The organism is Streptomyces sp. NPDC057002 (assembly GCF_042673825.1).
Lineage (GTDB): Bacteria > Actinomycetota > Actinomycetes > Streptomycetales > Streptomycetaceae > Streptomyces.
The window spans coordinates 334,281-390,394 of sequence record NZ_JBHURZ010000006.1 but is presented as its reverse complement, the minus strand read 5'-3'; the positions used below and the strand labels follow the sequence as shown (position 1 = coordinate 390,394).

Annotated in this window: 56 protein-coding genes and 1 pseudogene (2 of these 57 cut by a window edge); 30 read left to right on the top strand and 27 right to left on the bottom strand. The window is 71.3% G+C overall.

Translation table 11 applies throughout. The annotated features are described in order from the left end of the window. Positions 1-243: the beginning of a hypothetical protein gene (locus tag ACFT32_RS30020; RefSeq protein ID WP_382495521.1), read on the bottom strand. It extends 348 nt beyond the left edge of the window; only the first 243 of its 591 coding nucleotides appear in the window; it begins with the start codon at positions 241-243; its stop codon lies beyond the left edge, outside the window. 147 nt (positions 244-390) lie between these two features. Here ACFT32_RS30020 and ACFT32_RS30015 point away from each other — a divergent pair, with 147 nt between their 5' ends. After that, positions 391-1,089, top strand: a complete 699-nt coding sequence (locus tag ACFT32_RS30015; protein WP_382495517.1) for a Crp/Fnr family transcriptional regulator — start codon at positions 391-393, stop codon at positions 1,087-1,089. Between the two features lie 62 nt (positions 1,090-1,151). On the opposite strand, the gene ACFT32_RS30010 is transcribed toward ACFT32_RS30015, so the two are convergent. Further along, positions 1,152-1,676, bottom strand: a complete 525-nt coding sequence (locus ACFT32_RS30010) for a Pycsar system effector family protein (RefSeq protein WP_382495515.1) — start codon at positions 1,674-1,676, stop codon at positions 1,152-1,154. 342 nt (positions 1,677-2,018) lie between these two features. On the opposite strand from ACFT32_RS30010, the gene ACFT32_RS30005 reads away from it, so the two are divergent. From ACFT32_RS30005 to ACFT32_RS29960, 10 genes are all read left to right on the top strand, one after another. Further along, the gene (locus ACFT32_RS30005) at positions 2,019-2,786 is read left to right on the top strand and encodes a hypothetical protein (RefSeq protein ID WP_382495513.1); all 768 of its coding nucleotides are present in this window, start codon (positions 2,019-2,021) and stop codon (positions 2,784-2,786) included. 18 nt (positions 2,787-2,804) lie between these two features. Further along, complete coding sequence (locus ACFT32_RS30000) at positions 2,805-4,925, top strand: hypothetical protein (protein ID WP_382495511.1); 2,121 nt, start codon at positions 2,805-2,807, stop codon at positions 4,923-4,925. Positions 4,926-4,930: 5 nt separating this feature from the next. Continuing rightward, entirely contained in the window at positions 4,931-6,427 is a 1,497-nt protein-coding gene (locus tag ACFT32_RS29995) for a hypothetical protein (protein ID WP_382495509.1), read from the top strand. Then, a complete protein-coding gene (locus tag ACFT32_RS29990) occupies positions 6,417-7,763 on the top strand; it encodes a DUF4407 domain-containing protein (protein WP_382495507.1) in 1,347 nt (448 codons plus the stop codon). The genes ACFT32_RS29995 and ACFT32_RS29990 overlap by 11 nt, the downstream gene beginning before the upstream one ends. Positions 7,764-8,044: 281 nt before the next feature. Continuing rightward, on the top strand, positions 8,045-8,719 hold the full coding sequence (locus ACFT32_RS29985) for a glycoside hydrolase family 11 protein (protein ID WP_382495505.1): 675 nt from the start codon (positions 8,045-8,047) through the stop codon (positions 8,717-8,719). A gap of 2 nt (positions 8,720-8,721) precedes the next feature. Continuing rightward, complete coding sequence (locus ACFT32_RS29980) at positions 8,722-9,390, top strand: polysaccharide deacetylase family protein (protein ID WP_382495503.1); 669 nt, start codon at positions 8,722-8,724, stop codon at positions 9,388-9,390. A gap of 135 nt (positions 9,391-9,525) precedes the next feature. Next, the gene (locus ACFT32_RS29975; protein ID WP_382495501.1) at positions 9,526-9,996 is read left to right on the top strand and encodes a hypothetical protein; all 471 of its coding nucleotides are present in this window, start codon (positions 9,526-9,528) and stop codon (positions 9,994-9,996) included. Positions 9,997-10,122: 126 nt separating this feature from the next. Then, positions 10,123-10,914: an SAM-dependent methyltransferase gene (locus ACFT32_RS29970; protein WP_382495499.1), complete on the top strand. Its 792-nt coding sequence runs from the start codon at positions 10,123-10,125 to the stop codon at positions 10,912-10,914. 131 nt (positions 10,915-11,045) lie between these two features. Continuing rightward, positions 11,046-11,729 carry a nucleotidyl transferase AbiEii/AbiGii toxin family protein gene (locus ACFT32_RS29965; protein WP_382495497.1) on the top strand — a complete coding sequence of 228 codons (684 nt, stop codon included), beginning with the start codon at positions 11,046-11,048 and terminating at the stop codon, positions 11,727-11,729. Between the two features lie 55 nt (positions 11,730-11,784). After that, entirely contained in the window at positions 11,785-12,258 is a 474-nt protein-coding gene (locus ACFT32_RS29960; protein ID WP_382495495.1) for a MarR family winged helix-turn-helix transcriptional regulator, read from the top strand. A 16-nt stretch (positions 12,259-12,274) separates the two neighbouring features. On the opposite strand, the gene ACFT32_RS29955 is transcribed toward ACFT32_RS29960, so the two are convergent. Next, positions 12,275-13,465, bottom strand: coding sequence for an MFS transporter (locus ACFT32_RS29955; protein WP_382495493.1), 1,191 nt, complete (start codon positions 13,463-13,465; stop codon positions 12,275-12,277). A gap of 71 nt (positions 13,466-13,536) precedes the next feature. Here ACFT32_RS29955 and ACFT32_RS29950 point away from each other — a divergent pair, with 71 nt between their 5' ends. From ACFT32_RS29950 to ACFT32_RS29940, 3 genes are all read left to right on the top strand, one after another. Continuing rightward, the gene (locus ACFT32_RS29950; RefSeq protein WP_382495491.1) at positions 13,537-14,529 is read left to right on the top strand and encodes an ArsR family transcriptional regulator; all 993 of its coding nucleotides are present in this window, start codon (positions 13,537-13,539) and stop codon (positions 14,527-14,529) included. A gap of 9 nt (positions 14,530-14,538) precedes the next feature. After that, positions 14,539-15,042 carry a glutathione peroxidase gene (locus tag ACFT32_RS29945; protein ID WP_382495489.1) on the top strand — a complete coding sequence of 168 codons (504 nt, stop codon included), beginning with the start codon at positions 14,539-14,541 and terminating at the stop codon, positions 15,040-15,042. A 69-nt stretch (positions 15,043-15,111) separates the two neighbouring features. Next, positions 15,112-15,984: a MerR family transcriptional regulator gene (locus ACFT32_RS29940; RefSeq protein ID WP_382495487.1), complete on the top strand. Its 873-nt coding sequence runs from the start codon at positions 15,112-15,114 to the stop codon at positions 15,982-15,984. 102 nt (positions 15,985-16,086) lie between these two features. Here ACFT32_RS29940 and ACFT32_RS29935 read toward each other — a convergent pair whose 3' ends face one another. The 3 genes from ACFT32_RS29935 to ACFT32_RS29925 form a co-directional block, all read right to left on the bottom strand. After that, positions 16,087-16,278, bottom strand: coding sequence for a DUF397 domain-containing protein (locus ACFT32_RS29935; RefSeq protein ID WP_382495485.1), 192 nt, complete (start codon positions 16,276-16,278; stop codon positions 16,087-16,089). A gap of 179 nt (positions 16,279-16,457) precedes the next feature. Continuing rightward, positions 16,458-17,333, bottom strand: a complete 876-nt coding sequence (locus tag ACFT32_RS29930) for a helix-turn-helix domain-containing protein (protein ID WP_382495483.1) — start codon at positions 17,331-17,333, stop codon at positions 16,458-16,460. Positions 17,334-17,583: 250 nt separating this feature from the next. Then, positions 17,584-18,339 (bottom strand): GPP34 family phosphoprotein, encoded by a 756-nt coding sequence (locus ACFT32_RS29925; RefSeq protein ID WP_382495481.1) that lies wholly within the window; start codon positions 18,337-18,339, stop codon positions 17,584-17,586. A gap of 236 nt (positions 18,340-18,575) precedes the next feature. On the opposite strand from ACFT32_RS29925, the gene ACFT32_RS29920 reads away from it, so the two are divergent. Continuing rightward, positions 18,576-21,431, top strand: coding sequence for a D-alanyl-D-alanine carboxypeptidase (locus ACFT32_RS29920; RefSeq protein WP_382495479.1), 2,856 nt, complete (start codon positions 18,576-18,578; stop codon positions 21,429-21,431). A 196-nt stretch (positions 21,432-21,627) separates the two neighbouring features. Next, on the top strand, positions 21,628-23,493 hold the full coding sequence (locus ACFT32_RS29915; protein ID WP_382495477.1) for an MFS transporter: 1,866 nt from the start codon (positions 21,628-21,630) through the stop codon (positions 23,491-23,493). A 12-nt stretch (positions 23,494-23,505) separates the two neighbouring features. Here ACFT32_RS29915 and ACFT32_RS29910 read toward each other — a convergent pair whose 3' ends face one another. After that, entirely contained in the window at positions 23,506-24,345 is an 840-nt protein-coding gene (locus ACFT32_RS29910; protein ID WP_382495475.1) for a hypothetical protein, read from the bottom strand. Between the two features lie 90 nt (positions 24,346-24,435). Between ACFT32_RS29910 and ACFT32_RS29905 the strand changes: the two genes are divergently transcribed. Both ACFT32_RS29905 and ACFT32_RS29900 read left to right on the top strand, forming a co-directional pair. Next, positions 24,436-25,224 (top strand): SDR family oxidoreductase, encoded by a 789-nt coding sequence (locus ACFT32_RS29905; protein ID WP_382495473.1) that lies wholly within the window; start codon positions 24,436-24,438, stop codon positions 25,222-25,224. Positions 25,225-25,350: 126 nt separating this feature from the next. Continuing rightward, positions 25,351-26,922, top strand: a complete 1,572-nt coding sequence (locus tag ACFT32_RS29900) for a sodium:solute symporter family protein (protein WP_382495471.1) — start codon at positions 25,351-25,353, stop codon at positions 26,920-26,922. Positions 26,923-26,970: 48 nt separating this feature from the next. On the opposite strand, the gene ACFT32_RS29895 is transcribed toward ACFT32_RS29900, so the two are convergent. Continuing rightward, the gene (locus ACFT32_RS29895) at positions 26,971-28,086 is read right to left on the bottom strand and encodes an ADP-ribosylglycohydrolase family protein (protein ID WP_382495469.1); all 1,116 of its coding nucleotides are present in this window, start codon (positions 28,084-28,086) and stop codon (positions 26,971-26,973) included. A 156-nt stretch (positions 28,087-28,242) separates the two neighbouring features. Here ACFT32_RS29895 and ACFT32_RS29890 point away from each other — a divergent pair, with 156 nt between their 5' ends. After that, positions 28,243-28,758, top strand: coding sequence for a GNAT family N-acetyltransferase (locus tag ACFT32_RS29890; protein ID WP_382495467.1), 516 nt, complete (start codon positions 28,243-28,245; stop codon positions 28,756-28,758). On the opposite strand, the gene ACFT32_RS29885 is transcribed toward ACFT32_RS29890, so the two are convergent. From ACFT32_RS29885 to ACFT32_RS29870, 4 genes are all read right to left on the bottom strand, one after another. Further along, positions 28,727-29,068 carry a hypothetical protein gene (locus ACFT32_RS29885; RefSeq protein WP_382495465.1) on the bottom strand — a complete coding sequence of 114 codons (342 nt, stop codon included), beginning with the start codon at positions 29,066-29,068 and terminating at the stop codon, positions 28,727-28,729. The two genes, ACFT32_RS29890 and ACFT32_RS29885, sit on opposite strands and share 32 nt — an antisense overlap. A gap of 38 nt (positions 29,069-29,106) precedes the next feature. Continuing rightward, entirely contained in the window at positions 29,107-29,880 is a 774-nt protein-coding gene (locus tag ACFT32_RS29880; protein WP_382495464.1) for a helix-turn-helix domain-containing protein, read from the bottom strand. Positions 29,881-30,203: 323 nt separating this feature from the next. Continuing rightward, a complete protein-coding gene (locus tag ACFT32_RS29875) occupies positions 30,204-30,503 on the bottom strand; it encodes a hypothetical protein (RefSeq protein WP_382495462.1) in 300 nt (99 codons plus the stop codon). Between the two features lie 15 nt (positions 30,504-30,518). Continuing rightward, a complete protein-coding gene (locus ACFT32_RS29870; protein WP_382495460.1) occupies positions 30,519-30,968 on the bottom strand; it encodes an ATP-binding protein in 450 nt (149 codons plus the stop codon). 114 nt (positions 30,969-31,082) lie between these two features. Between ACFT32_RS29870 and ACFT32_RS29865 the strand changes: the two genes are divergently transcribed. Then, on the top strand, positions 31,083-31,895 hold the full coding sequence (locus ACFT32_RS29865) for a helix-turn-helix transcriptional regulator (RefSeq protein ID WP_382495458.1): 813 nt from the start codon (positions 31,083-31,085) through the stop codon (positions 31,893-31,895). After that, the gene (locus ACFT32_RS29860) at positions 31,892-32,074 is read left to right on the top strand and encodes a DUF397 domain-containing protein (RefSeq protein ID WP_382495456.1); all 183 of its coding nucleotides are present in this window, start codon (positions 31,892-31,894) and stop codon (positions 32,072-32,074) included. Before ACFT32_RS29865 ends, ACFT32_RS29860 begins: the two co-directional genes overlap by 4 nt. 3 nt (positions 32,075-32,077) lie before the next feature. Here the strand turns inward: ACFT32_RS29860 and ACFT32_RS29855 are convergent, their stop codons facing one another. The 3 genes from ACFT32_RS29855 to ACFT32_RS29845 all read right to left on the bottom strand — a co-directional run bounded on the left by ACFT32_RS29855 (position 32,078) and on the right by ACFT32_RS29845 (position 36,114). Further along, positions 32,078-33,199: a serine hydrolase domain-containing protein gene (locus ACFT32_RS29855; RefSeq protein ID WP_382495454.1), complete on the bottom strand. Its 1,122-nt coding sequence runs from the start codon at positions 33,197-33,199 to the stop codon at positions 32,078-32,080. Positions 33,200-33,210: 11 nt separating this feature from the next. Then, complete coding sequence (locus ACFT32_RS29850) at positions 33,211-33,396, bottom strand: hypothetical protein (protein WP_382495452.1); 186 nt, start codon at positions 33,394-33,396, stop codon at positions 33,211-33,213. Positions 33,397-33,591: 195 nt separating this feature from the next. Then, the gene (locus ACFT32_RS29845; RefSeq protein WP_382495450.1) at positions 33,592-36,114 is read right to left on the bottom strand and encodes a tetratricopeptide repeat protein; all 2,523 of its coding nucleotides are present in this window, start codon (positions 36,112-36,114) and stop codon (positions 33,592-33,594) included. A gap of 83 nt (positions 36,115-36,197) precedes the next feature. Between ACFT32_RS29845 and ACFT32_RS29840 the strand changes: the two genes are divergently transcribed. Further along, a complete protein-coding gene (locus tag ACFT32_RS29840; protein ID WP_382495448.1) occupies positions 36,198-36,710 on the top strand; it encodes a DUF2165 domain-containing protein in 513 nt (170 codons plus the stop codon). A gap of 9 nt (positions 36,711-36,719) precedes the next feature. Here ACFT32_RS29840 and ACFT32_RS29835 read toward each other — a convergent pair whose 3' ends face one another. Together ACFT32_RS29835 and ACFT32_RS29830 are read right to left on the bottom strand one after the other, a co-directional pair. After that, positions 36,720-37,244 carry a GNAT family N-acetyltransferase gene (locus ACFT32_RS29835; protein ID WP_382495446.1) on the bottom strand — a complete coding sequence of 175 codons (525 nt, stop codon included), beginning with the start codon at positions 37,242-37,244 and terminating at the stop codon, positions 36,720-36,722. Between the two features lie 20 nt (positions 37,245-37,264). Next, positions 37,265-37,885: a TetR/AcrR family transcriptional regulator gene (locus ACFT32_RS29830; RefSeq protein ID WP_382495444.1), complete on the bottom strand. Its 621-nt coding sequence runs from the start codon at positions 37,883-37,885 to the stop codon at positions 37,265-37,267. Between the two features lie 115 nt (positions 37,886-38,000). Between ACFT32_RS29830 and ACFT32_RS29825 the strand changes: the two genes are divergently transcribed. Then, positions 38,001-38,912, top strand: coding sequence for an alpha/beta fold hydrolase (locus ACFT32_RS29825; RefSeq protein ID WP_382495442.1), 912 nt, complete (start codon positions 38,001-38,003; stop codon positions 38,910-38,912). A gap of 106 nt (positions 38,913-39,018) precedes the next feature. Here ACFT32_RS29825 and ACFT32_RS29820 read toward each other — a convergent pair whose 3' ends face one another. After that, positions 39,019-39,585, bottom strand: coding sequence for a hypothetical protein (locus ACFT32_RS29820; RefSeq protein WP_382495441.1), 567 nt, complete (start codon positions 39,583-39,585; stop codon positions 39,019-39,021). A gap of 91 nt (positions 39,586-39,676) precedes the next feature. Beyond that, positions 39,677-40,660: a glycosyltransferase family 2 protein gene (locus ACFT32_RS29815; RefSeq protein ID WP_382495439.1), complete on the bottom strand. Its 984-nt coding sequence runs from the start codon at positions 40,658-40,660 to the stop codon at positions 39,677-39,679. Between the two features lie 96 nt (positions 40,661-40,756). Here ACFT32_RS29815 and ACFT32_RS29810 point away from each other — a divergent pair, with 96 nt between their 5' ends. Together ACFT32_RS29810 and ACFT32_RS29805 are read left to right on the top strand one after the other, a co-directional pair. Next, a complete protein-coding gene (locus ACFT32_RS29810) occupies positions 40,757-41,227 on the top strand; it encodes a GtrA family protein (protein WP_382495437.1) in 471 nt (156 codons plus the stop codon). A gap of 18 nt (positions 41,228-41,245) precedes the next feature. Further along, entirely contained in the window at positions 41,246-42,658 is a 1,413-nt protein-coding gene (locus tag ACFT32_RS29805; protein WP_382495435.1) for a hypothetical protein, read from the top strand. 619 nt (positions 42,659-43,277) lie between these two features. On the opposite strand, the gene ACFT32_RS29800 is transcribed toward ACFT32_RS29805, so the two are convergent. From ACFT32_RS29800 to ACFT32_RS29775, 6 genes are all read right to left on the bottom strand, one after another. After that, complete coding sequence (locus tag ACFT32_RS29800; protein WP_382495433.1) at positions 43,278-45,863, bottom strand: bifunctional FO biosynthesis protein CofGH; 2,586 nt, start codon at positions 45,861-45,863, stop codon at positions 43,278-43,280. A gap of 43 nt (positions 45,864-45,906) precedes the next feature. Beyond that, positions 45,907-46,047, bottom strand: coding sequence for a hypothetical protein (locus ACFT32_RS29795; RefSeq protein ID WP_382495431.1), 141 nt, complete (start codon positions 46,045-46,047; stop codon positions 45,907-45,909). A 188-nt stretch (positions 46,048-46,235) separates the two neighbouring features. Continuing rightward, positions 46,236-46,694, bottom strand: coding sequence for a ricin-type beta-trefoil lectin domain protein (locus tag ACFT32_RS29790; RefSeq protein ID WP_382495429.1), 459 nt, complete (start codon positions 46,692-46,694; stop codon positions 46,236-46,238). 126 nt (positions 46,695-46,820) lie between these two features. Further along, positions 46,821-47,666, bottom strand: a complete 846-nt coding sequence (locus ACFT32_RS29785; protein ID WP_382495427.1) for an LLM class F420-dependent oxidoreductase — start codon at positions 47,664-47,666, stop codon at positions 46,821-46,823. Positions 47,667-47,732: 66 nt separating this feature from the next. Further along, positions 47,733-48,248, bottom strand: a complete 516-nt coding sequence (locus tag ACFT32_RS29780) for a DedA family protein (RefSeq protein WP_382495425.1) — start codon at positions 48,246-48,248, stop codon at positions 47,733-47,735. Then, positions 48,245-48,943: a class I SAM-dependent methyltransferase gene (locus tag ACFT32_RS29775; RefSeq protein ID WP_382495423.1), complete on the bottom strand. Its 699-nt coding sequence runs from the start codon at positions 48,941-48,943 to the stop codon at positions 48,245-48,247. The genes ACFT32_RS29780 and ACFT32_RS29775 overlap by 4 nt, the downstream gene beginning before the upstream one ends. Positions 48,944-49,075: 132 nt before the next feature. Between ACFT32_RS29775 and ACFT32_RS29770 the strand changes: the two are divergent. The 3 genes and pseudogenes from ACFT32_RS29770 to ACFT32_RS29760 form a co-directional block, all read left to right on the top strand. Further along, positions 49,076-50,191, top strand: a pseudogene (locus tag ACFT32_RS29770) (sensor histidine kinase); the annotation flags it as partial. Positions 50,192-50,556: 365 nt separating this feature from the next. Beyond that, on the top strand, positions 50,557-51,207 hold the full coding sequence (locus tag ACFT32_RS29765; RefSeq protein ID WP_382495422.1) for a response regulator: 651 nt from the start codon (positions 50,557-50,559) through the stop codon (positions 51,205-51,207). Positions 51,208-51,355: 148 nt separating this feature from the next. Next, entirely contained in the window at positions 51,356-52,873 is a 1,518-nt protein-coding gene (locus ACFT32_RS29760; RefSeq protein WP_382495420.1) for a CehA/McbA family metallohydrolase, read from the top strand. Here ACFT32_RS29760 and ACFT32_RS29755 read toward each other — a convergent pair. Next, on the bottom strand, positions 52,870-54,489 hold the full coding sequence (locus tag ACFT32_RS29755; RefSeq protein ID WP_382495418.1) for a hypothetical protein: 1,620 nt from the start codon (positions 54,487-54,489) through the stop codon (positions 52,870-52,872). The genes ACFT32_RS29760 and ACFT32_RS29755 overlap by 4 nt on opposite strands. A gap of 130 nt (positions 54,490-54,619) precedes the next feature. Between ACFT32_RS29755 and ACFT32_RS29750 the strand changes: the two genes are divergently transcribed. Next, positions 54,620-54,841: a hypothetical protein gene (locus tag ACFT32_RS29750; protein WP_382495416.1), complete on the top strand. Its 222-nt coding sequence runs from the start codon at positions 54,620-54,622 to the stop codon at positions 54,839-54,841. A 47-nt stretch (positions 54,842-54,888) separates the two neighbouring features. Continuing rightward, on the top strand, positions 54,889-55,284 hold the full coding sequence (locus ACFT32_RS29745; RefSeq protein ID WP_382495414.1) for a nitroreductase/quinone reductase family protein: 396 nt from the start codon (positions 54,889-54,891) through the stop codon (positions 55,282-55,284). Between the two features lie 9 nt (positions 55,285-55,293). Here the strand turns inward: ACFT32_RS29745 and ACFT32_RS29740 are convergent, their stop codons facing one another. Then, a protein-coding gene (locus ACFT32_RS29740) for a helix-turn-helix domain-containing protein (RefSeq protein WP_382495412.1) crosses the window boundary here: on the bottom strand, positions 55,294-56,114 show its final stretch. It continues 1,942 nt past the right edge of the window; only the last 821 of its 2,763 coding nucleotides appear in the window; the start codon falls outside the window, past its right edge; it ends in the stop codon at positions 55,294-55,296.

Sequence of the window (56,114 nt, the reverse complement as noted above, 5' to 3'; positions counted from 1 at the left end):
CGAGGGCGCGGCGTCCTTGCGGTATGCCAGGTAGAGCGCCACCGCCGTGACCAGCACGGCCGCCACCTCGATGCCCAGCGGGGCGATATCCGTCGCCGAACCGGTCCCGGAAGCCGCCGCGACGGCCCACACCAGGGCGAACACGGAGAGCACGACGGTGCCGCGGCGCCGCAGGGCACGGGTGAGCGCGAGACACTCGGCGTCCGTGGCGGACGAGGCCGGGGACGTGGGCGTGGACGTCATTCGCGGAGAATACGTCGGCCGTCGCTTCTTCTCGACGGCTTCGGCTCAACTCGATCCGCATCGGGAATACCCTCGAGTACGCCACCTACCGGCAACGACAGCGGGCAGGATTCAGGTCGAGTGACCGACCGGCCGGGGGAGCCTGCCATGCCGTACAGCTCCGCGGAGTGGCCCGCGCGCAGTCTGCTGGGGGCCGTACCGCCGGAAGCGCGCGGTGAGTTGCTCGAGCTGGGCGTGCCGGCGCGGTTCGAGGCCGGGAAGGTGCTGCTGAGCGAGGGCGCCCGGGACCGGCATGTGCTGGTGCTGCTGTCCGGCTTCGCCAAGGTGACGGCACGGGTGGAGAACGGCGAGGAGTCGCTGCTCGCGGTCCGGGTCGGCGGGGACAGTGTCGGTGAGATGGCCGCGTTCGACGGTGCCCCGCGCTCGGCCACCGTGACCGCGTGCGGACCGCTCACGGCCCGACTGGTGCAACCCGCCCCGCTGCACGCCCTGTTGTTACGCCGTCCGGAGGTGCATCTGGCGCTGACCGGGATCATCGCCCAACGGCTGCGCTGGGCCAACCGCAGGCGTCTCGACTTCAAGGGTTACCCGGCGAAGGTACGGCTGGCCCGGCTCCTGGTGGAACTCGCCACCTCCTACGGTCGTCCTGGCGAGGGCGGCATGGTGCTCGGCTGTCGGCTCACCCAGCCCGAGCTGGCCGCGCTCACCGGGGCCGCCGAGACCACCGTCCACAAGGGGCTGCGCGAGCTGCGCCGGGACGGGCTGCTGGAGACGGGGTACGGGTCCACCGTCATCCGCGACCTGGAACGGCTCAGGGAGATCGGGGATCTCACTCCCGAAGACTGACCGGACTCCGCGCCGAAGACCGACCGGACCCACTCCCAAGTCGTACCACCGGGCCGCGCACGTCAGTTCAGCACCGGCCGCAGCACGACCAGCAGCCCCGCGCACACCCCCATCACCGCCGTACACCCCACCGCCGCCGTCACGCACCGGTACTTGCGCACCGCCACCCGGGACAGGAACCGGATCGTCTGGGACAACTCCTCGCGCTCCCGCTCCGGGTCGCCCTCGGCCGAGTCGCCGGCGGGCAGGATGTCGGGGCCCGAGGCGAGGTGGACGAAGCTGTAGCGGTTGGCGCCGGCGGGGCGCAGCACCCGGGGGCGCAGGGTGGCGGCCAGGAAGCCCGCGCCGCCGAACATCGCGCAGAGGAACAGGGCGAGCAGGGTGGCGGCGAGTATGCCCGCCGGGCCGCCCGCGGCTGCGGAGCGCAGGGCCTGCGGGGACCAGTAGCCGGCCGTGCCGACGAGGGCGGCCTGGGCCGCTGCGAGGATCCCGGCCTTGGTGTCGGCGTGCTGGTGGGTGGTCTGCAGGGCGGTGAACATGAACTGCGCGGGACGGCTGTCGGGGCGGGCACCGGTGGACGACGGCATGCTGCTCCTTCTGGGGCCGGTGGGCTGTTCCTTGCCTCCAGTACGCCCCGGAACCGGCCAGGCAACCTGGGATTTCTGCGGGATTCCCAAGGGATTACGGACGTCGATCGGCCACCGTCCGCGCCAACATTCCGAACCCGTCCGTAACGTGCGGCCACCGCTGTATGTTTCCGCACCTTTCCGCATCCCGTATTTCGACGGGGTTCGCGGCGGACGGCGCGTGTAGGACTGGCCTACCGGCGTCCGCGCGAGGGGAGCGGACGCCGGTGTCTGCCGGAGTGCGCCCCCGTCCGGATCCGATCCCGGGGTGCGGCTCCACTTCAGTGAGCGGGGAGTTCAGGCATGGGAACGTTCGGTCGCAGACTGCTGCTGGCGGTCGACGCGAAGGGATACGGCGGCGTCGACGTGGTGACGCAGCGCGAGTGGCAGGAGGCGATCCGGCGGCTGCTCGAGGAGGCGGCCTGCGAGGCCGGGCTCGACTGGGAGCAGTGGGTGACGCAGGTCGGCGGGGACTCGGTCTTCGCGGTCCTGCCGAAGGGAGCGTCGGAGCCGGATCTCGTGGATCCGTTCATGCGCCATCTGGAGGCCGGTCTGCGCACCTTCAACCGCAACCGGCGCGACGAGGCCCGGCTGCGGCTGCGGGCAGCCGTGCACTTCGGGACCGCCTCGCCCGCGGCCAACGGCTTCGAGGGCCGCGCCCCGGTCGAGATCGGCCGGATGCTGGACAGCCGCGTGCTGAAGGCGGCGCTCGCCGCGGCACCGGCCGCTCAGCTGGCGCTCGCGGTCTCCGCGACGGTCTTCAACGACGTGATCGGCGAGGCGTACACGACGATCCAGCCGCAGGAGTTCCGCGAGGTGCCCATCGCGGAGAAGGAGTACGCGGGGCGGGCGTGGATCCGGGTCCCGGGGTACGACGTGACGGCCCTGGACCTCGGGGAGACCGAACAACCCGGCGCGGGGGGCAGCGCAGGGGGCGCAGTGAACACGGGGGGCGCGACAGCGGTCGGCGCGCGCCCCTTGAGCGCCCCAACTGCTCCTGGCGACACGGTAGTTCAGGTCATCACCGGAACCGTCCATGCCCAGGGTGCCGTCTTCGGGATCTCCAAGTGACCTGAGTGACGGCCGAGGATGAACGAGGAACACGAGGAACACAGCGAGCAGCGCGCCCAGGACACACCGGAGGCGCACCACGCGGACGAACCGCAGCCGCAGAACCACACCGAACCCCAGAACCAGACCCGGCAGGACGCGCCCGAGGAGACGGCCCCAGCGGCCCCTGCCCCCTCTTCGGAGCAGGTCCATCACAACAACGTCAACCAGTACTTCTACGGAGAACTCGACGCCTCCGGCGCCCAGTTCGGCATCGGCACCGCCGTCTCCGACAACGCCCGGCGCCGCGCCGTGGGCCGTCTCGACGCGGGCGAGGCGGACGCTATCCTCGCGCCCTACGTCAAGCCCGCCTGCTTCGAGGAGGCCGTGCTCGCCCTCGAACAGGACGGGGTCGTGGTCCTGGTCGCGCCTCCGGGGACGGGCAAGCGGTCCGGGGCCGTGGCGCTCGTCGACGCCCTCGCGGAGGGGTCGGAGTACGTCGTGCTCTCCCCCGGCCGCAGCCTGGACGACCTGGCGAGCGGGAAGGTCGCCTTCGAGAAGGGCGTCGGCTACGTCCTGCTCGACCGGATGAGCGAGGACAGCTCCCAGACGGCGGACTTCGACTGGCGGCGGGTGCGCGACACCGTCCGCGAGCACGACGCCCACCTGGTCGTCACCACCGTGCGCCCGGTCGAGAGCGGTGTCGTCGAGTCCGTACGGCACGTGCCCTGGCAGCTCCCGGACCTCACCGCCGTACTGCGCGTGCGGCTCGTGCGGGCCGGGTGTGCGCGGGACGCCGTGGCGCGGGCCGTGTCGCTGATGCCCGGCGGGTGCCGGATCGCGGAGGTCGCGGTGGCCGCCGAGCGGATCGCGGGCGGCGCGGCGCCGGACGAGGTCTGGCAGGACTACGGAAGCAGCGCGGCACAGCCCGTGCGCGAGTGGTTCGACCAGGACCGTACGCCGCAGGAGTGGGCCGAGGTCACCACGCTGGCCTTCGTCAACGGCGCCGGCTACCGCGACTTCGAGACCTGCCAGGAGCGGCTGGAGGGCTGGGTCGCCCCGGCGTTCCCGGAGCCCGTGACCGAGGAGGAGCAGGCTGAGGCGGCCCGGCGTGCCGTCGACCGCCGGCTGTCGCTGTCCCGCAACGACCTGGTCGCCGCGGAGCAGCGGAAGAACGGCGCGCTCACCCGCACCGCGCTGGTCTTCCCCCACCCCCAGTACCGGCAGTGGGCGCTGGAGGAGCTGTGGACCAAGCGCTCCACGCCGTACTGGAACGGCGTACGGGACTGGCTCACCGAACTCGTCGCCGCCCAGCCGGGGCTCGGGCTCCAGCTGTCCGTCGCGCAGGGGCTCGCGCTGCTCACGCGGCCCGCCTTCGACGAGGTCGCCGACAACTATCTGCACCCCTGGGCGGGCGGCGCGGCCGGTCCCGCCGGGCAGTCGACGGCCGTGCTGGTGCTGCAGTGCATGTGCCTGGACGAGAGCCTCGCCGCCACCGCGCTGGGCGTGGCCCGCGGCTGGGCCCGCTCCTACGACCCGGTGCTGCGCTCGACCGCGGCGGCGGCGTTCAGCGGGGCGCTCGGAGTGCGCTTCCCCACGGACGCGGTGACCAACCTGCTCCGGATGGTCCGCAGCGGCGTCCGGTCCGTGGACGCGGCGATCGCGCTGGCCGGTCTGGTCGCGGTGCTCGCGGAGTGCGGGCAGGACACGGGCGCGGTTTTCCGGCCGCTCGCGTACCGGCTGCGGGCCCAGCGCGAGACGCTGACCGGGCACCCCAAGGAGAACATCCTCGGTGCCACGCTGACGGTCCTGCGGGCCCGTGACGCGCGGACCGGGCGGCTGGTGTGCGCGTCGCTGATGGAGCGGGACGAACGGCAGACCGCCACCATCGGCGAGCTGTGGGCGGGCGTACTGGACAACCTGCCGCGCCGGGGGCGGGCCCTGGCGGCCCTGAACGCCACCCTGCGCGAGCTGCCGGCCGTGTCGGAACGTCCCGAGCGGGTGGCCGAACGGTTCGGCAGGGCCCTGGGCGAGGTCCTGCCCCCGGACGACGGTCCGCCGCTGGCCACGGCCCTGCGGCGGATCGCCGTCCGCGCCGACGAGGCGGCCGTCGCCCTCGTCGAGATCTTCCTTACCGCCGTACTGAGCACGGAGGGCTGACAGCCATGGCTGAGAAATACCCGCTCGTCGAGCAGCGGGAGTACGGGCGGCCGGACAGGCGCGGCGGCATCTGGCGCAAGCGGGTGACGCGCGGCGACGACGAGTTGCCCAGGGTCGCCGCCCACCAGGTGCGGGTGTTCCGGGTCGGCGAGGAGTACGTCGAGGACCACGGGCAGCTGCGCGCCGACGACCCGGTGGTGACCGGGGCCAGTTCGGTCACGGTCGTGGACCGGCGGATCGAGGTGCCCGTCGTCGTGGAGACGCGGATCCCGTCGGCCGAGGCGGGCGACTTCACCGTACGGACCTGCTTCTACTGCACGGTCACCGACCCGAGCGCGGTCGTGCGCGACGGCGTCACCGATGTGGAGACGCTGCTGCTCGCCCATCTGCGCGAGGTGCCGGGGCTCACCGAGGACGGCAGCGACCTGCCGGTCGTCGACACGGCCGCCGTACGCGCCCGGATCGACGCCCGGCTGACCGCTTACCACGAGATGCGGCCGTCCCTGGTGTCGGGGATCCGGGCCCGGCACGGGGCGATCGAGGTCCTGACGCCCGAGGAGATGTCGGCGCACGTCGAGGAGATGGAGCGGGCCCGCCGGGACCGCACGCGCCTGCGCCACCAGGAGGAGATGGAGCAGCAGGCGGCCCTGGACCGGGCCCTGCGCGAGGCCGAACTGGAGCTGAAGCACGAGGAGATCCGCAATCTCCAGGCGATGCGCAAGGAGCGCAACCGGCAGGAGGAGGAGACGCTGCGCACGGGCTACGAGCGTGGCGCCGGTGCCGAGCAGCAGGACTACGAGCTGGAGATCGAGCGCCGGCGCAACCGTTTCACCCGGGCCGAGATCGAGGACGACATCAAGCTGATCGGCTCCGACCCGGTCGCCGCCGACTATCTCGCCTGGCGCAACGGCGACATCAGCGCCGACGAGCTGTCCAAGCGGCTGCACGCGGCCGAGGAGCGCTGGGACTCGCGCAAGGACGACCGGCTCCGGCTCGACCGCGATCACGAGATGACGCGCCGCGGCCTGGACCGGGACGATCTGCGCTGGCGGGTCGAACGCGAGGACCGGCGCCGGGAGCTGACCCGCAGCGAAGCGCGGGATCAGACCGCGGCCCAGCGTCAGGAGGCCGCCCGGCGCTGGGACCTGGAGCACGACGACCGGCGGCGGCAGCGCGACGAGAAGCGCCAGGACGCCAAGGAACTCCAGCGGGAACAGCACGAGTTGGCGAAGCAGCAGCTCAATGTCCGGGCCACGCTGGGCAAACAGGCCATCGACCGGGGCCTGTTCGACAGCACCATGTACGACGCGGGTGCCTTCATCAACAGCGTCGGCGACGTCCCGCCCGCCCAGGACCCGGCACGCGGGGAGCTGAAGGGCGGGGCGAAGGGCGAGCTGCGCCAGGCGCCCGGGCGGACCGCAGAGGCCACGCCCGCTCCGGCCGACGGCGATGACGCCGACGACTTCGACCCCGCGAACCAGGAGGGGCGCCTTGGCAACTGACACCCCGCTCCGCCCGGCCGACAGCGCGGCCTTCGACGAGCACCGGAGCCAGTCGCGCCCGGCGCCGCCCGCCTCCGGATGGACACCCCGGCTGCGCCGGCTGATCGGCATCGACGAACCGCTGCTGGACTGGGTGCCGGAGGATCGCGCCCGCTACACCTGGTACGGCGTGCTCGTCGTCAACACGGCCATGCTGGGCGCGGTCTCCATGGTCCTGGCGCTCTCCAGCTTCCGCTCCGACCTGCCCCTGGCGGCGGTCATCGGCGTCGCAGTCGTCTGGTTCTGGGTGATCCTCGCCCTGGACAGCTGGCTGGTCTCCAGCACCCACGGCACGACGGTCCGCAAGTGGACGCTGCTGGTGCGCTTCTTCCTCTCGGTGCTGCTCGGCCTGTTCATCGCCGAGCCGATCCTCTTCCAGATCTTCGACAAGGAGATCCGCCAGTCGATAGCCGTCGGCAACGAGCAGAAGGTCGCCGACTACCGGGGCATGCTCGTCTCCTGCAACCCCACCGACGGCGCCGCCACCACCGGCCGCAGCGAGTGCGCCCGCTACCAGCTGAAGGTGGCGGGCTCCCCCGCCGAGCTGGCCCGCCAGATCAAGAGCAACGGCGACCGTGTAAAGACCCTGAGCACCCAGGTCGCCGCCATCAACAAGACCCTCAGCGCCAAGCAGTCCACCGAACAGCGCCTGTGCGGCCCGAAGTACTGGATCTGGCGGGGCGGCGTCCGGGACGTCACCATCACCTGCGAGCGGGCCCGGAAGGCGACCTCGGAGTACGAGAAGAACAGCAAGGTCAAGACGTACGAGAAGCAGCTGGAGGGCCTGGTCGCCCAGGGCCAGAAGCTCGCCGCCCGGAAGGACGGGGCCGCCGACGGCTACCAGCCGCTGCTCCAGAAGGCCGTCGACGACAAGACCCGGCAGCGGGCCGCCGATCTGGACACCGACGGCATCCTCACCCGGGCGGCCGGCCTCAAGCAGGTCGCCGAGTCGGACGGCTTCGCCCTCTTCCTGACGATCGTGCTGCATCTGCTTCTGCTCTGCCTGGACGCCATGCCCGTCCTGGCCAAGGTCCTCAGCGGCGCCACGACCTACGACACCCTCCTCGGCGCCCGCCACCGGGCGAGCCGCAAGCTGTACGCCGAGGAACTCCAGGTCCAGCACACCTGCGCCCGCATGGAACACGAGGTCCAGCGCCACCGGGTCGAGTGGGACACGAACGACCGCATGCGCCGCCTGGAACAGGAGCACCAGCGGGCCCAGGCCGAGCGGGCGGCCCAGGAACGGGCGGAGCTGGAGGCGAGGATGGGGCGGATCATGCGGGCGCGCGGGGTGTGAGGGGCGTGAGGCCTGCTTGATCCGGAAACGGTTCGAAAGATTCGAGTAGCGGAATCCGCCAATCCGGCTGGGATGCCACCCAACCCCTCACCACACCTGACGCATCCCAGCCCCAACTGGCCACCAACCAGCGGAAATACCCCCCGGCCCCGCCGAACCGGCCGACGAATCTTTCGCAACAACCACCGAAACTATTGACAGTTGACAGGGCCAAGCCAACACTCCCGGGTGACAGAGCACCCCCGTCCACCCCCCACGAGGACGATGGAGGAAGCACACCCATGAGCAACGCAATCAGCCGCTTACGGCTGCTCATCAGCAGTATCTGCACGATGCTGCTGGTCGCACTCGCCGTCCTGGCCCTGCCGGGCACCGCCCACGCCGACACGGTCGTCAACAGGAACCAGACCGGCACCCACAACGGCTACTACTACTCGTTCTGGACCGACAGCCAGGGCACGGTCTCCATGAACCTGTCCGCCGGCGGCAGTTACAGCACCTCATGGCGGAACACCGGGAACTTCGTCGCCGGCAAGGGCTGGGCCACCGGCGCCCGCCGCAGCGTGACCTACTCCGGCACCTTCAACCCGTCCGGCAACTCCTACCTGACCCTCTACGGCTGGACGGCGAACCCGCTCATCGAGTACTACATCGTCGACAACTGGGGCACGTACCGGCCCACGGGAACGTACAAGGGCACCGTCACCAGCGACGGCGGCACGTACGACATCTACAAGACCACGCGCTACAACGCCCCGTCCGTCGAGGGCACGAAGACCTTCGACCAGTACTGGAGCGTGCGGCAGTCGAAGCGGACGGGCGGCACGATCACCGCGGGCAACCACTTCGACGCCTGGGCCCGGGCCGGGATGCCCCTGGGCAACTTCAAGTACTACATGATCATGGCGACCGAGGGCTATCAGAGCAGCGGCAGCTCCAGCATCACGGTGCGCTGACGATGGCCGCCACAGCGCGGGTCGCGCTGCTCACCGCCCTCCTGACGGCAGCAGCCGCGTTCACCGTCACCACCGGCCCGGCGCAGGCCGCCGCGTGCAACGGATACGTCGGCCTCACCTTCGACGACGGCCCCTCCGGCAACACGACGAGACTGATCGACGCGCTCCGGCGGAACGGGCTGCGGGCCACCATGTTCAACCAGGGCCAGTACGCGGCCGCCAACCCGTCCCTGGTCCGGGCCCAGGTCGCCGCCGGCATGTGGGTCGGCAATCACAGCTACACCCACCCGCATCTGACCCGGCTCGGCCAGGCGCAGATCGACTCGGAGATCTCCCGCACCCAGCAGGCCGTCGCGGGCGCGGGAGGCGGCACCCCGAAGCTGTTCCGCCCGCCGTACGGCGAGACCAACGCGACGGTGAAGTCCGTCGCGGCCCGGCACGGCCTCACCGAGATCATCTGGCACGTCGACTCACAGGACTGGAACGGCGCGAGCACCGACGCGATCGTCCAGGCCGCGGGGCGCCTCACCAACGGCCAGATCATCCTCATGCACGACTGGTCCGCCAACACCCTCGCGGCCGTCCCCCGCATCGCCCAGAACCTGGCGGCCCGGGGCCTGTGCGCGGGGATGATCTCCCCGCAGACGGGGCGCGCGGTGGCGCCCGGCTGAGGAGCCTTCAGGAACGGCGCGATGGCGGGTCCGGGCCATCGCGCCACCCTGGCGGTAGGCGCACGTACTTGAGTACGCGTGCTCATGACGGGCCCGCCCCGCCCTCGCGACCATGGCCGTATGAAGAATCGGGGAATGCTTTCCGCAGGGGTCGCGCTCGCTCTCGGGGTGCCTGTTGCCGCTTGGGGGCTGATGGGGCAGCAGAACTACGACGGGCTGCCGGCGAGTGAGCTCGACTACGCCTACCAGCCGTGGGACATCGGGGACGGTGTCGCGGCGGTCGTCGGCGGTCTCGCCCTGGTGCTGGCGGGGGCCGGTGCCGCGGTGCTCGTGCGGGCGGCGCGGAGTGGGGCGCTGGACCGGCGCTGGTGGGGGGTGCTCGGGCCGCTCATGGTCGTCGGGCTGCTGGCCGGTGTGGGCTGGCGGATCCTGACCGCGGGCGTGATCGGCGCCAACATCGGAGCCGGGATGCTGATCATCTTCGGTACGCCGGTCGCGGCCGGGCTGCTGCTGTGGGCCGTGGGACGGGGCGTGTGGCTGGCGACCCGGGGCCACGGGGGCGGCGGGGCCGGGCGTCTGGGCGGGTTCTCACCGCGCGGCGTGTGACGGCCGGGCGGGTGGCCGAAACGCCACGGTGGTGAACGGCGGGGGCGGACAACTTCACTGTCCGGCCAGGAGGTTCGCCTAGGTTGGTGAACCGGTCCCCCTTCCCCACCCCCAGGAGGCCCTGCCGTGCTCGACGACAGCCTGCGTGCCCGTATCGACACCTCCAAGCCGCACTCGGCGCGCTTCTGGAACTACTTCGTCGGCGGCAAGGACAACTACGAGGTCGACCGCGAGATCGGCGACCAGATCAAGTCGATCTTTCCGGGCCTGGTCGACGTGGCGGTCACGAGCCGCCGCTTCCTGGGGCGGGCCGTCCGGCATCTGGCCGAGGAGCAGGGCATCCGGCAGTTCCTGGACATAGGCACCGGGTTGCCGACCGCCGACAACACGCACGAGGTCGCCCAGCGCGTCGCACCGGACGCCCGGATCGTGTACGTCGACAACGACCCCATCGTGCTGGCCCACGCCAACGCGCTGCTCACCAGCACGCCCGAGGGCAGGACCGCGTATCTGGACGCCGATCTGTACGACCCCGAGGCCGTCCTGGAGGCCGCGGCGGGCACGCTCGATCTGTCACGGCCGGTCGGGCTGATGATCCTCAACACACTGGGGCATGTCGCCGAGTACGAGCGGGCGCGGGAGCTGGTGCGGCGGCTGATGGCGGGGTTGCCTTCCGGCAGCCATCTGGTGATCAGTGACAGTACGGCCACGAGTGAGGGCATGATCGCGGCGTCGGAGGCGTACAACTCGAGTGGGGCGGTGCCGTATTACGTCCGTCCTGTTGCCGAGATCGCCGGGTTCTTCGACGGGCTGGAGCTGGTGAGGCCGGGGGTGGTGCGGGTTTCGGAGTGGCGGCCCGAGCGGTCCGATCCCGACACGGCTGTGGATGCGTACTGCGGCGTTGGGCGCAAGGTGTAGCCGGTGCGTGGTCCAGTGGCGCGCCGTGAGGGCTGGTCGCGCAGTTCCCCGCGCCCCTGAAGACAGAGGGCGTTCGCCCATACGAGGTCTTTCACCTCAGCCACCCACAGACCCCGGACGATAATCAGGGAATGATCACCCCTCCCCCCGCCCCCGAGCCGCGCAGCCGTCTGGTCGGGGATCTTCTCGCGGTCGGTGAGGCATACTCACTCGTCCTCTCGGGCGGGTACGCGATGCTCGCGCACGGGCTGGTGGAGCGGGCCGGGCCGGATGTGGACGTGGCCACCGAGGACCCCGCCGGGATGGAGGCCATCGCCGATGCCGTCCGGGCCGGGCTCGTGGCGCGCGGCTGGCTCGTGCAGACCCGGGAGACCGAGCCGCTGTCGGCCCAGTTCCTCGTCACGGACGCGGCGACCGAGCAGGAGTACGACGTCGGCGTCCACAAAGAGGTGCTGTGGCGCCCGCCGGTGCTCACGGAGCTCGGGCCCGCGCTCGCCCTCGACGACCTCGTCGGCACCCGGGTGCGGGACCTGGCCGACCGCGGACTCGCCCGCGACCTGGTCGACGTACACGCCGCCGCGGCCCGCTGGAGCCACCCCGAGCTCGAGGAACTCGGGCGCCGCCACGCACCCGACCCCTTCGACCTCACCGATCTCCAGGCCCGGCTGACCGGCACGGACTGGATCGACGACCGGGCGTTCACCGTCCATGGTCTCGAGGTCTCCGCCGTCGCCGGACTGCGCCGCTGGGCGCAGGAGTGGGCCGACGACATCGCGGAACGGCTCATCGAAGGAGAGGCCCCGGACGAGGAGTGACCGGTACGCCACCGAACGGGCGGAGGGCTGTTCGACCGCTCGGTACCCTGACCCGATGGGGAACGGGGCAGGCGGGCAGGTGGGTGTCGTCGCCGCGCTGGTGCGGGCGGCGTTCCTGGTGGACGGTGTCTACGCGGAGGCCAGCCGGGCGTACGGGCTGACGCCCCAGCAGGGACAGCTGCTGTGCGTGCTGATGCCGCAGCCGTACGGGATGGGGGAGCTCGGGGACACGCTCGGGCTGGCGAAGTCGAGCCTGACCGGGCTGGTGGACCGGACTGTGCGGCGGGGGCTGGTACGGCGGGAGGCCGACCCCCGGGACGGCCGGGCCGTGCGGGTGGGGCTGACGGAGGAAGGGGCCTCGCTCGCCGGGAGGTTCTACGCCGAGACCGTACGCCGGATGGAAGCCCTGCCGGCCGGGCTCAACGGCGTCGAGCGGGAGCGGCTGGCCGTGCTGCTGTCGCGGGTCGTCGTCGACAACGAGGTTCCCGAGGTGTTCGTGGAGGCGGAGAGGAACCTCGGCGTCGAGTAGCCGAGATCCCCCGGGGTCATGCCTGCCGTGCCAGGGGTGCGACCGCCCGTTCCTCGCGCCTGCCCGCCGCCATCAGGGACAGCGTCACCGCCGTCGACACCGTGGCCATCGCCGTCATCGCCACCGCCGGAGAGGTCAGTTGGGCCACCGAGCCCGCGAGCGCGGCGGCCACGCCCTGCATCGTGAGCATGCCCGCCGAGTGCAGGCCCAGGGCGTGGCCCGTCAGAGCGTCGGGGGTCAGGGCCACCAGGCGCTCCTGCTGCACGAGGCTCGCGCCGAAGCCGACGGAGGCCAGCGTGACCGCGGCGGCCGCGAGCGGGAGCCGAGGGTGCAGGAGGAAGGGCACGTACGGGACGGCCAGGAGCAGCAGGAGCGGGAAACCGAGGCGGGGGCGCAGCCGCGCGGGGACCAGGCGGCCCACCAGCACGTCCCCGGCCAGCATGCCCAGCGCGGCACAGGCGAACAGGGTGCCCGCGGACTCGGGGGCGTAGGAGACGTAGAGGGATTCGCAGCCGACGATCAGGCCGTTGGGGATCCAGAGGGCCAGATAGACCTGGCGGCGGGGCGCGGACGACCACAGCAGGGCGTTGGCGCGCCAGGTCGCCGCGACCGAGGGGCGGCCCGTCGTACGGGGCGGGCGGCGGGTCAGGCCCAGCCGGACGACCGCGGACGCCATGAGGTAGAGGGCAGCGGCCGTCAGCAGGGACACCCGTGGGGACAGCAGCGCGACCAGGGCGCCACCGGTCGCGTAGCCGGCGATCTGCATCAGGCCGCTCATCATGTTGAAGACCGAGCGGCCGAGCAGATAGCCGTCCTTGGAGAGGATCTCGTTCAGCAGGCCCCAGCGCACTCCCCCGCCCACCGACTCCGCCAGCCCCTTGGCCAGGACGATCACGAAGAGCGCCCAGACCGGCAGTCCGGGCAGGGCCAGGGCGGCCGTGGCCGCCGCGAAGAGCAGGGGCAGGGCCGTCAGGGCCGCGCGCGGGGGCAGGCGGTCGGCCGCCGAGAGCAGGAACGTCGCGCCCAGCACCTGCACCAGCGACGAGCCGAACATGCTCACCGCGGACAGCAGCGGCGACTCGGTCGCCCGGTACACCAGGGTGCCCAGGGCCAGGCCGCCCATCGTCTGGGCCACCGTCTGGGCGGACGCGGCCAGGAAGAACGGGGTGAACTCGGAGGTGCGGAAGAGATCGCGGTAGCTGCGCATGCGCGGAGTCTCCGACGGCCCGAACGGCGCGGTTATTGTTTCGCGCAGGGGCGAAACATCGGGGGTGCGCGGTGGGCTGGTGGCAGATCAACGCCGACACCCTGGCCGGGAGCCGGTTCGTGCTCTCCCCGCTCGCCGAGACCTTCGCCTGCCTCCAGTTGCTGCACCGGGGCACACCCGCGCACCCCGGCGAACAGGCCTGGCTGCGCGACCATCTGCCCGGCTACCGGGCCCGCCTGGCCGCCGACCCCGTGACCGCGCTGCTCGTCCGCGCCGGACTGGGCCGGTCCTGGATCGCCGACTTCCTCACGCCCACCCCGAGGAGCGGGGAGACCTTCGAGGAAGGGGTGGCACGGGTGCGGGCGGCCCGTCCCGGCGAGTCCCGAGCCAACCTGCGGATCTCCCTCGCCGGCCCGCTCCCGGCAGACCTGGACCGGGACGACCTCCCCGAGCGGGCGGCCGGCCTGCTGTCGTACGTCTGGACCGAGACCGTACGACCGGACTGGGACCGGCGCCGGCGGGTGCTGGAGGCGGACGTGGTCGCCCGGACCGCGCAGGTGAGCCGGGGCGGCTGGGCGGCGGCGCTGGACACGCTGCGACCGGGCCGGACCCGGTGGCTGGGCGACAACCGGCTCCAGGTGAATCTGCACGAGTACCCGCCCCGCGAGATCTCGGGCGCCGAGCTGCTGTTCGTGCCGGTCACGCCCAAGACCGGCTGGGTGTCCTGGGAGGAGCCCGACCGGTACGCGGTGGTCTACGCGTGCGCGGGCGCGCTCGCCGACCCCGGTGGCACACCCGTGCCCGCGAGCCTCGGCGCGCTGCTCGGTACCGCCCGCGCCGGTGTGCTGGTCCGGCTCGGCTCCCCCTTGAGCACCAGCCAGCTGGTCGCCGTGACCGGGCAGGGGCTCGGCTCGGTGGGGCGGCATCTGCGGGTGCTGCTGGACGCCGGCCTGGTGGAGCGGCGGCGGGCGGGCAGGGCGGTGCTGTATTCGCGGACGGCGGCGGGGCAGGTCCTGGTGGACGCGGTGGAGGCCGGGAACCGGGCCGGCGCCCGCCGGAGCTAGGCTCCGGGCATGACGACTTCCAACGGTTCCTCTCCCCTCGACGTCGAGATCGGTGCACTGCAGGGCGGTTCCGCCGACCTGTCCCAGTACGCGGGCAAGGCCGTGCTCGTGGTGAACGTCGCCTCCAAGTGCGGCCTGACCCCGCAGTACACGGGGCTCGAGAAGCTCCAGGAGCAGTACGCGGAGCGCGGCTTCACCGTCCTCGGCGTGCCCTGCAACCAGTTCCTCGGGCAGGAGCCCGGCAGCGCCGAGGAGATCGCCGAGTTCTGCTCGGCGACGTACGGCGTGACCTTCCCGCTGACCGAGAAGGCCGAGGTCAACGGCGACAACCGGCACCCGCTGTACGACCGCCTGACCGGCTTCGCCGACGCCGAGGGGCACAGCGGCGACATCCGCTGGAACTTCGAGAAGTTCCTCATCGGCCGGGACGGCCAGGTGGTCGCCCGCTTCTCGCCGCAGACCGAGCCGGAGTCGGCCGAGGTCGTGGCCGCGGTGGAGTCGGCGATCGGCTGACGCGGCCCCTTGACCTTGCCCCTGGGGCAGAGCCGAGCGTCCTGGTCACCGGGCGGAACCGTCCGCCCGGTGACGGAGGATGAGGCCGTGGACGACGAACTGCTCACCATCGGCGCGTTCGCCGCGCGGGCCAGGCTGTCGGCCAAGGCCCTGCGGCTGTACGACCGCCTCGCACTGCTGGCCCCGGCGCACGTCGACGAGGTCAGCGGCTACCGCTACTACCGCGCCGACCAGGTCGAACGGGCCCGTCTGGTGGCGCTGCTGCGCCAGCTGGACATGCCGCTCGCACGGATCGCGGAGATCGTCGAGGCCCCGGACGGGGCCGCGGCGGCCGCGCTGCTCGACGCGTACTGGGCGGACGTCGAGGCACGGGTCGCGGGGCAGCGGACGCTCGCCGAGTACCTCCGTGGACGACTGTCGGGGAGGAGCTCCGAGATGTACGGGAAGTTCGTGGTCGAGACGGTGGACGTGCCGGCGCAGGTGGTGATCAGCGAGGCACGGCATGTGCTGGCGGGCGAGCTGCCGGCGTGGATCGGGGGCTCGCTGGGACGGCTGGAGTCGGCGGCCCGGGAGTGCGGTGGCGTCACCGCGCCGCCGTTCGTCGTCTATCACTCCGAGGTGTCGATGGAGAGCGACGGCCCCGCCGAGTCCTGTGTGCCCGTGGCCGACGAGGCGGCGGCCCGGGCGTGGGCCGAGCAGCACGGCCGTACCTGGGAGGCGAAGGTACGGGTGGAGCCGGCCCGGCGTCTTGCCTACACCCGGATCACCAAGGCCCAGGTGGCGCATCCGCAGATCCTCGCCGCCTTCGAGGCCGTGGAGGAGTGGATCGCCCGGGAGGGTCTGGAGCAGGCGGGCCCGTGCCGCGAGGTGTACTTCGTGGAGGACTGGGACGGTGCAGGGGCCCAGGACCCGGTGTGTGACGTGGCGTTCCCGGTGAGCTGAGGCCTCTGGGGTCCGGGCACGAGCGGAGCCCTCTCGGCAAGGACGGCGATGCTGGTCGAGAGGGCTCTGTCGGTGGTGCTTGTGCGGTTGTCGAGCGCGCGGTCAGGCCTTGACCGAGGTCACGAAGGCGTTCCACGCGTCGGCGGGAAAAGCCAGCTTGGGGCCCTCGGGGATCTTGGTGTCCCCGAGCTCCAGGGCCGCCTCGACGGTCGACCTGACCATCACACACGCGCCGTTGTTGTTGGTGTAGGAGGACGTCGTCCACGTTTCCGTGGCGCCCAGACGAATTGCCATGTTCGCTCCGTAGCCAGTTGCGTTTACGCCAACCCGTGCTGGTGGTTGGCGTGATCGACGCTACTCGCCAACATCCTCGTTCGGAGCAGTCATTCACTCGACCGGATGGCATATTCCAGGGGAGACTTCCAGTCAGGCGTGTCAGGGGTGTAGCATCCCGCGCTTTGCCTGACGGAAGGTCACTTCTCCCCGGTCCAGCCCCGCGCGTACTCCTTCGCCACCCGCTCGATGAGCTGCCGCGACTGGTCCACGTTCAGCGACTGGGCGCGCAGATGCTCGTACATCACCGTGTACTTCTGCACGTCGAGCGGCTTCTCCAGATACAGGTCGCTGGTGACGCCCTCGATGTACACCACGCTCGAGTCGGCCGCGTCGGCGAACTCCAGGATCGAGTACTGGCCGTTGATGCCGGCGTGCGCACCCACCTCGAACGGCAGGACCTGCACGGTGATGTGGGGCAGCTGCGACATCTCGACGAGGTGCTCCAGCTGCTCGCGCATCACCGGGCGGCTCCCGACGATCCGGTGCAGGGACGCCTCGTCCAGGACCACCCACAGCCGCAGCGGGTCCGTCTCGGCGGTGATACGGCCCTGGCGGCGCAGCCGGACCTCGACGCGCTTGTCGTTGTCCGCCTCCGACGCCTCGGGCGAGCCGCCCCGGATGATGGCGTCGGCGTACGCGCGCGTCTGCAACAGGCCGGTGATGATCTGGGGTTCGTAGACTCTGAGCGACTCGGCGTCCGTCTCCAGACCGATGTAGACGCTGTAGGGGATGTCCCCGAACGCGTGCCACCAGCCCTGCTGCCGCGAGTCCTTGGCCATCTGCATCAGCGAGTCGACGATGCGCTGGTCCTCGACCTCGTAGACCCCGCACAGATCGCGCACGTCACGCTGGCTGATGCTGCGCCGGCCGTTCTCCAGCCTGCTGATCTTCGACTGTGACACCAGCAGCCGCTCGGCGACCTCTTCGGCCGTCATGCCCTTGAGCTCGCGGAGCCTGCGGAGCTCCTGGCCCAGCCGGCGCCGCCTGACGGTGGGATTGACATTGGACGCCACGGGACGTGCACCTCCGGCTGCGTGCCTCTACTTTGCGTATCTGCTGTTGAGCAGACTGCCACCAAGGTGCTTACTACCGCTGGGAAACGGTGGATATGCGACGGGTACACGCCAGTTCGGACAGGCACGCCGAGCGGGGCGGGGAGAGTGTGTGCTCTCCCCGCCCCGCTCGGACAGCGGCTCCCGTGACCGGGTCTTGGGTGCGGCGGCGTGCCTGTGGTGTGGCGGCGTGCCGGTGGTGCGGCGCGGCTCAGTGGGCCGGGACGCGGGCCATGCTTCCGCGGTGCGGCTGCATCGGAACACCGCGGGCGGGTTCCGCTGCGGACCTGGCTCCGCCGGCGGCCTGGCGGCCGGGCGGTGCCGGGTTGCGGCGCGGCTGCGCGGCCGCGCCGTTCTGGACGTCCATCACGGCGTGCGCGACGAGACCGCCCATGGGGTCGTGCCTGATCAGGTCCCGCAGCCGGGACCGGGACGAGCGTCCCTCGTTCCCCGGATACAGGTGCTTGCCGAGGCCGACCGCGTGTGCCAGGGCGGCGAGCGCGGCGGTCCGCGGGTCCGGCGGTACGCCGGTGCGGATCGCGGAATCCAGCCTGGCCCTGATCTCCCGGCTGATTTCGGTGTCCGTCGCCTGGTAGCGAGTCGTCGGCAGCACTCCGCACATCTGGCCGGCCACGGCATGCACCATGCCGCACCGCTCCAGATGCGAGAGGTAGGTCTGGCGGAGCCCCAGTCGCGGCCCGCCGATCCAGTGGACGGCCCGCACGGGGGCGCCACGCCTTCGCAGCAACTCCAATGCGCAGTCCAGTGTTGGATCTCCAGTCGGCCGTGGGGCTACCACGGCGATACGATCCCCGTCTGGGGCTATCCGTCCGGCCAGCGCCAGCTCTACTAGCTGTGCTCCGGCCAGACCGAGGTCGAGCGACTGCGGCTGTGCAGTGGTACCCGTGGTCGGGTCCAATGCCAGCAGCAGAAGCTCCTCCGGAAGTGTTCTGCGGCTCCTGCCCATCCATGCCTCCCCGCGTGGATGAAAGACAGGGTGACCCCTCTCACATTGGTCTGTCGAGGGTGCGTGACCGGTTCGTAGTGGAACCAGTAGGTATGTCGTTCTCGTCTACCGGTTCGGTTCGACCCGTACACAGGACACTGGTACATGGTTCGGACAGCGCCGGGGAGCGGTGTCACGGCGGCGGTTCACGGTTCGTTACGCGTACGCGGGGAGTGCGGCGCGAGGAGGAGGCATCGGTGGCGGGCGAGTCCCCCGACAGGTCGAAGCAGCGCGAGTCGTCGGCACAAGAGACGTCGGGGAGCGCGAGTCCGGTTCCGGAGGCCAGGAGCGAGGCGGGCGCGGAGGCCCGCGACCCGCGCCTCGCGGTGGCCCGGGACGCGGAGAAGTCCTCCGCACGCGGTGGCGTCGATACGGCGACCCGCGTGTTCTCCGTACGCGCCCCGGACGAGCCGACGGACACCCCGCCCGAGTCCCCCGACCCCAAGAAGCCCACGGACGCGACGCCTGACGCCGAGCAGGGCGACGGCGGCGCGGGCGCGGCGGGTGACGCCGAGAGCGGCGCCGGCAGTGACGGGCGGCTGAGGGACGCGGTGGCCGCGTGGGTCGCGTCGGCGGACGCGGACGAGGACAAGGAGCCCGTCGCCGCCGAGGATCGGGACGAGCGCGCCGAGAGCGCCGGCAAGGACTCCGGGGACGACCAGGAGGCCGCCGAGAGCACCGACGAGCCCACGAAGGCCGAGACGGACGACCAGGAGGCCGAGGGCGCGGACGAGCCCGCTGAGGCCGACGCGGACGCCCGGGACGGCCAGGAGGCCGCCGAGAGCGCGGACGAGGGCCCTGACGGGGCTGCGGACGCCTCTGGGGCCCAGGAAGCCGCAGAGGAGGCGTCCGAGGGCGCCGAGGCGAGCCAGGACGAGGACGACGAGCCCGAGGCGGACCGTTCCGCCACCGTCGGCGGCACGGACGCGGACACCCCCGAGTCCGACACCGACAGCGAGCCGGACACCGCCGCGCCCGAGGCCGGAACGAAGCCCGACGAGGCGGACGGCACGGCGAGCGACGCCGACAGCACGGCGGACACCGACGACGAGGCCACCAAGCCCAAGGACCCGCGCACGGCCGACGACACGGCGGCGGACACCGGCGACGAGACCGCCGAGCCCGAGGACCCCCGCGCCTCCGACGACGCCGAGACCGCCCCGAAGACCGACAAGACCGACGGCACGGCGAGCGACGCCGACAGCACCACGAAGGCCGACAGCACGGCGGACACCGACGACGAGGCCACCAAGCCCAAGGACCCGCGCGCGGCCGATGACGCCCAGGCCGCCCCGAAGGCCGACGACACGGCGGACACCGGCGACAAGACCGCCACGCCCAAGGACCCCCGCACCTCCGACGACGCCGAAGCCGCCCCCAAGGGCGACGCGGACGGCGGTGCCGAGGGCGGCTCCCCCGATGCCGAGCCCGACGATGCCGAAGGCGAAGGCACCGGCAAGGGGCAGGAGAAGGATCAGAAGTCGGACGACGGGGACAGTCCTGCCAAGCCCGGCGTCGATCAGCCCACCGCCGTCTTCAAGGCGCCGCGGCCGGCGGTCGATCAGCCGACCACGATGCTGAAGATCGGGGGCGCGGCCAAGGGCAAGGACGCTCCCGAGAGGGACGCCGAGCGGACCAGTAAGTTCGTCGCGCTCAAGCCGCTGGACGACCCGGCGACAAGGAAGCCGGCCGCACCCGCCCCGGCCCCCGCCGAAGCCACCGCCCCCGTCCCCACCGTCAGCCCCGAGCGGACCACGCAGCAGCCGCTGCCGCCGCGGCCGCCGCTCGACATGCTGGCCGAGCTGACGAACACCCCGCCGCCCCCGGACACCCCGCTGCGGACGGCCGTCCGGCGGGTGAAGATCTGGACGCCGCTGGCGCTGCTGCTCGTGATCGTCTTCGCGGTCGTGCAGAGCGTGCGCCCGCTGCCGACGCCCACGCTCGAGCTCACCGCGAAGGACAGCTACACCTTCGAGGGCGGCAAGGTCGACATCCCCTGGCCGGCCGACGGCCAGGCCGCGCTGGACGTGCAGGGCATCGGGACGTTCGGCTCGTCCGGCGAGCAGAAGCCCGTGCCGATCGCGAGTGTCGCCAAGGTCATGACCGCCTATGTGATCCTGCGTGAGCACCCGCTGAAGAGCGGTGAGGACGGGCCGAAGATCGGGATCGACCAGGCGGCCGAGGACCAGTCCGACGCCGGCCAGGAGTCCACCGTCGATGTCACGAAGGGCGACAAGATCACCCAGCGGGAGGCTCTGGAGAGCATCCTGATCGCGTCCGCGAACAATGTGGCGCGACTGCTCGCCCGCTGGGACGCGGGGTCCGAGAAGGCGTTCGTGCAGAAGATGAACGACGCCGCCAAGGACCTCGGCATGAAGAACTCGACGTACACCGACCCCTCGGGCCTGAACAACACGACCGTGTCCACGGCCGTGGACCAGGTGAAGCTCGCCCGGGCCGCCATGGAGCAGCCCGCCTTCCGCGAGGTCGCGGCGATGATGTCGTACGTCGACTACAAGGGCACCAAGCACGACAACTGGAACCGCCTGGTCGGCTCCAACAACGTCACCGGCATCAAGACCGGCACCACCACCTCGGCGCTCGGCAACCTCGTCTTCGCCGCGAAGAAGGACGTCGACGGCGAGACCCACCGGGTCATCGGAGCCGTGGTGCGCCAGCCGGCCGGCGGTCCGGACAACACGATCCTGGGCGCCGCGCTGCACGAGGGCGACAAGCTGATCCGGGCCGCGCAGGGCGCGCTGGAGTCGGCGACGATCCTGAAGAAGGGCGACATCGTCGGGTACGCCGACGACGGTCTCGGCGGCCGTACTCCGGTCGCCGTCACCGAGGACGTCACGGCCGTCGGCTGGGCGGGCCTGTCCGTCAAGCTGACGTTCGCCGCGGACGAGCTGCCGCACACGGCCAAGGCCGGCCAGAAGGTGGGCACGCTCACCGTCGGTGACGGCAGCACGAGCGCGGTCAAGGTTCCCGTCGCCCTCCAGGAGGACCTCGTGGAGCCGGGCTTCGCCGACAAGCTCACGCGCATCGGCTGAGCCGGGACGCCCACCAGCACCACGGCACCCCGCCGGTGGCGGCCCGTCCGGGCTCCGCCCGGCGGGGTGCGTGCTAGCGTCCCGAATCGGGGCAGGTCGCCGTCCGCGGCGGCGCGGCCGCGAACCGAGGGTGAACGGTACGCGGCCGGGAAGCAGAAGCTGAGAACAGAAGACGGGACACGGGGAGTGCCTTTCAGTGGCCACTGCGGAGCCGACACGCACCGAGAACGCCGATCCGGGCCCGGGATCCGGCCCGCGAATAGGCGTGCCCACGACGCGGGAGACCGGCGAGCGGGACGCTGACGGCACGACCGGCCGTGAGCGCGACGCCCGGCTGCGGACCGCCGTACTGACGCTGCGTGAGCGCATGCTGCGCCACCCCGTCCTGTCCGTCACCGGCCTCGCCGGAGTGCTCCACGTCGTCTGGTTCTTCACGTTCGCGAACAGTGGCGGTGACCTCGCCGCGCAGGACGCGTGGGCCGAGTTCGTCGGCCGGCACCCGGACTCGGCGTACAACCTCGCCTGGTACGGCGGGATGCACCCGGTGTCGTACAGCGTCGTGTCGCCGTATCTGATGTCGGTGCTCGGCGTGCGGACGACGATGATGATCGCGGGGACGGTGTCGGCCGGGCTGCTGACGCTGCTCCTGCTGCGCAGCAGGTCCGTCCGCAATCCCCTGTGGGCGTCGCTGGCGGGCGTGTTCGGGCTGTTCTGCAACGCGGTGTCCGGACGGGTGACGTTCGGCCTCGGCATGATGTTCGCGCTCGGCGCGGTCTCGGTCGTGTTCTGCTGGCCGTACCGGTGGCGTTACAAGCGCTGGGCGAAGGCCCTGTGCGCGGCGCCGCTGGCCGCGCTGGCCACCATGGCGTCGCCGGTCGCGGGTCTGTTCGTGGGCCTGGTGGCGGTCGCGCTGTTCCTGCAGAAGCGGCGGCCGGGCGCGTGGGCTCTGGGGCTGGCGCCGAGTGCGGTGGTGGGCGTGTCCGCGCTGCTGTTCCCCTTCTCGGGGACGCAGCCGATGATATTCGGCTCGGTGATCCTGCCGGTCGCGTTCTCGGTCCTCGCCTACGTCCTGGTGCCGAACGACTGGAAGACAGTCCGGCTGACGGCGGCGGTGTACGGGCTGGGCGTGGTGCTGGTGTGGCTGATCAGCTCCCAGATCGGGTCCAACATCACGCGGCTCGCGATGCTGTTCGCCGGCGTCGCGCTGGTGGCCGCGCTGCCGTACACGGTGCCGCGCGGCCGCAGGTGGTACGCCGCCGTGGTCGCGATGGTCGCCTTCGCCGGGTGGATCGGCTTCAAGACGGTCGACGACGTCGTGCACATGGCCCCGGCGGCGTCCTGGTCGCGCGAGCTGGCGCCGCTGCTCAACGAGTTGCAGGAGGTCGGCGCCGAGAAGAGCCGGGTGGAGGTCGTCCCCGCCCGCTCCCACCGGGAGGCCGCAGCGCTCGCGCCGTACGTCAACCTGGCCCGCGGCTGGAACCGCCAGGCCGACATGGAGCGCAACCCCCTCTTCTACGACGACACGCTCAACTCCGCGAACTACCGCGAGTGGCTGCAACGCTGGGGCGTGCACTACGTCGTGCTGCCGAAGGGCGAGCCGGACGGCGACGGCGGGGTGCGGGAGCGGGCGCTGGTGCAGCGCGGGCTGCCGTATCTGACCCAGGTCTGGGGCGACGCCAACTGGCAGCTGTTCAAGGTCACCGACCCCACCCCGCTGGCCGAGCCGAACACGGTCGTCGAGCGGGCCGAGCAGGGCGAGATGGTGCTCCGGGTGAAGAAGCCGGGCCGGATCCTGATCCGCATCCCGTACACGCCGTGGCTGAGCGTCGTCGACTCCGAGGGCAAGAGCCTGAAGCCGCCGCGGGAGACGGAGGAGTCCAGGAACCGTCCCGAGGGCGAGCCGAAGACGTACGTCAACGTCAACGGCTGCCTGATGGACACGGAGGAGGACGCCCAGGGCGTGCGGTGGACGGAACTCCTCGCCCCGAAGGCCGGGACGTACCGGCTGGCGGCGCCGTACCAGTTCCCCCGGGGGCTTCCCTGCCCGAAGGAACTGCGCTGACCCGCTGGGTTCTCAGCGGAGCCGGTCCACGTAGGTGTCGGTACCCGGCACCGTAGGGACGAACGGTGCCACCAGTTCCACCCTGCCGAGCCCCGACTCCGCCACCGCCGCGTCGAGGCCCGTGAAGTGGGCCTCCCAGCATTCCCTCGGGTCCGTCTGGAGGAACCACAGCAGGGTCAGGCGGGTGTCCACTCCCTCGACCTGCTTGACGTAGGTCATGCGGTCGCCGGGGAGCGGGGTCGGGCGGAAGGCCGTCACCATGGCCGCCGGGGAGCCCGCGAGGCGCTTGGGGAGGTGGCGGGAGCGCAGCCACTCCAGCAGTTCGGCGCGCTGCTCGGGGGTGTCGGCCTCGACGACCTGGAGGACCAGGCCGGCGTAGGGGTGGTCGAGGGCGTGCTGGTCCCTCGGGCCCGCCGCGCCGTCCCGGTACACGGTCGCCTCGTGGTCCTGGAACGCGGTGAGGACATGGGTGCGGTCCTGGTAGACGCGGCCGTCGCGGTTGAGGCGCTTGTTGATGGAGACCGTCCAGCGCATGTGGTCGTCGTAGCGGCCGTCGGTGATCCAGTACGTGGAGAGGTAGCAGCCCGTCGTGACGGGCTGGGCGATCGCCGACTTCTCGGGGTAGCGCAGGAGTTGCAGGTCCCGGGTCGCCACCCAGCGGCGGCCCGCGTACATCCAGGGCATGGCCATCGCGCCGGCGTAGTAGTGGTCGTCCTCGTACCAGCGGTTGTAGGCGTACTCGTGGCCCGGGTGCGGTTCGACCATGGTGATCAGGGCGTGGCCGGGGTGGGTGCCGTAGGGGCCGACGGCGGCCAGTTCGGCGTACAGCTCGCTGCGGGTGTCGTCGCTCATGCCCTTCCCCTTCGTCGGTGACAGGCCCATACTCTGACGCTCCGTCAGATAAAGCGCCAGGGGTCCGGTCCGGCTTCGGGAGGTTCTGTCATGTCACTGCTCGCGGGGAAGACGGTCGTGGTGTCGGGGGTCGGGGCCGGTCTTGGGCGGCAGGTCGCGGCGGCCGTCGTACGGGACGGCGGGCGGGCCGTGCTCGGCGCCCGGACGGAGGCGAACCTGGCGAAGACGGCCGCCGAGCTCGATCCGGACGGGGCGCGCACGGCGTACCGGGCGACCGACATCGCCGACGAGGCGCAGTGCGAGGCGCTGGCGGGGCTGGCGGCGGAGCGGTTCGGGCGGATCGACGCGGTGGTGCATGTGGCCGCGCTGGACAGCTACTTCGGCGGTGTCGAGGACGCGGACTTCGAGAGCTGGCGCTCCGTGCTGGACGTGAACCTGCTGGGCACACTGCGGATGACCCGGGCCTGTTTGCCCGCACTGAAGAAGGGCGGCGGCGGGTCGGTGGTGTTCATCGGGACGCAGTCGGCGGTGGCGGCTCCGTCCCAGGTGCGGCAGGCGGCGTACGCGGCCTCGAAGGGGGCGCTGACCAGCGCTATGTACTCGCTGGCACGGGAGCTGGGCCCGCACCGGATCCGGGTCAACACCGTGCTGCCGGGCTGGATGTGGGGGCCGCCGGTGCAGGCGTACGTGCGGTTCACGGCACAGACGGAGGGCGTGTCCGAGGCGACGGTCCTGGAGCGGCTGACCGGGCGGATGGCGCTGCCCGAGCTGGCGGCCGACTCGGATGTGGCCGACGCGGCGGTGTTCCTGGCGTCGGACCGGGCCCGGGCGATCACCGGACAGTCATTGCTGGTCAACGCAGGGGAGTTGATGCGATGAGTTCATGTAGATGAACCAAGGCCATCACGCCGAACATTTTTACCCCTCCTTGACCTTACCGTCACTTGTCGTGTTCACGCGGTAGCGCCCACGATGAGCGCCGGGCTGACCCCTGGGAGGGCGCACATGAACGGTCTCGACTGGGCCGTGCTCATCGGCTACTTCGCCGTGATGGTCGCGATCGGCGTCTGGTCGCACAAACGCGTGGACAACGTCAGCGACTTCTTCACCGCCGGCGGCAAGATGCCGTGGTGGCTCTCCGGCATCTCCCACCACATGTCGGGCTACAGCGCGGTGATGTTCACCGGGTACGCGGGCATCGCCTACACCTACGGCGTCACCTCCTTCGTCACCTGGTCCTTCCCGATCGCCCTCGGCATCGCCATCGGGTCGAAGCTGTTCGCGCCGCGCATCAACCGACTGCGCTCGCGCCTGCATGTGGCCTCCCCGCTGGAGTATCTGAAGAACCGTTACGACCTGAAGACCCAGCAGGCGCTGGCCTGGTCCGGCATGCTGCTGAAGATCGTGGACGTGGGCGCGAAGTGGGCGGCGATCGCGACGCTGCTGTCGGTCTTCACGGGGATCTCCCTGAACCAGGGCATCCTCATCACCGGTGCCATCACGGCGATCTACTGCACGATCGGCGGCCTGTGGGCCGACGCGCTGACCGAACTGGGCCAGTTCATCATCCAGTTGCTGGCCGGCGTCGCGATGTTCGTCGCGGTTTTCGTTCGGCTCGACGACCACGGGGGCTTCTTCGGGGTCTGGGACTCCCCCGAACTCCAGGGCCACGAGAAGCCGCTGGTCGGCCCGTACGGCACGGTCTTCCTGCTGGCGTTCCTCTTCATCAAGCTCTTCGAGTACAACGGCGGCATGCTCAACCAGGCCCAGCGCTACATGGCCACGCCGAACGCGAAGGAGGCCGAGCGGTCGGCGCGGCTCTCGGCGATCCTGTGGCTGGTCTGGCCACTGGTGCTGTTCTTCCCGATGTGGATGTCGCCGCTGCTGGTCGAGTCGCAGAAGCAGGACGGCTCCGACTCCTACGCCCTGATGACCGAACAGCTCCTGCCGCACGGCCTGCTGGGCCTGGTCATCGTCGGCTTCTTCTCGCACACGATGGCCATGTGCTCCTCGGACGCCAACGCCATCGCGGCGGTGTTCACCCGGGACTGCGCGCCGGTGATCTGGGCCAGGGCACGGACGTGGAACCAGAGCCAGGGCCTGCGGGTCGCCCGGATCGCGACGGTCGTCTTCCTCGGTCTGTCCATGGCGGCGGCGACCCAGGTCAACTCCCCCGCGTTCAAGGACATCATCACGGTCGTCATCAAGTGGGTGGCCGGTCTGATGGGCCCGATGGCCATCCCGATGATGCTGGGCCTGCTGCGGGCGTTCCGCCGCTCCGGCCCGACGGCGGCGCTCACCAGCTGGTCGATGGGCCTGCTGGCGTTCTGGCTGGTGAACTACCCGATCCACTGGAACGTCGAGGGCGGCGTCCCGCTCCAGTACCAGGTCTCGATACCGCTGGCGGTGTCCCTGGTCCTCTACATCCTCATCGGCTTCATCAAGCCGGAGGACACCCCGGAGCGGCTGGCGCTGATCGAGAAGATCAACACGGACGGGGACGGGACGGCGGCCGCGGCGGTCCCGGCGCCGGCCGGACCGGCGGACGAGGTCGTACGGACGACGACCAGGGAGTAAGCCCGATGAGGGAGTGAGCCCGATGAGGGAGTGAGCCTGCTCTCCGGGTCAGGCGCGGGGATAGCGGGCGAGCCAGCCCGGCGACGACCCCCCGGGCCCGTGCAGGGCGGGCCCCTGGGTCATCTCCATGGCGAAGTCGTCGGCCAGCTCCAGGACGGTGGGACGGCCCTCCAGCTCGGCCAGCCAGGCCGGGGGGAGGGCCGTTTCCCCGTGCAGGGCGCCGAGCAGGCCGCCGGTCAGCGCGCCGGTGGCTGCGGACGGGCCGTCGTGGTTGACCGCGAGACACAGCCCGTGCCGGACGTCGGCGGCGACGAGGGCGCAGTACACGGCGGCGCCGACGAGGCTCTCCGCCGTACCGGCCCCGCACAGCTCGCTCACGCGCTCCGGGCCTGGCATCCCCTGCCGTACGGCGCCCAGCGCGTGCTGGAGGGCGTCCGACACGGGCTGGTGCCCGGGCCGCGCGGCCAGCATCGCGAAGGCGCGCTGCACGGCACCGTCGAGGCTCTCGCCGACGGCGAGGGCATGCACGATCACGGCGTACGCGCCCGCCGCGAGCGAGGCCGTGGGGTGTCCATGGGTCTGCGCCGCGCACTCGACGGCGAGCTGCGCGACCAGCTGCGGCTCCCATCCGACGAGCAGTCCGAACGGGGCGGACCGGGTGGCGGCCTCGGGCCCGGCCTCACCGGGGTTCTTGGGCGCCTCCGGGGTGCCCATGATCTCGTCGCCGAGCCCCAGCAGCAGGGAGCGGTCGGGATCCCGCCGCGCGTACAGCCACTCCTCCCGCGCGAGCCAGCCGTCGTCCTTGCGGCGCTCGTCGGGTCCCCAGTCCCGCTGGGTGGCGGCCCAGCGCAGATACGCCCGGTGCACATCGGTCGGCGGATGCCAGGCTCCGGTGTCGCGGCGCACCTGGGCCCGGATCAGTCCGTCCACGGAGAACAGGGTGAGCTGCGTGATGTGCGTGACAGCACCACGTCTGCCGTAGGCGGGGGCCAGATCGACCAGCCCCTCGGCCCCGTGCGCCTCCCTGATCCCGTCGATCCCCAGCCCGTCCACGGGCGTGCCCAGCGCGTCCCCCACGGCCACGCCGAGCAGCGTCCCGCGCACCCGGCTGCGGAAGTCCTGCTGCTCCGTACGGCCCCAGACGGCGCCGGCAGTCGCACCCACCTTGACCTCCCAGGGACCGTCCATACGTACGACAGCTCAGCACTGTAATCGAACGGGGACCGTGGGTTCAGTGGGCGGAATACCGTCTTCACGGCAGGCTTACGGACCGTCGCTCTCAGCACTCGACGTCTCGGACAGGTGTGCGAGGATCCCGGGGTGAATGATCTCCACACCCGCCCGGCCACCGAGGCCGATCTGTCCACCCTCGTCCGCCTCCGCGACGACGCGGCCCGCTGGATGCTGGCCCGGGGCATCACCGGGCAGTGGCAGCCGGGAGAGCTCGACGAGTCCCACTTCCGCCGGGTCATGACCCAGGGCGAGGTCTGGCTCGCAGAGGCCGGCGGACGCGTCGCCGGCGCCTGGGAACTGTGGTGGGAGGACGAGGCCGCCTGGGGGCCGCAGCCGCCCGTGGCGGGTTATGTCCACCGGCTCATGGTGGACCGGACGGAGTCCGCTCCCGGAACGGGGCGGCTGCTACTGGAGGCCGCCGAACACCGCGTGGCCGCCGCGGGCCGAACCCACGTACGCCTGGACTGCCTGGCCGACAACACGCAGCTCACCGCGTACTACCGCGACGCGGGCTACCGAATAGCGGGCCACAAGGAGGGCAAGCCCCAGCCGGGCGGCACGCCCAAGTCCTTCACGCTGCTGGAGAAGGAACTCGGGGTGTAGTCCCCGGCCGTGGCAGTCCTGCCTCTGCGGTCTCTCGGATGGTGCGGATCTCGGTGATGGCGTTGGTGGGGTCCACTTCGCCTGCCTCGACGGTCCGCTCCAGCTCCCGCAGACGCTCGGCCCGCGCGGGATGTCGTTCGATCGCGACGAAGACCGCCCAGGAGTGCACGAAGGCGCGCAAGGGGGCGAGGCTCTGGGTCTGCTGGGCGTTGGTGGTGGCCTCGAAGAGGTGCTGCGTGAGTGCGGGCAGCCGACTCGGGGCGATCCGGGCGACGGCATCACGCAGCGCGTCCGGGGTCAGCTGAGGCATGGGGATCAGCGGTAGGCCATGACTCGACCCCGGCACGCCTAAGCCGCCTTCCGGCAATCTCGGCAGGAGCCGGGGTGAGGGGCGCGGAAGGCTCGTTCGCAGCCGTCGCAGGTCTGGAACGGGTCCGGGCGGAGGGCGGGCTCGGAGTGTGTCGGTGCCGCGGGGAGAGGCGGAGGGAGGAGGGTGGTCAAGCGGTGGGCGAGGAAGGCCGCCGGGTGATTGATCGCGTCCTGCGGGAGGCCGGACGCCAGCGTGCGCGCTACGGCCGCCGCGGGGACGCCACGCTCCAGCCAGGCCGTGACTTCCGGCGCCAGGCGGTGTACGTCGCGTTCGGTGAGGAGGAGGCGGGAGTCCAGCGCCCGCAGTCCGGCGAGGAGGTCGGTGGCCGTGCGGTGGGGTGAGGTCGGGGGAGCTTCCGTCCTGGGCGCAGGGGCAGCAGCGGGGCGGGGGCGGTCAGGGGCCGTCGTCCGAGGCCTGTTGTACGAGATCGTGCGGGTTACGACTCGCCCCGATTGAAGACGCTCCCTGGGGCGTGCGAGGTAACCATGTGCCTCCAGCTCGCGCAGGGCCGCAGCGATCCGGATCTCACCCTCCTGGAACTTGGCCGCCAGCGCCTTGATGCCGACCGGTGTTCCGGCGGGCAGCGACTGGATGTGGACCGCCAGGCCGATCGCCGTCAGGGACAGGTCCGGGTGCTGGGCGAGGTGGTTTCCGACGACGGTGAAGTGGTCGTCGTGGCGTTCCGTCACGTGCTGGACGCCGGAAGTGCCGGACTGTGCGCGTGCGGGCGCGCTAGGGTGCTGGTCAGTCATCGGGAAGGTCCTTGCTTCCTAGGTGATCAGGCCCTCGCAGTGGGATGGCAGTCCCGGCGGGGGCCGTATTCGTTTGTGGGGTTGTCTGCGCTGACGCTGCACCATCGACTGCCCTCCACGCCAGCCGAGTTGGCGATGTTCACCCCTGCGGGTGAGCCGCGGGGGCGGCGGGGGCGGGTTGGTTCTTTCCCCGGTTCTTTGGTCTTTGGCGTCGGGACCGGCCGGGTCATGAGGGGCCGCGATCCGGCTCCTCGAAGTCGCGGATGACGGCCTCTGGGTCGTCGGGTGAGCGCAGTCGCACCCCGGAGCCCGTCACGTCCAGATCACGCCGCATCGCTTCCCTCGCGGCGGCGATCAGAGACCAGATGCCGTGCTGCGCCACAGCGGGCGAATGCGGTCTCGTAGGACGTACAGATGACGGCTGAGCGCTGTGCAGAACTGGCGGGCGTCGCGGTGGAGTTCCGTGTAGCAGCGGCGTCGCAGGTCACGATTCTCACGGCCTCCTGGATGGTCTGCGTCATCTCCAGTTCGCGCCGCTTGGCCTTCTCGGCGCCCCGCTGGGTGAGCAGCGCGCCCCCGAGAGTTCCCGCCACACCGGCCACGGCTATCAAGACCGACCCCACGTCCATCCGATCACCCTAGGTCGAGCAGGCTGACAAGTCGCCGTTTCCCAACGCCAGTTCAGCCCATACCGTCTTCGTGTTCGCCGGTGCCTCCGTCACGCCCCAGCGATCCGTGTACGCCTCGACGATGCGCAAGCCCCTGCCGCCCGCTGCGTCCTTCTCCACCGGGTCGGGGATGCGCGGGATCCGGTCACCCCGGGCGTCCGTCACCTCGATGCGGAGCATGCGGTCGGGGCGCAGCTTCAGGCCGAGCCGGAAGTCCCTGCCCCGGACGTGTCCGTGCAGCACGGCGTTGGACGCCAGCTCCGCCACCACCTGCGCGGCCGCGTCGTACGGCTCGCCCCACTCGTCGAGTTGGCGTTCGGTGAGCAGCCGTGCCAGTCGAGCACCTCTTCGAGTGGCGGACAACTGGATCGCGAAGTGGCGTACGGGGGTGGTGATTTCCGCGAGGGATTTCTGACTCATGTCACCCAGCGTGGTCGCTCGTTCCTACTCTGAACAGCAACGACCTCAGTACGGAGCGTGACTGTCCGGGCGTATCACGAGGTCGTACGGCTCGTACGTCAGTGGAGGGGAAGCGTGGAGGACGAGGAAGCGGCGGCCGTACTCAGGACGGTCGGCCGGCAGATCAAGATGTGGCGCGAGACAGCGGGGATGCGGCAGGCGGAGCTGGGCTCCGCCATCGGGTACGGGGAGGAGATGGTCTCGTCGGTGGAGCGCGCACGGCGCGTTCCCAAGCCGGACTTCCTGGACAAGGCGGATGAGGTGCTGGGTGCGGGCGGCAAACTCGCCGCGATGAAGGAGGACGTGGAGAAGGCCCGGTATCCCAAGAAGGTGAGGGACCTGGCCAAGCTGGAGGAGGAGGCCGTCGAACTCGGGGCCTACGACAACCACCAGATCCACGGACTGCTCCAGACACCGGAGTACGCCCAGGCGTTGTACGGCATGCGGCGGCCCGCGTTCACGGAGGACGAGATCGAGCGGCACGTCGCCGCACGCATGGCACGGAAGGCCGTCTTCGATCGCGTGCCGCGAGCGCTCATCACCTTTGTCCAGGAAGAGTCGACGCTACGGAGGCCGATCGGGGGCAGAATGGTGCTGCGTCAACAGCTCGAACACCTGTTGGAGGTCGCTAAGTTGCGGCATGTGTCGATCCAGGTCATGCCGACGGACCGGGAGGACCACGCGGGTATGGCGGGGCCGTTCCGGGTGCTGAAGCTCCAGGAGGGCAAGACACTGGGGCACTTCGAGGCTCAGCTGCACAACCGGGTGATCAGCGACCCGCGGGAGGCCCAGATCCTCGACATGCGCTATGGAATGATCCGGGCCCAGGCCCTCTCGCCCCGGGAGTCCCTGGCCTTCATTGAGAAAGTTCTGGGAGAAGAGACGTGACCATCGAACTCGACTGGTTCAAGAGCAGCTACAGCAGCAATGACGGTCCTGATTGCGTCGAGGTCGCCATATCCCACCCCACCATCCACATCCGCGACTCCAAGAACAAGGAAGGCGCCCGTCTGGCATTCACCGGCGGCGCCTGGTCCGAGTTCCTGGAGTTCGCGGCGGGACGCTGATCCTCAGTCCGCGCAGAGCGCGGTGTCGACCGCGGCCAGGAACGCCGTGGTGCTCGCGTCGGTCGGTGGGGCTTCGTTGATGACGAGGGTGACTTGTCGGCCGTCGGGGGCGACCGCTGCCAGGTTGTTGTGGCCGCCCCGCACGGAGCCGGTGTGGCCGGTCCAGTGGCCTCCGCAGGACAGGGGCGAGGTGACCAGGCCGAGACCGTAGCGGCCGTCCGGGCCCAGTCGGTCCGGGTCGCCCGGGATCGTGTTCCGCATCTCGGCCAGCCCGCGCCCGGACAACAGACGGCCGTTCAGCAGCGCCGCGAAGAATTTATTCACGTCCCTGGGCGTGGAGATCAGCGCGCCGCCCACACCCCCCGCCGAGGTGTTCCACTCGGTGCCGTCCACGCGCTCGGTCGTGAAGTAGCTGCGGGAGTGGCGGCCGCGGATGTGCTCGGAGTTGCCGGGCCAGTAGGTGTCGCGCAGTTTCAACGGCTTGATGATCCGCCGTGAGATCTCCTTCTCCGCCGGGCGGCCCGTGACCTTTTCGATGACCATGCCGGCCAGGATGTAGTTCGTGGTCGAGTAGTGCCATGTGCCCTTGGGCGGCGGCAGTTTCAGTGCTCGTTTCACCAGTTCCCTCGGCGTGGACTGGTGATGGCGCAGCCAGTCGATGTCGGCGTCGGCGAGCGAGTCACCGTGGTCGGGCAGTCCGCTGGTGTGCTGGAGGAGCTGCCGCACGGTGATGTCGCGGCCGTCGTAGCCGTTGCCCTGGACGAGTCCGGGGAGATAGTCCTCCACGGTCGCGTCGAGAGAAAGGCGTCCCCTGTCCGCGAGTTGCACGACGGTGGCGGCGGTGAAGGTCTTGGTGATGCTGCCGATACGGAGACGGTCCTCGGCGTTCATCGGCCGTCCGGTGCGCAGATCGGCCTTGCCTGCGGCGGAGGCCCACGGGCCGCAGGCCGGGTCGACCACCTCGACCGCCGCTCCGGCGAGTTGGTGTCTCCCTGTGAGCTCATCCAGTGCGTGTTGCAGTCCCGGAGGGGCCTCGCAGTCCCGCGTGGCCGCATGAGCGGTGGGGTGAGGTGCGGCGACGGCCACGCCCGCGAGAAGGGCCAGGAGTAAGGCAGGGATCTTCATGGCTCAGGACGCTACGGGGAGGGCTGAGGCTTCTCGCTCCGGCTGTCCTCCGTCTCAGGGGTGGACTCATGTACACCATCGGGAATGGGGTCAGTGTCAGCCGTGGACTCCTCTTCGTGCTTCTTCTTCGAGGCGAGTTCCTTGGCCAGCCTTTCCGAGTACAGCCTCATTTCCGCTTCTTTGCGCTCGTCGAACACCGGTGCCTCCTTTGAATACGGGGGTTTCGGGGTGGTGAGGGTGAAAAAGGAGAGGGGAGAAGAAATACGACTGTGGTCCGGGAACGTCAGGGATAACTCGACCGGATCACAAGCCTCTTGGCCTGAAGAATACCCGACGACCACTCTCCGGGTCACGGCCCGATTACCGTCGCACACAGGTAATTCGCACGTTGTTCATCCGGCGAGGAACGGCTCCAGTACCGCGCGGTCGGTATCCGAAAGACGTTCCCATGCGCCGGAATCCAGTTCGCGTACGCGTTCCACATCGGCCCGGGCCTTCTCGGGCCGGGACATGGTCGCGTGGAGCGCGGCCCGGCGGCACAGCGCCCAGACGTAGCCCGGCCGGAGTTCCACGGCCCGGTTCAGGTCATCCAGGGCCTCGGCGTGGCGGCCGAGGTGGGCCAGGGACGCGCCCCGGCTGGCGTAGGCCGAGGTGTAGGCGGGGTCCAGGGCGAGCGCGTGGTCGAGGTCGGCGACGGCCTCCTCGTCGCGGCCGGCCGCACGTAGGGCGTCACCGCGTTCGCAGCGGGCCCACGGCCAGTCGGGGGTCAGGGTGAGGGCACGGTCGAGGTCGGCCAGTTGACGGCCGGAGTCGCCCAGGCCCCGCCACACCCGGGCGCGGCGGGCGAGCGCCCAGGCGTAGTCCGGCTTGAGGTCCAGTGACCGGCCCAGGTCGGCGAGAGCGGCGTCCAGGTCCCCGCGGCGTTCGTGCGTGGCGCCCCGGGACGCCCAGGCGAACTCGTTGGCCGGGTCGAGGCGGATCGCTTCGCTCAGGTCCCGGATCGCCTCCGGGTCGTGCCGGGCGATGCGGTGGTGTTCGCCGCGCAGGGCGACGTACCAGGCGCGGCCCGGTTCCAGCGCCACGGCCCGGTCCAGGTCGGCGATCGCCGCGTCGTGGTCGCCCAGGTCCCCGCGGACTCCGGCCCGGTAGCGGTAGGCGACCGCGAGTCCCGGATCGAGGGCGACGGCCCGGTCGTACTCGGCGAGGGCCGCCGCGTACGCGCCCTCGCCGCGCAGTTCGTCGCCCCGGACGACTCGGGCGCGGGCCTGGGCCGGCGCGTCGAGTACCGCACGGCTCAGGAGCAGGCCGAGCGCCGCGCCGATCCCCTCCGCGTCGAGTGCGTCCGTCAGCTTCGTCCCCCACTCGGCCACCGTCTCCACGTCGGCGTCCTGTCCGGCGTCCACCAGGACACGTGCCCATCGCACGGCCATGACCTCACCGGCGTCACAGGCGTGGACGAAGTCCCTCAGCGCCTGCGGCAGTGCGTCCCGCTCACCCGCGCAGAGGAGGTGGTACGACTCGGCCTGGCGCAGGTCCCGCCAGGTGTCGTCCGCCCAGAGATCTTCCAGCCCTCGTCCGGTATCCCCCCGTTCGGTCTCCTCCCGCCATTCCCGGAACGTCCGCGCCAGCCGTCGCTGCCGCTCGGCCCATCCGCGTGGCGACCGTCGCCGTTCGGCGCGCAGCATCGGCGCCCGTACGACGTCGTGGTAGCGCAGCCGCCCCCCGCCGCGCTCGACGACGAACGGCATGCCCCGCAACCACGCGTAGAGAGGCGTCAGTTCCTCCTCCGGGCAGTCGGCCGCCGCCCGGAACACATCCCCGTCCAGCCACCTCGGCAGCGCGCAGGACAGCGCGGCGTCCCGACGGGCCGGGTCCTGCTCCCACTTCAGGAAGCGGTCGACCGCCGTGGCACTCGGGTCGCCGACGTCCTCCGCGTCCGTGGGGCGGGACTCGGCGAGGGTGGAGACCAGGACGGGGAGGCCGCCCGTGAGGCGCAGCACCTCCTCGACGACCGGTTCGTCGGTCACTCCCTTGCCGGCCAGCAGACCGCGGGCCTCGGCCTCGGTGAAGGGGGCCAGGGGCACCTCCGCCACGAAGTCCCGCACACCGCCCCAACGGGTCGCGCCCAAGGGGCGTTGGCCCGCCGTGACCACGACGGCCGTGGCCGGCACGGCACCGTGGCGGTCGGTCGTCATCGTCTCGTGCAGCCACTGGTCCAGGTACGGAGCCGTCCGCTCGTACGTGTCGAAGAACAGGGCGCTCCAGGGGGCCGAGGCCGCCGCGTCCGTGAGTTCACGGAGCAGCACGGGTGTCAGCACCTGCTCCGGGGCGAAGACCAGTTGCACGTCCTCGTGGTTGCGGAAGCGGGCCATCACGCTCTCCCGGAGCCGGTCCACCCCGCCCGCGAACTGCTCCGCGTCGAGCATGCCCGCGAGGGGGCCGACCACCGGGACCATCCCCAGCGCGACCATGCCGCCCCGGGCCACCACTCTCCCGCCCGTCGACGGGCCGGTGTCCTCCGTCTGCCCGTCCAGTGCGGCGAGCGCGGCCACGGTCGCCTCGTGGCGGCGCTCCTCGTGGGCGGCGAGCAGTCGGTCCAGTTCCTTCAACCGCCGCCCCTGGGTGGCGAACTGCCGGCTGATCTCCGCCATCACCTCCGGCACGCTGCCGGCGCTGTCGTCCACGTACGCGGTCAGCGCGCCCTGTTCACGGGCGATCTGCTCCAGCTCCCGCAGCAGGAAGGTCTTTCCGACGCCCGCGTTGCCGTGCACATGGAAGCGGAAGCGGTGGCGTTCGTCGTGCGGGGCGGTGGCGAAGTTCGCACGGAACAGGGCCCGTTCGGCGCTCCGGCCGACGAAGCCGGCCCGGGTGCGTTGCCGTATCAGGTCCTGCATCGACGGTCCCGTCTGCGCCATCCGTACGTTCCCCTCGTCTCGCCCGGTCGGCTTACGTCATCAGTGTCTCGCGCTCGCCCCGGCGTCCGGGGAGAATGATCGGCATGGCCACCTCCCCAACTTCACGCGGCACGCTGCCTCTTGCCGCCATGCTGCTCACCGCCACCATCGCCCTCTACATGGCGCTCGTCGCCTTCGGGAACATCACCGACTTCGGCACCAACCAGCAGTTCGTCCGGCATGTGCTGGCCATGGACACCACGTTCAAGGACGAGGACCTGATGTGGCGGGCCATCACCAGCGAGGCGCTACAGGACGCCGCCTACATCGCGATCATCGCGTGGGAGACCGTCGCCGCGTTCGTCCTCATAGCCGGGAGCTGGCTGTGGGGCAGACGTGATCAGCGGCGTGCCCGGCAGTTGTCGACCTACGGGCTGCTGATGGTGATGCTGCTGTTCGGGGCCGGATTCATCGGGATCGGCGGCGAGTGGTTCTCGATGTGGCAGTCGAAGAGCTGGAACGGGCTGGACGCGGCGACCCGTGTCTTCCTGTTCAGCGGTGTCGTGCTGATCGTCAACCAGCTGCCGGTCGCGCGGACGGAGACGCCCGCTTCCTGAGCGCTGCCGTTACTGTCGCCCTGTTCGCGGTTGGGCAACGTAGATCCAGTCGAAGCCGTCATATCCCTCGGCGTCGAGATGCTGTGCTCGGCTGAGCCCGGCGCGTGTCGCCACGCGCTGAGACGCGACGTTGGCTGGTCGAACGCGGGCGATCAGCGGGAGGTCGGGCAGGTGACGGGATGCCCAGGTGGCAACCGCGCCTGCCGCCTCGCCGGCGAAGCCTTGGCCCCAGGCTGAGGTGGCGAAACGGTAGAAGAGGTTCAGGACCGGGGCCCCGTGCAGTTCCATGGGCTTGATTCCGCAGAATCCGAGCTGCTGAGCGGAGCCGTGGTGCCGGACAACCCAGTACCCATATCCGTACTGCTGCCACTGGTCGTCCCAACGCCGGTAGAGTGCCTCCGCTTCCTCAAGCCGGGCGAGCGCATCGGACGGGTTGTGGGTACAGGTCTCAGGATCACTGTGGACGGCGAAGATCGCGTCGACATCGGCTGTGGTTGGGCGTCTCAGCAACAGCCGATCTGTCTTCAGCTCCACGGCTGCCGGGCTCCGGCCCCTCATGTCGAGACCGCATCACCGGTGCGGAAGATTCGGTTCAGGTGGTGGCCCAGGACTGTGGTCGCGGACTCCGGGCTGCGCTGGCCGACAAGGACGCTGGTGCCGAGCCCCGCAGACATGGCAAGCAGGCCGGCCGCCTCCAACCGTGCGTCCACACCGGGCTCGAGCAGTGCCGCTTCCTGCGCCTGCCGAAGGAGTTCGGTCAGGGCATCTTCGGCGGCGTCAGGGTTTTTGATGAAGGGCTGGGCTGCGAGCGCCGGGTCGTTCACGGCCAGAACCGCGTACGAAGTGTAGAGGTGGTGGAAGGTGCGGCTCTCGTCGTCCGTCGGCAGCGCCGCCATCAGCAGCGCCTCGACCATCGCGCGCGGACCTGGACTGTCCCCGGCGGCCCGTACACGGGCAGAGACCCGCTCCCCGAATCTCTCCGCCAGAAGCTCGAGCCCGAAGAGCAACAACTTCTCCTTGGTCTGGAAGTAGTACTGCACCAGCCGCAGCGATACGCCCGCTTCCGCTGCCACATCGCGCATCCCGACGGCATGCAGCCCGCGTCGGCCGGCGACCCGGACGAGGGCCTCGGCGATCTCGGTGCGCCGTTCTGCGTGGTCTACGCGCTTGGGCATCTGCCGGTTCTCCGCTCGTCGTTCCTGCTGTGGCTTCCGTGGGGCCTTTTGATGATACGACCGTACCAACATCGTGATACGTTCGTATCACGAAACTGAGACGCCGGAGGTGGCCATGCCCGAGACCGCTGCCCGACCCCAGGCCGATGTCGGCCGCTACGTGAGCGATGCCTGGCGGGAGCGCCACTTCGCGGCCTGCGACGCGGTCTACGCACTGGGAGCGTCCGCGTTCGCGGAAGAGGACGTGGAGACGTCCTTCGGCACCACGCACGTCTACCGCTACGGCCCCACGGACGAGGCCGCCCGATCCCGCACCCCCGTCGTCCTGGTGCACGGGGCGGGCTCCTGCTCCGCCATGTGGTACCCGAACACGCCCGCCCTCAGCTCGGAGCGCCCGGTCTACGCGATCGACACCCCGGGTGACCCCGGTCGCAGCGTGCAACGCGCGCCGATCCACGACCCCGAACGCGCCGCACAGTGGCTGGACGAGACACTGGCCGGGCTCGGCCTCGATCGCGTACACCTCGTCGGCAGCTCCTACGGCGGATGGCTCGTCCTGAACCAGGCGCACCGCAGGCCCGATCGCCTCGCCTCGGTCACGCCGCTCGACCCCGGCGGCCTGGAGAAAGTGGGGCTGCGCTTCTTCGTCTGGATCTTCGCCGGCCTCTTCGCGATGTTCGCACCCAAGGCGTTCCGCCCGCGACTGGCGGCCTGGCTGGAACAACCGGTTCTCGTCGTTCCGGAACTGCGCACGATGATCAGAACAGCGGTTCGCGCCTATCGCATCCGCCGCCCGTCGCCGCTTCCCCTCTCCAAGGAGGAGCTGTCCACCATCCGGACTCCGCTCTACCTGGTGCTCGGCAAGCGAAGTCTCCTCGTGCACCCACAGCGGCAGGTGGAGCGTGTGCCGCGCCTGATCCCCGGCGCCCGCGCCGAGATCATCTCCGACACGGGCCACGGGCCGCAGATCGACCACGCGGATGAGGTCAACCGCAGGATGCTGGACTTCATGGCCTCCGTCGACTGACAACCGCCCACGCCGACGGGCCTGCTCGAACGCAGTTGAGAGTTTGGGGGAGGCAGAGCAGCGATCAAGAAGGCCGGAATCCTCGGGCCTCAGCCCGAGGCGCAAGTCACTTGACCACGGTCACCGTCGTGCCGACCGTGCCGAACGCCCACAGTGCCGTGCCGTCCGCCTTCCGCATCCGGACCCCGCCCGTCTTCGTGCCGGAGGCGGCGGGCGGCGGTGAGGCGCCGTCGACCGCGTTGGAGAAGGCGACGGAGACGCCGGACTTCGCGGCGAAGTAGATGATGTGCTCGATCTGGACGCCGTCCGAGCCGGTCGTGCCCTCGGTGCGCGACGACACCGTGTACGAGCCGGGGTCGGGGCTGACCGTGCCCGGCCACACGGTGAACGTACGGCGGCTTCCCTCGCTCGCGTCGACCAGCCACACCCGCTTCTCGCCGAGGGAGTAGACGACGCGCCGGCCGGTGCCGGAGCCGTCGGGCACCCGGGTCGGGGCGGACGCGGAGGGGGTGGGCCGCACGCCCGCCGACGCCGCGCTGCTCGGCTTGGCCGAGGAGGCGGTGGGGTGCGGGCCCCGGTCCGCCTGCACGGCCAGGACCGTCACCGCGGCTATCGCTCCCACGGTCAGCCCGGTCGTCCAGGCCCACGAAGGAAGTCGGGCAGGCACGGGCACGCATCTCCTCAGTCACCGGACCCCGCACGGACATCGGGGCTCGGATCATCGTACTGCGCGCCCGCTCCTCCCCTGGCGGCCTCAGGGGGCCTCAGGGGGCTTTGCGGACCGGTACCGGGCCGGTGCCGGCGCCATGGGCGGTGTGGAGCGGCGCGCGGGCGGGGGCCGGGTAGGAGAGGTGCACGAGCCGGGACTGCTCCTGCCGCATGTGCATGAGGGACTCGAGGATGTAGCCCACGAGCAGGACGAGCGCCGCGATGGTCATGATGGCGGCGGCGAGGACGGCCGTGGGGACCCGGGGCACGGTGCCCGTCTCGATGAAGTCGGCGATGACGGGGATGCCGAGGATGACCGAGACCAGGGCCAGCACGCCCGCGATCACGGTGTGGACGAGCGAGGGGCGCTCGCGCCGTGCCAGGTCGAGGATGACCCGCAGGATGCGCCAGCCGTCCCGGTAGGTGCGCAGTTTGCTCTCGCCGCCGGCGGGCCGGACCCGGTAGTCCGTGACGACCTCCGCGGTGGGGAGGCGGAGATGCAGGGCGTGGATCGTCATCTCGGTTTCCGTCTCGAACTCCCTCGCCAGCGCCGGGAAGGACTTCACGAAGCGCCGCGAGAAGACCCGGTAGCCGCTGAGCATGTCGGTCACGTCGTTGCCGAACAGGGAACGCACGGCCCCGGTGAGCAGCTTGTTGCCTGCCGCGTGTCCCGCCCGGTATGCCCCGTCGGCCGTCACCCGGCGGGCGCCGACGACCTGGTCGTAGGGCCCTTCGAAGAGCAGGTCCACCAGGTCCCGGGCGCGTGTGGCGTCGTAGGTGTCGTCGCCGTCGATCAGGAGCAGCGCGTCGGCGTCGACGTCGGCGAAGGCACGCCGGATGACATTGCCCTTGCCCTTGCGGGGCTCCTCCCGGACGATCGCGCCCGCTCCCCGGGCGATCTCCACCGTGCGGTCGGTGGAGGCGTTGTCGTACACGTAGACGACGGCCTCGGGGAGGGCCGCCCGCAGGTCGCGGACCACCTTGCCGATGGCCGCCTCCTCGTTGTGACACGGCACGACACACGCGATCGTCGGTTGCACGGCTGCTCCTCTCGAACCGGTACCGAATACGACGAAAATAATGCGATATGGGCGGGTCTGGTCGGTGGGGGCGCGCCGGGCCGTTAGTGTCACCGTGTGCCGGTCCTCGCAACTGTCGCGCTGCGTGCGCGTGACGCCGTCAAGGGCATCTGGCGCGAGGCCGCCAAGTTCGGAGTCGTCGGCGCCTTGGCCTTCGTCGTGGACAACGGCGGCTACAACCTGCTCGTCTTCGGCCTGCCCGGCGGCGCGGAGGGCGGGCCGATGCGGACCTCCCCGGTGCAGGCGTCCGTCGTCGCGACGGCGGCGGCCGCGCTCTTCAGCTGGGGCGGGAACCGCTACTGGACCTATCGCGACCAGCACCGCGAGAAGGTGACCCACGAACTCGTCCTGTTCCTGGTGGCGAACGGCGTCGGGCTCGCCATCACCGCGGGCACGGTCTTCGCCTCCCGGCAGCTGCTCGGGCTCGACTCTGCGCTCAGCGACAACACCGCCCGGATCTTCGGCTGGGTGCTCGCGACCCTGTTCCGCTTCTACGCCTATCGGCGCTACGTCTTCGTCGCTCCCTGAGCCGTTAGCATCCGACTTATGGGACAAATGGGATGGATGCCGCGGGTGCGGCGCTGGGTCTGGGTACTGGCCGCCGTCGCCGCGGCCTGCTGTCTGGGCACGATCCTCGTCTTCGCCCCGGGCTACCTGAGTCCCGACAGCCTCGATCAGCTCCGCCAGGCCCAGGGGAAGCTGCCCCTGACGGACTGGCACCCTCCCGTGCTGAGCCTGGCGTGGCGTGCGCTCATCGCCGTGACCGGGTCGTTCGCGTCCATGGCCGTTGTCCAGTCACTGCTCTTCTGGGGCGCGCTCTGGACGCTGGCCTGGTGCGTCTACAAGCTGACCGGGAGGCGCGCCGGTTCACTCGCCGTGCTGGGGCTCGGACTGACCCCTTTCGTACTGACGTTCGTCGGGGTGGTGTGGAAGGACGTCCACGCGGCGTTCGCGCTGCTCGCCGCGTGCGCGGTCGCGTTCACCGGGCTGCGGCTGCGGGACCGGGACCTTCGCCGTCCCGCCCTGCGGTGGGGGCTGCTCGGGCTGGGCGTGCTGTTCCTCGCGTACGCCATGCTGGTGCGCAAGAACGCCTTCTTCGCCGCGATCCCCGTCTTCGTCATGCTGGTCCTCGCGCTGTGGCGCGCTCCCGGACGCCGTACGTGGGTGATGTGCACGGCGGCACTCGTGGCCGCCCTGGTCGTGCCGGCCGCCGCCATCTCCCTCTTCGCCCGGCCCCTGGAGACGAAACAGGGCGCGCAGATCATGATCGACGACCTGGTCCACGTCCTGAGGGTGGACGAACTCCGGTCGGCGGACGTGTCACCCGGTCTCAGGGACCGGCTGGTGTCCGCCGCCGAGGAGTGCCGACGCGTCGGCGCCCTGTCGGATGCCTACTGGGCCTGCTACGCCCGCCCGGCGGACGGACTGCGCGGGGACTCGGGCGAGATCACGTCCCTGTGGCTGGACGAGATGAGCGGGCATGTGCCGGGGTATCTCCAATACCGGCTGCGGCTCTTCGCCAGTCTGCTGTTCGAGACCGGCTATCACTACAAGGCGGGGATCACCCGCAACGACCTGGGCATCGAGGTGGCGCACCCCCGTCTGGAGGACATGCTCGGCACATACGTCGACGGCATGGCCGGGGACCTGCGCTGGCTGTTCCGGGGCTGGTTCTGGCTCGCCGTGGCACTGGTGCTGGCCGTCCGCCCGGGCAAGGGCGTGTTCTCGATGCCGGTCCGGGCACTGGGCATCAGCTCGGCGGCCTACATCCTGGGCTATCTGCCGATCATGCCCGCGACGGACTACCGCTACGTCTACTGGCCGGCGATCGCCTGCTCCCTGGGCCTGCCGCTGCTCTGGCTGGGCCGGGACGCGACGCCCCCACCACCGAAGAGCCCCGGCACCCGGACCGACCGCGCCTTGACGGCACATCAGCCGGCGGATGCCGGGGGTCAGTAGATCGTCGGTCGGCAGGCTGTCGGTCCGGCAGACCGACAGGCCCTCAGGCCTGGCAGGGCGCCAGACCACCAGACCGCGAGGCCCTCAGACCACCAGACCGCGCGGCCCTCAGGCCGCCAGAACCGGGCAGCCCGTCGGCCCGGCAGCCCGGGCAGCCCGTCGGCATGACAGACCGGCAACCCGGGCAGGCCGTCGGTACGACAGCCCGGCAACCCGGCAACCCGCCAAGCCCTCAGACCGCCAGCCCCTGCAGACCTCAGGCCCCAAACCACCAGCCCCGGCAGCCGTCAGTACGACAGACCGGCGGCCGCCAAGCCCCCAGACCGCCAGCCCCGGCAGCCCATCAGTACGACAGACCGTCAGGCCGCCAGGCCGAGCAGGCCGCCAGGCCGAGCAGACCGAGCAGACCGAGCAGACCGAGCAGACCGAGCAGGCCGCCAGGCCGCCAGGCCGCCAGGCCGCCAGGCCGAGCAGACCGAGCAGACCGAGCAGACCGAGCAGGCCGTCAGGCCGCCAGGCCGAGCAGACCGAGCAGACCGAACAGGCCGCCAGGCCGCCAGGCCGAACAGGCCGCCAGGCCGAACAGGCCGCCAGGCCGAGCAGCCAGCCCGGCAGACCCTCAGTCCAGTACCGGCAGCAGCTCCGGCAGATGGCCGTCCGATGCCTGGGCCGCCTGTTGCCGCTCCTGGGGGATGTCCCCGTAGAGGGTGTTCCGCGGCTTCGCCGGGCGGCCCGCGGCGTCGGCCACCGCGATGAGGTCCTTGACCGACTTGTACGAGCCGTACGACGAGCCCGCCATACGAGAGATCGTCTCCTCCATGAGCGTGCCGCCGAGGTCGTTCGCGCCGGAGCGGAGCATCTCGGCCGCGCCCTCGGTGCCGAGCTTCACCCAGCTGGTCTGGATGTTGGGGATGTGCGGGTGCAGCAGCAGCCGGGCCATGGCGGTGACCGCGCGGTTGTCCCGCATGGTCGGGCCCGGGCGGGCGATCCCGGCCAGGTACACCGGCGCGTTGGTGTGCACGAACGGCAGTGTCACGAACTCGGTGAAGCCGCCCGTGCGCTGCTGGATGCCCGCGAGGGTGCGCAGGTGCCCGAGCCAGTGGCGGGGCTGGTCGACATGGCCGTACATCATCGTCGAGGACGAGCGGATGCCCAGCTCGTGGGCCGTGGTCACGACCTCGATCCAGTCCGCCGCGGGCAGCTTGCCCTTGGTCAGGATCCAGCGGACCTCGTCGTCGAGGATCTCGGCGGCCGTGCCCGGGATGGTGTCCAGGCCCGCTTCCTTGGCTGCCGTCAGCCACTCGCGGATGGACATGCCGGTACGGGTCGCGCCGTTGACGACCTCCATCGGCGAGAAGGCGTGCACATGCATGCCCGGGACGCGTTCCTTCACCGCCCGCGCGATGTCGAAGTACGCCGTGCCGGGCAGGTCCGGGTGGATGCCGCCCTGCATGCAGACCTCCACCGCGCCGACGTCCCAGGCCTGCTGGGCCCGGTCGGCGACCTGGTCGAGGGAGAGGGTGTAGGCGTCGGCGTCCGTGCGGCGCTGGGCGAAGGCGCAGAAGCGGCAGCCGGTGTAGCAGACGTTGGTGAAGTTGATGTTGCGGGTGACGATGTAGGTGACGTCGTCGCCGACGGCCGACTTGCGTACATCGTCGGCGACCCGGGCGAGCGCGTCCAGCGCCGGTCCGTCCGCGTGCAGCAGGGCCAGCGCCTCGTCGTCGGTGAGCTTCGTGGGGTCGTCGGCGGCGGTGCGCAGGGCCTCGCGTACGTCGGTGTCGATGCGCTGCGGTGCCATGCCGGGGGCGGCGGCCTCGCGCAGGGCGCCCCAGTCGCCGTACACCTCGTCGAAGTCGTCCCGCCGGTCGGAGGTACGGCCCTCGGTGTCGATCGCGGAGTGCAGGTCGGTGCGGCCGGACGCCGTGAAGACCTCCTCCGGCTCCTGCCACGGCAGGCCCTGGGGAAGGGCGTCGGGGCGGGCCAGCCCGGTCTCCGGGTCGGCCAGCGCCGCCACGTGCGGGCGCAGCCGCGGGTCCAGCCAGGGCTCGCCGCGCCGTACGAACTCCGGGTACACGCAGAGGCGTTCCCGCAGCTCGAATCCGGCGGCCCGGGACTTCTCGGCGAGCTGCTCGATCTGCGGCCAGGGGCGCTCGGGGTTGACGTGGTCGATGGTCAGCGGGGACACCCCGCCCCAGTCGTCGATGCCGGCCGCGATCAGCCGCTCGTACTCGTCGTCGACGAGGTTGGGCGGGGCCTGGATGCAGCCCGACGGGCCCATGAGCAGCCGGGCGACGGCCACCGTGGCGACCAGTTCGTCCAGTTCCGCGTCCGGCATGCCGCGCATCGCGGTGTCCGGCTTGGCGCGGAAGTTCTGGATGATCAGCTCCTGCACGCCGTGGTAGGCCCGGGTCACCTTCCGCAGCGCGAACAGCGATTCGGCGCGCTCCTCGTAGTTCTCCCCGATACCTATGAGGACGCCCGAGGTGAAGGGGACGGAGGAGCGGCCGGCGTCCTCCAGGACGCGCAGGCGTACGGCGGGCTCCTTGTCGGGAGAGCCGTGGTGGGGGCCGCCCAGCTCCGACCAGAGGCGGGTCGCGGTCGTCTCCAGCATCATGCCCATGCTGGGCGCGACCGGCTTCAGACGCTGGAAGTCGGTCCAGCTCATGACGCCCGGGTTGAGGTGGGGCAGCAGGCCCGTCTCCTCCAGGATCCGGATGGAGATGGCCCGTACGTAGGCGAGGGTGTCGTCATAGCCGTGCGCGTCGAGCCACTCACGCGCCTCGGGCCAGCGGTCCTCGGGCTTGTCGCCGAGGGTGATGAGGGCTTCCTTGCAGCCGAGGGCGGCGCCCTTGCGGGCGATGTCCAGGACCTCGTCCGGGGACATGAACATCCCGTGGCCCTCGCGGCGCAGCTTGCCGGGGACGGTGACGAACGTGCAGTAGTGGCACTTGTCCCGGCACAGCCGGGTCAGAGGGATGAAGACGCTCTTCGAGTACGTGATGACACCGGGCCGGCCGGCCGCCTCCAGACCGGCGTCCCGGACCCGGGCGGCCGAGGCCGACAGGTCCTCCAGCTGCCCGCCCCGGGCCTGGAGCAGCACCGCCGCCTCGGCGACATCGAGGGAGACGCCGTCCCTGGCCCGTTTCAGGGCGCGACGCATGGAGTTCTCGGTGGGGCCCGTTCCGGAGGTCGCGGAAGTCGTCATCCTTCGAGCATACGAGTGCGCTGATCAACCCGGGTGAGCCCCGTCAGTGGAAGGCCAGCCAGCCTATGCCCAGAGCGGATGTGAGCCCCGCCGCGACAACGGCGGCCGGCCTGTTGCGGTGCAGCGCGAACCAGACCAGCGCGGCGGTCACCAGCACGGCCAGCGTGCCGATAGCGGCACGCAACAGTCCCTGACTGTAGCCGTATTCATTAAAATTACGGACAAGCCAGGACAACCAGGCGAATCTCACTATGCTCCCCCGTGGGCGACTCCGAACCGGGTGGGTCACACCTGCCGGCCGCGATGGTCAGTCGCGCACCGGTGCTCCACCCGGTTTTCACCCGGAGCCTAATGATCGTTCCGGGCCCGCGGCTAGGCGGCCCAGACGAGCCAGCGCTGGGAAGGGCCGCCGGTGCACAGCGCCGTGGAGACACGGTCGTTCGCCCCGCGCGCGAGGCACTTGTGGTTCACGTTGTTCTGGATCAGCGCACCCCCGGGGGACTGCGTGTCGACGGACCACAGCGCGGCCTCGTCGGCGGCGGCACAGGGCTTCATGGTCAGCTCGCCGTTGCGCAGGGTGAGGCACAGCCTCGTGGCCACCTGCCGGAGCGCGGTGAGCCGGACCTCGTCGTTCCAGTGCCACTTCTGGTAGTCGGTGCCGTTGCAGTTGAAGACGTACGGGCCGTAGTCGGCCCGGAAGTCAAGGCACGCCCCTGCCGGCGCCTGGTTCTCGAAGGCGCTGGTCCTCGGTGCCGCGCTCGCCGGCGCGCTGCTCAGGCCCAAGGCGAGCCCGACGACCGCTCCCACGGCGGCCAGTCTGGTCAGAAACACGATTCCCCCTCCGGTCGGTGAGTTCCGCCCAGGGGCTACCCAGCCGCGGCCTCGGCGAGGCCGGAGCGGACACACCTGTACAGCTGTTCCACAAGCGGCGAACTCTCCTCCCCGGAAGGGGAGTTGTCAGAGGTACTCCTGGTACGCGTCCAGCGCCTTCAGCACCTCCGCCTCCCCCGCCGGAGGCAGCTGCACCACGACCTCCTCGATGCCGAGGCCGGCGTAGTGGGCGAGCTTGCCCGGGGTCGGGTGGACGGCGTACGGGACGACCTGGAGAGCCTCGGGGTCGCGGCCCGCCTCGGTCCAGGCGGTGCGCAGCCGGGGCAGGGATTCGGAGAGGCCGCGGCCGCCGATGGGCAGCCAGCCGTCGGCGTACTCACAGATGTGGGCGAACAGCTTGGGCCCGGCGGCCCCGCCGAGCAGCGTGCGCGGCCCCACGACCGGGCCACGCGGCTTCCGCACGGGCTTGGGGTGCGCGTGACTGGCCCGGACACCACCGAACTCCCCCTCGTACGCGACCGGTTCCTCCGACCACAGCGCCCGCATCAGCGCCATCCGGTCCCGGCCCAGCTCGCGCCGGGTGCGCCACCGCACACCGTGGTCCGCGGCCTCCTCGACGTTCCATCCGAAGCCGACCCCGAGGGTGAACCGGCCTCCGGACAGGTGGTCCAGGGTCGCGACCTGCTTGGCCAGGTCGATCGGATCGTGCTGGGCGACGAGCGTGATGCCCGTGCCGAGACCGAGCCGCTCGGTGACGGCGGCGGCCTGACCGAGCGCCACGAACGGGTCGAGGGTACGGCCGTACTCGCGCGGCAGCTCGCCGCCCGCCGGGTACGGAGTGGTCCGCTCGACGGGAATGTGCGTGTGCTCGGGCAGATACAGCCCGGCGAAACCGCGTCCCTCCAGCTCCCGGGCGAGCCGGGTCGGGGTGATCGTCTCGTCGGTGAGGAAGATCGTTACGGCGATACGCATGGCCTATCTCTACCCGAGGGGGACCCGGGCGTCCATACCAACCGGTCGGGCTTCATCCGTCGGCACTCACACGAGCGCCGCGAGCGCCGCGAAGCCGCTTCCGGCCTCGGCGGTGGCCCACAGGGCCGCGGCGACGGTGCTGTAGGGCGCCATGCGGTGGTAGGGAAGGCGGGTGGCGCCCGCGAGGTGCGGGGCGAGGGTGCGGAGCACCGGGACGAAGCGGGCCAGGAACACGGCCCGGCCGCCGCGGCGGTCCATCAGGTCCTCGGCGTTCCGCCAGGCGGCGGCCGGGACCCGGCTGCCCAGGCGCCCCGTGCGCAGGCGGTCGCCGAGCAGGCCCCCGGTGCGGTGGGCGAGGAAGTCACCGGCCACCGCCGCGACGGCGGCGGCACCGATGACCAGGGGCAGGCTCAGGTGTCCGGTGCGGGCCAGCGCCCCGGCCGCCAGCAGCAGGCCGAGCGTGGGCACGAAGGCGCCGACCAGCAGGACGGACTCGGCCAGGACCGCGGCCGCCAGCACGGCGTAGGCGGCGTTGGCGGGGACCCGGCCGAGGAGGTCCGGGAGGTCCCACGGGACGGTCACCGGCCGGCTCCGGTGACGGCATACGGCTCGTCTCGTACGTCCTGCGCGTCACGGAGCGGGCTCCGCAGCTGCCAGACCCTGGCCGGAGGAAGGTTCGCCCACACCGACCAGCGGCCGGTGGCGTAGCGGTGCTGGTAGCCGGCCATGACCTCCTGGACGGCATGGTGCCGGCGGGCCTCGGCACGGGAGGAGAGCAGGGTGCGGGCCTGCCCGGTGCCCAGGTAGGCGAAGTAGGTCAGGGTGCCGCCCGGGTGCAGCAGCTCCAGACAGCGGGCCATGATCGCGTCGGTCCGGTCGGGGGTGAAGTTGGTCAGGGGCAGGCCGGCGACGATCACGTCGTAGCGGCCCGCGCCGGGCAGGTCCTCGACGTAGGAGCGGTGGACCCGGACCCGCTCGGGCTCGCCCGCCAGCCGGGGGTGGGTGTCGACGAGCCGGCGCAGCCGGTCGGCGAAGCGCGGGTTGGCCTCGACGACGTCCAGACGGCTGCCCGGGGACAGTCGGTGGATGAGGGCGCGGGTGACCGCGCCGGTCCCGGCCCCCACCTCCAGAACGGTCAGCGGCCGCGGGGCCAGGGTGCGCACCGGTTCGGTCAGCGCCCGGGCCAGGGCCCGCCCGCTGGGGGCGACGGCGCCGGTGGTGCGCGGATCGCGTGCCGCTTCGGTGAGGAACGTCCAGTCCATGGTGCGTAGATCCATGGTTTCGAGGCTAGGAACGAGGCCACGCCCGGAGATCACTCGTTGTGCGGCCGTCCTCCCCTACGAAAGTAGGGGGTCACATGAGACCGGGGTCGGACGACCGGCCTGCCGGGCCCGCCTAGGATCCCGGGAGTGATACGGAGAGAGAGCTTCCGGTGGGGCACCTGCGGGCGCTGGTGCCTGGTCGTGCTGCTGACCGCCCTCGCCGTGCTGAACAGCGCCTCCACCGCCGGCGGCCGGTATGTGACGCCGTCCACCGTCCTGGCCGTGCTGTCCGGACTGGCCCTGCTGGTGCGCCGGTCGCCCTGGTACGCCTCGGCCGTACCGGCCACCGTGGCGACCGGGCTGTGGGGGTGGCCGCTGCTGCCGCTGCTGCTCGTCGCGCTGTTCGACCTGTCGACGCACCGGCGTGCCCGGGTGGCCGTGTGCTGCGCCGCGGCCGCGCTGAGCGCCAACCTGCTCATCCCTCCGGCGATCTCGCTGTGGACCCCGCAGCAGTACGGCTCCACCCTGTTCGTGCTGCTGGCCCTGGTGGGCGGGATGTGGGCGGGCAATCGCCGGCGGCTGCTGGAGGCACTGGGCGACCAGGTCAAGCATCTGCGGATCGAGCGGGAGTTGCGCGAGGAGGCGGCCCGGTCCGCCGAACGGTCCCGGATCGCGGCGGAGATGCACGACGTACTGGCGCACCGGCTGAGCCTGATCGCCCTGCACACCGGCGTCCTGACGACCAGGAACGAGGAGTTGCCCGAGCCGGTCGCGGCCCGTCTGACCCTGCTGCGCACCGCCTCCACCGAGGCCCTGGCCGATCTCCGCGACATCCTCGGGGCCCTGCGCGATACCGGGGCCGAGCGCGCCGAAGCCGCTCCCGTCCCCGTCCTGCGCGACGTGGACGAGCTGGTCGAGCAGGCGCGGACAGCGGGACAACGGGCCGAGCTGCGGGTCGAGGGCCGGCCCGAGCAGGCTCCGGCCGCACACCGGCTGGCCGTCTACCGCCTCGTCCAGGAGGCGCTGACCAACGCCCGTAAGCACGCCGGGGGTGCCCCGGTGCGCATCCACCTCGGCTACCTGCCGCCGGCCACCACCGTGGACGTCACCAACGCGCCCGGCAGCCCGGCCGCGCACGCCGTCGCCTCCGGTTTCGGGCTGGTCGGCCTGCGCGAACGCGTCACCGCCCTCGGCGGCCATCTGCACGCGGGCCCGGGCGGGGCCGGCAGCTGGCGCCTGGCGGCCCGCATCCCCCACCCCTCGCCCGCCCTCGCCGAGTCCACCAAGTCCTCCGAGACCTCCGCGTCCTCCAAGACCCCCGAGGCCCCCAAGGCCCGCAAGCCCTCCGCGCCCTCCGAGGCCCCCGAGGCCTCCAAGCCCTCCGAGGCCCCCAAGCCCTCCGCGGCCTCCAGGCCCTCCAAGCCTCCCAAGCTCTCCAAGACCCCCGAGGCCCCCAAGCCCTCCGCGCCCTCCAAGCCCCCCGAGGCGCCCAAGCGCTCCGCGCCCTCCGCGGCGCCCGAGGCCTCCAAGCCCCCCGCGCCCTCCAAGACCCCCAAGACCCCCGAGACCCCCAAGTCCCCCGAGTCCCCCGAGGCCCCCGAGGCCCCCGACCAGAACGGCACCCCCGCATGATCCGCGTCCTGATCGCCGACGACGACGCCCTGGTCCGCCTGGGCCTGACCGACCTGCTCGACGGGGACCCGGGCATCGAGGTCGTCGCCCAGGCGTCCGACGGGCTGCACACCGTCGAGCAGGCCGCCGCGCATCGCGTCGACGTCGCCCTGGTCGACGTACGCATGCCCCGCATGGACGGCATCACGGCCACCGCCCGGCTGCGTGCCCTGCCCCAGCCGCCGAGGGTGATCACGCTGACGACCTTCGATCTCGACGAGTACGTCTACGACGCCCTCGCGGCCGGGGCCGACGGCTTCCTGCTGAAGGACACCGACCCGGCCGAGATCCTGCGCGCCGTCCACCTCGTCGCCGCCGGCTCGGCGATGCTCCACCCCAGCGCCGCACGCCGACTCATCGACCGCTACCACCGGTCGGGCGGGCCGCAGGCGACCGCCGCCCGGGCCGGGCTCGACCGGCTCACGCCCCGGGAACGCGACGTACTGGCCCTGCTCGCCCAGGGCGAGACCAACGCCGACATCGCCGCCCGGCTCGGCATGCGCGAGAGCACCGTCAAGGCCCACGTCAGCCGCATCCTCACCGCGCTGGAGGTCACCAACCGGGTGCAGGCGGCCCTGCTGGCCCGCGACGCCGGCCTCACCGTCTGAAGTCCCCGGGCCACGCGGCCTGTTCCACTGCCGCCCGCCGCCGGATCCCCTTCCCTTGCCCGCGAGTTCACGGCTGAATACAACGGTGGCACGCACCACCCCTGCACCACCCATGCCTTGTCACCGACGACACCTTGGGAGCAGCAGCATGTGCGAGGACCATCAGGAGGACGGCCACGGCGGGCTCGCCCGGCGGGCTCTGTTCGTGACGGGAGCGGCCGCCGCGCTTACGTTGGGAAGCGTGAGCTTCGCTGCAGCGGCCGACGGGGACCAGGCGACCAGAACGGTACGGGGCACCCTGCCGCCCGGCTCCCCCGACTTCGTGTACGTGCCCGTAGAGGTCCCGGCCGGGGTCCGGGAGATCAAGGTCTCCTACACCTACGACCGGCCGTCCGTCCCGGCCGGCACCACCGGCAACGCCCTCGACATCGGCGTCTTCGACGACCGGGGCACCGATCTCGGCGGCCGGGGCTTCCGGGGCTGGTCGGGCGGGGCGCGCACCGAGTTCTTCCTCCGCGCCGACGACGCGACGCCCGGCTACCTCCCGGGCCCGGTGCGCGAGGGCACCTGGCACATCGCGCTCGGCCCGTACACGGTCGCCCCGCAGGGCCTGTCGTACGAGATCACGATCACGCTGACGTACGGCGAGCCGGGCGAGGCGCTCGAGCCGGTGTATCCGCCCGAGCGGGCCAAGGGGCGGGGGCGTGCCTGGTACCGGGGCGACTGCCATCTGCACTCCTGGTACTCCGACGGGCGCCGCACCCCCGCCGAGATCGGGGCTCTGGCGCGGGCCGCGGGGCTGGACTTCATCAACTCCTCCGAGCACAACACGCACTCGGCGCACGCCCACTGGGCGGATGTGGCCGGGGACGATCTGCTGGTCATGCTGGGCGAGGAGATCACCACCCGGAACGGGCACGTGGTGGCGCTCGGCACCGACCCGGGCACCTTCGTCGACTGGCGCTACCGTGCCCGCGACAACCGCTTCGGCCGGTTCGCCCGCCAGATCCGCCGCGCCGGCGGGCTGGTGGTCCCGGCCCATCCGCACGCCACCTGCGTCGGCTGCAACTGGAAGTTCGGCTTCGGCGAGGCCGACGCGGTGGAGGTGTGGAACGGCCCCTACACGCCCGACGACGAGGTGACGCTGGCCGACTGGGACAGCATGCTCGTGGCGTCGGTGCGGGGCGAACGCGGCTGGATCCCGGCGATGGGCAGCAGCGACGCCCACCGCGACCCGGACCCCGTCGGCAGCCCCCAGACGGTCGTCCTGGCCGACGACCTGACCCGCCGGGCCATCCAGGAGGGCATCCGGGCCGGGCGGTCGTACATCGCCGAGTCCGCCAAGCTCGCGCTGTCGTTCCGGGTGTCCGGGGGCCGCGGCGAACACGCCGGCATCGGCGAGCGGCTCGCGGTCGGCCGCGACACCCCGGTCACCGTCCGCCTGGAGGTCACGGGCGCCCCGCGCTGCACGGTCCGCTTCGTCACCGACCAGGGCGTGCTGCACACGAGCGCGCCGCTGCCGGTGGCGGGTGCGGGGGTCGTGGAGTGGCGCACGACGCCGTCGTACGCGGCGTACGTACGGGCCGAGGTGCGGCACGAGGCGGCGGCGGGGCCGATCCCCGGGCCGCTGGCGGCGTTCACGAACCCGGTGTTCTTGGGGCGTTAACCACGGCGCACCACGTACTCGAACAAGTCGGGGCTCCAGCGGCTCATCATCGCCTCGAGCAGGTCTTCGACTCTGGCTCCCAGCTCCTTCAGCAGCCGGTCGAACAGGGAGAGGTCGCCGTCGGCCCCGAAGTACATCATCACGGCGACCGCTCCCACCAACTTGTCGTCCGCCTCCTCGACGAGGAACACGAACAGGTCGCGGAGTGCCCGTTCGTCCAGTTCTCGCAGGCCCAGGTGGAACCGCTGGGCCACAGGGGTCGCGGGCCTGACCTTCGGGCTGTCCTGGCGGCTGACCCGCACCATGATGCGCCCGGCCATGTCGCCCATACCCGCGCCGAGCAGCCCCGCCATCACATGGAAAGGGAAGCCCGGGTCGACGGCGATGCGATGAGGCGCCGCCACAGCGCTGGTGGTGAAGACGAGCAGGGCACCGGGCGGCTCCCCGCCCGTCAGGGCCGCGGTGATCAGGCCCAGGGCTTCGGCCGGCGTGGTCGCGCGCCGCACAGAGGCGGCCAGCATCCGGTCGCTCAGCAGGCCGCTGCGCCGCTCGAGGGCCAACAGCTCCCGGAAGTAACCGGCGACATTGCCCTCCGTGACGCGAGACGCCACCGCCGTCACCCACGCGTCGTGGACCGTCGTGTCACCCAGCACCGCTCCCGGCGGGCCCGAGGCCCCGGCCAGCAGCTCCGCGGCGATCCGCAGGACGTCCCGGGCCGGGCGCAGGCGGCCGACGTCGGAGACAAGAGCGCTCACATGCTCCCGGTCCTTCCTCTGCGCCAGCCACGCCATGAGGTCCAGCACCTCCTCCAGCGGCCGCGACCAAGCCGCCTCCGTCAGATCCCGCGACGCCTCGGGAAAGTGCTCCTCTTCCCACAACCGCAACAACTGGCACTTGAACACCTCCAGCGGGATCTCACCCGCCGACCCGCGCTCCGACAGTTCCGCCTCCAGGCGCAGGACACGCTCCCGCAACTCGCGGCTGTGCTCCTCCGCCTCGGAACGGAGTCGCTCAGCCTCTTGAAGGTCCCTCTTCAGCTGCTCGATCTCGCGCAACAGCACCTCACGCGAGGCGGACAGGGATGCCTGCTCCCTGCTCGACGCGCCCCGCGCACCGGCGCCATCGGACCGCTCGGCACTCCAGTCCAGCTGGAGCTGGGCCAGATCCCTGGCGGCGTCATGGGCCTGCGCCTCCCGCTGCTGCAACAGAAGGTGCAGGGCCTCGACATTGCGGTTCGCCCGCTCGGCATCACGCCGGGACCTCGCCAACTCCAGGCGCAGACTTTCCAGTTGAAACTCGGAGGGGTCGGTCTCCTTCAGCGCCGTGAGCCACTTGGCGTGGATCGCGTCCCTGGCCGCCGGCGTGACGGAACCACCGCGTTCGGTCTCGACCTCGGAGATCAGCTGCTCGATGAAGTGCTTGGTGGGCATCCGCCGGCCGCCGAAGGCGCGCGAGACCACCGACGGATCGAGACTTACCCGCTTCGCGTACTGCCGCTGGCTGATGCCCAGGGTGTTGAACAGGTCTTTCAACATGGTGCCGAGCTCGGCAAGTTCGGGCAACTCACCGCGTTCGATCTCCGACGAATTCCCGGAATTGCGGGCCACGACGGTCAAGGCGTCCCCCCCGAAGTGTTGACTCGGTCCTGGCACCATGGTGCGCCTTTCGCAACGTACCCGACGGGACGGAGGGTTCCGGCATCGATCACTCGTCGGCTCAAGGCCGCGACTCGAAGGGAACCCCCACATGCCTACCCGCTGGACCGGTCTCCTCGTCGGCGCCCGCTGGGCACAGCGTGTCCTGCTCGTCCTGTTCGCGCTCGTGCCCGTGCTCGTCGTGACCCTGGCGTTCGTGCCTGCCCTGATCCTCCTGCCCTTCCTCCGGTCGCGTACGGCGCACGCGCTCACGATGGTCGGCCGGCTGACGGCATGGACCCGTGCGCTGCTGGTGGCCAGCCGGGAGCGGTGATCAGATGGACACCCCCCCTCAGCCACGTACGAAGGAGTCCCCTGACGATGTCCCGCTTCGCCGACATCAGGTTCCGTGGCGCCACGGCTTTCCAGCGCCGCATCAATCCGCTGCTGCGCCGCCTCCCCCTCCAGACGGTCATCGAGACGAAGGGCCGCGTGTCCGGGCTGCCCCGTCAGACGCCGGTGGGCGGCCGCCGCGTCGGTGACTCCTTCTGGCTGGTGTCGGAGTTCGGCGAACGGTCGCAGTACGTCCGCAACATCCAGGCCGATCCGCGGGTGCGGGTGCGGATCCGGGGGCGGTGGCACACGGGAACCGCCCAACTGGTGCCGGACGACGATCCGGTGGCGCGACTCCGGCGGCTGCCCCGCTTCAACGGCCTGGGGGTGCGGGCGTTCGGGACGAATCTGCTGACGGTGCGGGTGGATCTGGCGGACGTCTGAGGCCTTTTCTCAGGACAGGTTCATGTCGTCCCAGGTCCAGCGGCCGACAGGGGTGCCGTCGAGATCGATGCCCCATGGAAGGGCCAATTCCTCGGGCTGCTGCACTTTGTCGTCCTCTTCGAGGTCCGGGACACGGCTGAGCAGTTTCCTGGCGGCCTCGTCCTGCCCGACCTCCTCCAAGCGCATCAGCAGCTCATCGACCGCATCCGGGTCCGAGACGTCGGTCTCGGACGCGACCCGGCACGCGAGCGATGCCAATGCCTTGCCCTCTTCCAGACGGTGGAGCGCGACGAGGAGCTCCCCGATCCCTTCGGAATCGTCGACGTCCGCAAGGGCAGCCACTCCGCGGTCGAGCAAAGTGGCAACCTCGGTTCCCATACCGAGTTCATGGAGGAACTCCAGCAGCTCCGCGACGGGCGAGGGGTCGAGGATGTCGGTCTCACCGGCCGCGCGAGCGGCCACCGCGAGGGCCTGCGCGGACCGGTCGTGGACCAGCAGGGTACGCAGCAGCCAGAAAACGGCATCCGGATCGGAGACATCAGCGAACGCACCCGGGTCTCGGGCGAGGAGAGCGTGCACGGCTTCCATCTGCCCGAGTTCGTCCAGGGCCTGGATGAGCAAGGAAACAGCCTCGGGGTCGTCAAGGCCGGCATGCGCCTCCGGAGCGCGGCCGAGCAGTGCGGTGATCGCATCGCACAGATCCTGCTCTCGCAACGCGTCGAGAAGCGTCGCCACGTTGTTGGCGTCGCTGATGTCGATCTCCGCCGCCGCACGCGCGGCCAGAACAGCGGCGTGCGCCGGGCTGTGGGTGTTCAGTTCCGCCAGCAGGA

Coding starts and splice junctions, on each gene's coding strand:
- ACFT32_RS29750 (WP_382495416.1), top strand. CDS start 54,620: ATGCCTACCCGCTGGACCGGTCTCCTCGTCGGCGCCCGCTGGGCACAG.
- ACFT32_RS29845 (WP_382495450.1), bottom strand. CDS start 36,114: ATGGCGCAGACGGGACCGTCGATGCAGGACCTGATACGGCAACGCACC.
- ACFT32_RS29995 (WP_382495509.1), top strand. CDS start 4,931: ATGGCTGAGAAATACCCGCTCGTCGAGCAGCGGGAGTACGGGCGGCCG.
- ACFT32_RS29945 (WP_382495489.1), top strand. CDS start 14,539: ATGACGACTTCCAACGGTTCCTCTCCCCTCGACGTCGAGATCGGTGCA.
- ACFT32_RS29975 (WP_382495501.1), top strand. CDS start 9,526: ATGCTTTCCGCAGGGGTCGCGCTCGCTCTCGGGGTGCCTGTTGCCGCT.
- ACFT32_RS29925 (WP_382495481.1), bottom strand. CDS start 18,339: ATGGGCAGGAGCCGCAGAACACTTCCGGAGGAGCTTCTGCTGCTGGCA.
- ACFT32_RS29955 (WP_382495493.1), bottom strand. CDS start 13,465: ATGCGCAGCTACCGCGATCTCTTCCGCACCTCCGAGTTCACCCCGTTC.
- ACFT32_RS29905 (WP_382495473.1), top strand. CDS start 24,436: ATGTCACTGCTCGCGGGGAAGACGGTCGTGGTGTCGGGGGTCGGGGCC.
- ACFT32_RS29980 (WP_382495503.1), top strand. CDS start 8,722: ATGGCCGCCACAGCGCGGGTCGCGCTGCTCACCGCCCTCCTGACGGCA.
- ACFT32_RS29775 (WP_382495423.1), bottom strand. CDS start 48,943: ATGGATCTACGCACCATGGACTGGACGTTCCTCACCGAAGCGGCACGC.
- ACFT32_RS30010 (WP_382495515.1), bottom strand. CDS start 1,676: ATGCCGTCGTCCACCGGTGCCCGCCCCGACAGCCGTCCCGCGCAGTTC.
- ACFT32_RS29985 (WP_382495505.1), top strand. CDS start 8,045: ATGAGCAACGCAATCAGCCGCTTACGGCTGCTCATCAGCAGTATCTGC.
- ACFT32_RS29870 (WP_382495460.1), bottom strand. CDS start 30,968: ATGAGTCAGAAATCCCTCGCGGAAATCACCACCCCCGTACGCCACTTC.
- ACFT32_RS29855 (WP_382495454.1), bottom strand. CDS start 33,199: ATGAAGATCCCTGCCTTACTCCTGGCCCTTCTCGCGGGCGTGGCCGTC.
- ACFT32_RS30000 (WP_382495511.1), top strand. CDS start 2,805: ATGAACGAGGAACACGAGGAACACAGCGAGCAGCGCGCCCAGGACACA.
- ACFT32_RS29965 (WP_382495497.1), top strand. CDS start 11,046: ATGATCACCCCTCCCCCCGCCCCCGAGCCGCGCAGCCGTCTGGTCGGG.
- ACFT32_RS30005 (WP_382495513.1), top strand. CDS start 2,019: ATGGGAACGTTCGGTCGCAGACTGCTGCTGGCGGTCGACGCGAAGGGA.
- ACFT32_RS29900 (WP_382495471.1), top strand. CDS start 25,351: ATGAACGGTCTCGACTGGGCCGTGCTCATCGGCTACTTCGCCGTGATG.
- ACFT32_RS29760 (WP_382495420.1), top strand. CDS start 51,356: ATGTGCGAGGACCATCAGGAGGACGGCCACGGCGGGCTCGCCCGGCGG.
- ACFT32_RS29880 (WP_382495464.1), bottom strand. CDS start 29,880: ATGACTGACCAGCACCCTAGCGCGCCCGCACGCGCACAGTCCGGCACT.
- ACFT32_RS29800 (WP_382495433.1), bottom strand. CDS start 45,863: ATGACGACTTCCGCGACCTCCGGAACGGGCCCCACCGAGAACTCCATG.
- ACFT32_RS29830 (WP_382495444.1), bottom strand. CDS start 37,885: ATGCCCAAGCGCGTAGACCACGCAGAACGGCGCACCGAGATCGCCGAG.
- ACFT32_RS29840 (WP_382495448.1), top strand. CDS start 36,198: ATGGCCACCTCCCCAACTTCACGCGGCACGCTGCCTCTTGCCGCCATG.
- ACFT32_RS29885 (WP_382495465.1), bottom strand. CDS start 29,068: ATGCCTCAGCTGACCCCGGACGCGCTGCGTGATGCCGTCGCCCGGATC.
- ACFT32_RS29745 (WP_382495414.1), top strand. CDS start 54,889: ATGTCCCGCTTCGCCGACATCAGGTTCCGTGGCGCCACGGCTTTCCAG.
- ACFT32_RS29785 (WP_382495427.1), bottom strand. CDS start 47,666: ATGCGTATCGCCGTAACGATCTTCCTCACCGACGAGACGATCACCCCG.
- ACFT32_RS29765 (WP_382495422.1), top strand. CDS start 50,557: ATGATCCGCGTCCTGATCGCCGACGACGACGCCCTGGTCCGCCTGGGC.
- ACFT32_RS29960 (WP_382495495.1), top strand. CDS start 11,785: ATGGGGAACGGGGCAGGCGGGCAGGTGGGTGTCGTCGCCGCGCTGGTG.
- ACFT32_RS29805 (WP_382495435.1), top strand. CDS start 41,246: ATGGGACAAATGGGATGGATGCCGCGGGTGCGGCGCTGGGTCTGGGTA.
- ACFT32_RS29910 (WP_382495475.1), bottom strand. CDS start 24,345: ATGAGCGACGACACCCGCAGCGAGCTGTACGCCGAACTGGCCGCCGTC.
- ACFT32_RS30015 (WP_382495517.1), top strand. CDS start 391: ATGCCGTACAGCTCCGCGGAGTGGCCCGCGCGCAGTCTGCTGGGGGCC.
- ACFT32_RS29825 (WP_382495442.1), top strand. CDS start 38,001: ATGCCCGAGACCGCTGCCCGACCCCAGGCCGATGTCGGCCGCTACGTG.
- ACFT32_RS29935 (WP_382495485.1), bottom strand. CDS start 16,278: ATGGCAATTCGTCTGGGCGCCACGGAAACGTGGACGACGTCCTCCTAC.